The organism is Methanococcoides methylutens (genome assembly GCF_000765475.1).
GTDB lineage: Archaea > Halobacteriota > Methanosarcinia > Methanosarcinales > Methanosarcinaceae > Methanococcoides > Methanococcoides methylutens.
In genome coordinates this window covers 115,161-172,831 of record NZ_JRHO01000010.1, presented here as the reverse complement: position 1 = coordinate 172,831, position 57,671 = coordinate 115,161, and the positions used below count along the sequence as shown (strand labels likewise).

Genomic DNA, 57,671 nt, shown 5'->3' with positions numbered 1-57,671 from the left:
ACCACAGTCCTGTAACTGTCTTTAAATGGAAGAATAAAAAAGGATGGCCAGTAGAACTTGTATCCGGGAACATAGCACTATTTGGTTATGTTGCTGATGATTTCATATCAAAAAAAATAAATTATGCAGACATCATCCACCCTGATGATCTTGAACGCGTAGAAGACATACTTTCAGAGAGTATTACAAAAAGAACCCCACATTTTAGCCAGTATCGGATAATAACAAGATCAGGAGAAATTCGTTGGGTTGAAGAACAGACACTCTTACAAATTGACAAAAATAATAATCTAAATTACATGCAGGGAATTATCGTTGATATAACGGAAAGAAAGAATGCCGAAGACCAGATAATTAATGCAAAAATAGCAGCAGAAGCCTCTAATCAAACAAAGAGCAAGTTCCTTGCAAACATGAGTCACGAACTCAGGACACCACTTAATTCAATAATTGGTTTTTCAGACATACTTCTCGAAAATATTGCAGGTCCAATTAATGAAAAGCAGGAAAAATACATTTATAATGTATTGAATAGTGGAAAGCATCTTCTAAACCTTATTAATGACATACTTGATCTTTCAAAAGTCGAAGCCGGAAAAATGGATATCCATTATGAGGTATTTTATGTGAGAGAGATCGTCACAAATGTTGTAACAATCATAAAACCTCTTGCACAAAAAAAGGCTATCAAGCTTGCGATAAATATTGAAGAGGGCATATCCACCATAAATGCAGACAAAACAAAATTCAAGCAGATCCTCTACAATCTTCTAAGTAATGCGATTAAATTTACAGATGAAAAAGGAGAAGTTCACCTGATAGTAACCTGTGTTGACAATCAACTGAAAATCAGTGTTACTGACACAGGTATTGGAATTGCTCAGGAAAATATTGAAAAGATATTCCAGCCATTCAAGCAGATCGAATCAGATAATTCCAGAAATTACCAGGGAACCGGACTTGGACTTGTTCTTGTCAAAACCTTTGTAGAACTACATGGCGGCAATATAGAGGTAAAAAGCAAAAAAGAAGCTGGAAGTACATTCACCTTCACCATACCAATTGATGAGATGAAAGTTTCAGAAAAAGAACAGAATGAAGAATAAAAGAGGAAACAGAACAGATTCGTTTTCGAACATTTCCAGAGAGGAAGAACAGGTCAATCTTCCACAGGGCAGGCACCCTCACCTCTTCTTAAATACCTGCAGATCTCACAGATCTTTGCAGAGACATTATCCACCTTACCCTCCTGTATCTCAAGAGCAAGACGAGATATCGACTCTTTCACATCTTCATCAAATTCTATACGATAGCCTCGTTTTTTTGTCATGTATTGAGACACGGCAGAAGGAGCCATTCCAAACATCTTTGCAACTTCTTTCTGTGCGATCCCGTTCTTTACAAGTTCCATTGCAAGAGCTGCACGGATAGCCGGGAGGATATCCCATACAACTGCCTGACAGGGAGTTTCCAGATTCATAATATCACTTACGAGATGCTATAGTACATTATATACTATATAGCTATACCATATAGCTTTCATAGCATATGGCTTCGTAACATATATATGTATTCACTATTGTGAAATTCTAGAGGGTGAATAATATAAATAAAAGATGTTTGTAAAGATTGATTAATCTGGAAGTATTTAATTTTATGTAAATACATTATAGGTATAAGAGTTAAATAAAATATGATATTATATATTGTCAATTAATAAATGAAAATTATAGATCATAATATCAATACTTAAAAGAGGGGTCCCATGTTCAGGAAAGCTTTGATCGTACTACTAATGGTGCTTTGTGTATTATCAGTTACAGCGTCTGCGTACACGCTTGATGATATCGAATGGAAATCTACAGAAACAAAAACTCTTCAATGGGGACATAATTTTGAAAATGGGGAAGCAAAAGATGATTCTTATGACACATATGTAATCAAAGCAGAGGACTTCTCAAGTGATGGGTTTGTGTCCTTATCCCTTTCGAAGGATGGACAGATCAAAGATATTGCCTCCCTCGGCTTGGCTGACAGCTGGGAATACAGGGATGAAGAGAATGGACAGGATATAAAACTCTTCATCAAGGAAATAAAGACCAATGTCGATCAATGGACCGGCAACATGGAAGATCCTACTGTGAAAGTTGAAGTATACAGAAGAGGTGTTCCTGACTTCGATATTGATATCAAGACTGAAAAGAACGAATATGACCCTAGATCCCCGAGCAATCCAAAAGAAGTGGTAACTACCATCACTGTAAAAAATAAAGGATATGCAAAAGCAGAAGATGTTGAGGTCATCGTTGATCCTGCAGGAATGGAACTGGCCGATGGAGATCTCAAGACCCACATAACCACATTAGCTAAAGATGAAACATCTGAAATCATAGAGGTCGACTTTGAGGTGCCCCACCTTTGGGAAGAAACCGATCTTGATATTGAAGTGACTGTACGAGCTAAAGACATCAATGGCGACATCCACGAAGACAGTGAGAAAAAGGAAATAACCGTAATGCCAAAGGCTGAACTAATACTTACAAAATCAATTATTGAAGAACTCTATATGGATGAGACAGCATATGTTTCGGTAGCGGTCCGCAATTATGGCATTTACAGCATGAACTCAGTTACAATAAAAGACACTGTACTTTCCAGTATGGAACTTAAAGACAGTGTAACACTTGAAAAGACAGTATCATTCAAGCCCGGAGAAACCATTGAAGTTTTCTCCTATGCACTGAAACCCATTAAACCAGGGAAATACACATCACCTGAAGCAGTTGCAACATATACAGCCTCTAACGGTAAAACCTATACATATGAATCAGAAGATCCAAAGATCGAGATCAATGGACCTTACATCACCCTGTCCCAGAAAATGGATAAAACAAAAGTAGAACCTGGGACCGAGGTTAAAGTTACTGTGACCACTAAGAACGAAGGTAACAGGGATGCAAGCACAAGAGTGTCATCCACTGATTTCCCCGAAGGTTCAACTTTTGTCAGTGGTGATACATCCTTTGATAAAGTACTGGGAAAAGGTGAATCCGGAAGCTATTCATACATTCTGAAGATGAATGATGAAGGAACATTCAAACTTTCACCTGCAACTGCAACTTTTATCGATATGGAAAGCTACAAAGGTGAAAAAATATCTAACATGCCTGAGATAACGGTAGAAATTCCTGAACCTAAAGAGACCTCAACTTCATCAAGTACAAGTAATCCATCAAACGGTGACAGTTCACAACCAGGAACTGAATCAAATGAAGAGGTTGTGGAACCTGGTTTCGAATCGATCTTCGCAATTACTGCACTTGCAGGCGTATATCTGGCAATAAGAAGGAGAAAATAAATAGATCATGCGTATGAGAATTAAAGTCTGCCTGATCGTTTTATTTGCCATAGCCCTATGTGCAAATACAGCCATCGCCTCTTCCGATGAGAATACTAACTGGAACGAGACGGTCAACCATACCCTTTACTGGGGAGATAGTATCGAGGTAGATGGCTTTTTGATCAAGGCAAATGATTTCTCAAAGGCAAGACCTTTCGATATTGAAACCGATTACGTAATGCTTACCATTAACTCCGATGACTCGGAAGAATGGAGTGCACTGCTCTCGGTCAACAACAGCCAGATACCCAACACTAAGATCTTTGGGGAAAGGTTGAACATAACTGCTTTTGAGGTCGTTACGGGAATTGATATTCCAGCTCCCTACACAAAGATAGGAGTTTCCACATTTAATGTTACAGAAAAAGATATCGATAGCTGGATCAACAACACCATCTTTGTCACCAAGACCAGATCTAAAGATACCTACATTGATGAAAGGGTCTTTATTACAATCCAGATCAACAATCTTCGGAATCTGGAATTCCAGAGCGTTCTAATAAACGAAACATTACCTGAAAACATATTAATGGACCCTGATATCAATGTGGATCAAACGGTCAATATAAGTCCATATTCAAAGAACACGATCCAATATTCTGTCAAAGCATTACGTCCCGGGAACTACACCATCCCACCTACTGAGATCGAAATCATAGACAATGGGATAAAGTACTACCAATACACCAACTCAACGGAACTAGTTGTATACGGACCATACATCAATGCTACAAAGACAGCCAAAGTTGATGGAAATAACCCACAACTTTATGATATCACTATAAAAGTGAAGAATGAAGGCAATCGTGCAGCATATGTAGAGATCAATGATGAGATGTTACCAAACTCAGTTGTCATGCAAGGAAAGATCGCAACTGAAATGGTCATCTTCCCCGATAAAATAAAAACCCTGGAATATTCTATAAGGATCGAAGATATTGAAGGAAACCCAATAGTGCCTTCGGCTAAAGTATACTTCTCAGATTCAAAAGGATATTCTGACATTTTCAAAACAAAAAAATTCTACTTACTTGAAGAAGAGGAAGATTTACCAGAACCCATCGAAATCCCAGAAGATGATCAGAATACGGAAGTTTCTGGAACTCCAACTGAAGAAAATGATGGAGAGGACACTGAATACCCTTCATTCGGAAGAATCCGATCTGTAAAGGACATCCTCGATAACACGATGAGAATAATCAATGAAGCGCTTGAACACAAGTGAGAACTCATCTTATATAGAACGAAATCTTTTTAGCCCTCCCAATAGTTTAGGCTACAGGAATGAGACATGAAAAAAGAACAAGGATTTGAAAAAGCTAAATTCGAGATAATACTCTCGGGAAGATCAAATGTTGGAAAATCATCCATCATACGAGAGCTTACGGGTAAAAAAGTGAAAATCGGCAAACGTCCGGGAGTTACATTAAAACCCGCCCATAGCCTGCGTTCTGATCTGTTAATTACGGATCTTCCCGGATTCGGGTTCATGAGCGGTGTGAAAGACCGAAAGCAGGACATCGTGAAGGACCAGATCGTACGTTACATAGAGGATAATGCTGACAGAATAAAGATAGCAGTCCTTGTCACTGACGCAGTTTCATTTATAGATGTGGTCGAACGCTGGGAAAGCCGCAATCAGATACCTATAGACATCGAAATGTTCGATCTATTCAATGAACTTGGATTTGATACCATTGTCGCCATAAACAAGATGGATCGAATAAAGGACGTAGAACAGCAAGAGAGACTTGATGGCATCGTTGAAAAGCTTGGCCTGACTCCTCCTTGGGACCAGTGGAATTACATAATTGCACCAACAAGTGCAAAAAAAGGAGACATCAAAACACTTAAAGGACTAATCAGAAAGCGACTTCACGATATTAAGAGAGATGACCTTTTCAAATATATCTGAGACAACTATAGGTAAATGAAATTTAACCTCATTTGCCTATAATTTAGTTTGCCTACAACTTACGTACTTAATTACTTACTCCGCACCCTTCATTTTTTACCTTACATGGAAAGCAGCACCAATATCAAGTGCTACCTTTTCACATTTTTCAATATCGATGTCATTGAAACCCACAACTGTCATACGAGTTAGAATTCCCGCTGCAATGGCATCTCTTGTGAAATCCAGCATAGCATTATAGGAACCCTCAAAAGCAGGTCTGCACAACTCATTATATTTACTTTCGGATTCTGCATTAAGGCTCACAGACACCTCATCAAGACCTGCTTCTTTCAACTCAGCCACAACATTCCTTTCAGGATAAAGCAACTGGGCATGGCCATTGGTATCAAGCCTTATCTTTACGCCACGTCCCTTGAGCCAGTGAGTGACCTCCAGCAGGACATCAAAACGAAGCGTTGCCTCGCCAAACCCTGTAAATACCACTTCCCGGTATTTACTCAGATCGATCGACCCCAGCTTACCCAGTATATCTTCGACAGAAGGCTCTTTTTTGAGGCGAAGGTCGTAACCGTAAACACCATCAGAGCCATCGCGTATGCAGAAAACACAACTTGCGCTGCACCTATTGGTTATATTAAGATACAGGTTACCATGTGCTTCATAGCAAATAGTACCAACATTAGCGAGAGATCCATCAAATTCGTCTTCTGTCATTTGCACCCTCTTCAATTTTCATCATTATTATTCCAGAGACCTGAATCTATTACAGAGTATCTTTCATGTTGAACATCCGGTGAAAGGAAATACATTCCTGCTTTAGAACCATTATCCAACAATACTTCTTCCCTGAAGAACCATTTGCCTTCAAGATCATCTATGGAATCCAATGTTTCATCATCCACAACAAAAAGCTCGCCACAAATCCTTGATAGGGGATCACCCATCACCACACCGGGAAAATCCTGCATGTCCAACATACGAAATCTCGCTTTTGTACAGACCTCAGATACAAGAACAGAATCTCCAAGTAGATGATGGTTACGATATCCAGTTTTTAAAGTCCCGTAAACAAATAAAAGGCTCATTTTATCCCAAAGTTCATCTTGATGAGGCCTTTCCTGACCGCATCAGGTAACTGACCGCACTGTAATGCCTTCATGTGCTCAGGATCGATCATCTTTATCGCTGCAGACATCATTGAATCGGAGCGCATGAGATTATCCATTAGCTTTCTCACATAGACTGCGGTCTTGATCTCAAGTCCCATCTCTTTTCTCCAGCGCTCATCATAATCTGTCAGCTTGCATTTACCTTCAAGAGAATCAACGGCAGTCTGGCCAGCGATCTTTCCGCCAACCATTGCAGTGGATATACCGCCACCATTGGTAGCGATGATATGGCCGGCAGCATCACCGGCAACAAGTGTATCCTTGGTAGCAGTCACTTTTGGAGCACCACCAACAGGCACAAGCCCGGAAACAACGGAAATTATAGAACCGCCAGTCAGCTTTTTACTGGCAATCGGGTGCTCATACATAAACCTTTCAAGATAATCCCTTGCAGACATACCATTCCTGAAAAGGACTTCCCTTATACCTACACCAATATTAGCAGTATCGCCTCCCTGGGAGATAACCCAGGCATAGCCACCGGGAACATAATCTTTTCCAAAGTACATCTCCACAGCATCCCGGTCAACATCCACACCGCTGATCTCATATTCGAATGCCGTACCTGTACCCATTGGATCAGGATCACGCACAAGTCCCTTTGCTTTTCCAACGATCGAATTAGGACCATCAGCACCAATGAGAACTTTACCGTGGATCGTATGTTCACCGAAAACACCATCAACCTTAACAGTAGTGCCATTTACCTCAAGTACATTGGTACCTGCCATGAGCTGTGCACCGGATTTGCCTGCCACCTTTGCAAGATACTTGTCAAACCTGCGCCTGTCGATAGCATCAGCATCTACTTCAAATTCCTTGGAATTACCATTGGGAGCAATAAAGCGCTGTACACTACTTGAAGCATGTATGCATTCCGAAGGTATTGACTCAAGAGTAAAGGGAAGCTCAGCATTTGGAACAAGCTCCTGCAGAGTTTCAAGACGAGGAAGGAAACCGCCACATTGGAGTGGTATACCAATATCCTTCTTTTTATCGATGAGAAGTACGGATGCGCCTGCCTGTGCTGCATAGGTTGCAGCTGTAGAACCGGCAGGCCCTGCACCGACAATGATCAGGTCATATGATGTTTCAGGCGTCATGGGAATGTGTTCTATAAGAGTGATATATTATAAATCTGTTTCAGCGGTTCATACAACGAAGATATAATAGTGTAAATGTGGAACTAACGAAAAAGCGAGTAAGCAAGTGAGTGGAATGTAAGTGGAAAATCAATGACGGAAATAAGGAAATTTGAAAATTTAGAAGAATCAGAGAAATAAGTAAGAATTTACAAAAAACGGTCGTGTAAAGAATAAATGAATCTATTCTTCACATCAAAAAAGAAGCTGAGAAATTACTCAGCTACTTCACCGAAAGCGAACTTGCGCATTACTTTGGTGACCTTGATGGTCACTTCGTCGCCAACGGAGGTGGCAGGTACAAAGATCACAAAACCGCTTACTCTTGCGATGCCGTCTCCTTCCTTTGCAATATCTTCAATTGTTACGTCGTATGTTTCGCCAGCTTCTACTGGAGCAGTTGATTCCATGTTGTTGAACAAATATTTCACATCCTTTTTGTGATGCTTGAAAGGACTAACTAAGCTGGAAAACATAATGGAAAAGAAGCACATACTTGAGTAAATACCACCTAATACCTTACGTTTGAAGCAAAAAGTTATACTTTAAAGCATTAATCAAATTGAATGGATGGGATATAAGGGTTCTGGTCTAAAAAAGCAATAGGAGACAGTATCTTTAATAACCGCCGCCTACCTGTAAAAGTTCAAAATCCAATTCATCCGGAACATTTGCCTTGAAAACAAAGACATTACACTTAAGGTTCCTCGCCTCTGTAATAGCACGCTTCTGAGTATCCGTGATCTGACCATCAGAAGTAGCGATGCAGAACATCTTCCGATCATTGTTGCTAACAAGGAAATCAAAGTCTTCTGAATAAGCTTTCAGGAAATCCACAAACGTTTTGAGCTCATCCCATTTGCTGCATAAGTGAATATTCTTTGATGCAGAGTTCTCCACATACCAATCCTTGCTCATATAAGGATATGCATTATACTGGTCTTCAAGCTCTTCAAAGCTCTTGTAGATCCGATCCACATCACGCCTGAGACTGATCCATTTCCAGCCCTGGTCTGCAAAGTACCTTGCTGCCAGTATTTCAACAATTGCTTCTTTATCGTTAATTTCCAGTTTCATCATAACACCTAAAGATCAAAGATCATCATCCTGTGAATAGCTCCTTCCAAGACGAAGAGCTATTTCAGCTTTTTCAAGTTCACATCCCAGATAAGATGCATGGTCCACCTTTGATATGAGCTTCATATTCATAATAGTGTCCATTATATCTCTTGCATTTTGTCCCACGATCGTTGCTTTTTCATGTTGTGCGACGATAACGCCACCATCATCATCTGCAGCTATACCAATCCTGAAAGGACCTAACGGGTCAAGTTCCCATCCGGCAAAATTCTGCGCTATTACATATTTTTCCGGAACTTCAACATCCGGACGCCTTCGTTTTTCTTTAAGGCATAGGAGATCGAGACCCAGGTCTTTTGGAGAACTTTCCCTTTCCTTTGCAAGGGCCATCATCTTTGCTGCTGTGTTCAGTTCACTGATAGAACCACGTGTTTTTTCACTGAACTCAGGCGTGAACAAAATGCATGAACCCACATCTGCAGCAATTCCACAAAGGGTTGCATTGACTCCTACAGAATCAGCGTCAATAAGTTCAGTTACATTCCCAACCCCAAAAAATACAGGAACATCAGGATACTCTTCATGGAATCGGGAATACCTTACGATCGATCTTGAGATACCATGCCCTATTGGATCAAGCACAGGATCGGCGATAATATTACTAATTCCTGCTGATCTGGCAGCATCAATGTTTTTTATAAGGCTCTCAAAACCTTCCCCGGCATCTGGAATTATGACTACTGCAACACCTGCAAGAGCAACTTCTTGTGCCACTTCATCAATATTACTGGAATTCAGGCTCAGCACAAGATCAATACCCTCATTCAGTGCAGCCTTGATCAGCTCCGGCTCCAGCGTGTCAATACTTATAGGAACAGTGGACACTTTACGAGCCACATTTACAGCTCTTTTTACATCCTCAGAAGATGCAGTGAGAGATGCACCAAGATCTATGATATCAGCGCCTTTTTTGATGAACGAACTTATCCTTTTTGAAAGTATATCCTCATCAAGACCGGTTGCATCCACAACCTCGGCCATCACTTTCATTCGAGAACCGCCACCAAGCTTCACATTTTCAAGGTTCATAAGTGGTTCAGCTTTTTCCTCTACCTCATCAAGAGTCTCCAGGGCAATATCCCTCCATACATCGGAGAGAAGCTCACATGCAGGAACCTCCAGTGAGAACTCCATCTCGTCGACGAAGCGGAGCACACTACTAAGATCATAAGCATGTTTGGGACCCAGGAATACCTTGCACCCCAATTCTTTTGCAACAAGTGAAAAATCTCCGGTACAAAGACCCGGTATAAAGATCACATCATACTTCTTCTGCTGCTTTTTCAAGGCAGAGAGCAGCCTGTGAGGAGTGAGAAATGCGGCTACTTCAACATCCAGAACAAGAACATCGGCGTTATCAACTACAGAGTAACCTACAGAGTAACGTACAGTTTTCTCTGCGAGCTTACCGGTTGCGACCAGAATATCCATGACCTAAGATTAGCTGCATTGTAAAAAAGAATATCTATTGGAAGAAAAGCAGATCAATAAAAAAGTGGTGGAATAGGACCGGCGATAATTCACACCGACCTATAAAAAATGAATTTACTGGATTATGTCGATGATTGAACCACCATGTGATGCCTGTGCACCTATTGGTTCAACTACGGTACGACGTCCCCGTTCGACCCGAGAAAAAGAGGAGGACCTCGATGTGTTTGTGTTTGTATTAGTATTTGTGTTCTCAACAATACCTGATTGGAACTGAGGACCAAGTACCTGTGCAGACTGCACACCGGTCATGATAGCCATGACACGTACCTTTCCTTCGTAATCGTCCCTGATACGTGCCCCCCAGATGACATTTGCATTTGGTGAAAGCTCATAGGTAAGGGATGCTGCGATCTCTTCTGCTTCCTTCAGGCTAAGATCTGGACCACCTGTGATGTGTACAAGGCTGCCTGTTGCGCCTCTGTAGTCAACATCAAGGAGTGGGTGATTGAGTGCTGTGCGAACAACGTCGTTGCTCTTGTCCTGGTTCTTGCTGTCCCCGACAAGCATGACAGCAACGCCACCGCAGCCCATGATAGCACGGATATCTGCGTAGTCAAGGTTAATGAGAGATGGCTGTGTGATAGTCTCTGTGATTCCTTTTACAGTCTCAGCGATAAGCTGGTCCATAACGGAGAATGCCTGCTCAATAGGCAGGTTTGGAACGTAATCAAGAAGCCTGTTGTTGTCAAGAACGATAACTGTATCAGCTGCCCTGCGGAAGTCCTCAAGACCTTCTTCTGCCTTTACGGTACGTGCACGCTCTACTCTGAACGGACTGGACACCATACCTACTACGATAGCTCCCTGCTCCTTTGCGATCTCTGCAACAACAGGTGCTACACCAGTACCGGTTCCTCCACCCATACCAGCTGTTACGAAAACAAGGTCACTTTCCTTGAAGATCTCTTCAAGAGTACCACGTGCAAGCTCTGCAGCTTTTGCGCCAACTTCAGGATAACCGCCAGCACCAAGACCTCTTGTGAGTGTCTTGCCAACAAGGATCTTCTTGTCAGCACGGATATGATCCAGATGCTGTTTATCGGTGTTAATAGCAATAGTTTCTGCACCTTCAATACCGATGTTGTACAAACGGTTGATGGTGTTGTTTCCAGCACCGCCACAACCAACTATGGTGATCCGGGGCATTCCGAAACCATCGAACTGGTCGTCTGCTGATACTGATTGCCTGTACTCTTTTTCTTTCTCTGTATGTCTTAATGCTTCTTGTACTATAGACTGCACGTTCATCCCCTCTCTTGGATATTGCATTCTGCTGCATTTGCGTGTATTAAGCACGCTGACTGTAGTTAGATCAATGTTATGCCCCTTACAATTACGACAGGAGGCTTATACTCTCTCTTGTCCGCAAGCATCCCTGCGGCCGCTCGTGTTGTAAGCGAACGGTTATATTCCGGCAAAAATGAAGTAGTCTATAGTAATCACTGACCGAGTCACTACTACCGGGAATCCCGATAACATCCTTCACATCACCCTCTCTTGCTGTCAGAACTAAATCTGACATATGAAACAGACCTGAATGACATACACCTGAATGTTTGTCGACCTGTCCCAATATGACTGTCGTCTAAAAATACTATTTATAGATATTGATATATAAGGTTATCGACAATTGTCGCAAAGCACTTGGACATCACTGCAATCGATTTTATATTCGATTTGATATTCAATACGATTTATAATTCTAATATTGTCGAACTTTTGCAAACTTTTATTATTTTTTTGATATTTAAAAGAAAAAACAGGAAAGAACATACCAATTGTAAATATTGTAAAATAATATATCATACTGAACTTTATTATATAACCTGATCAATAATCATTTGTAAAGTTCCAGAAAAGTACTTGCTACCAAAAAGAAATTTTGAATAAATAGGAAAAGCAAGCATGAAAAGCAACCTGGATAAAAGATGATCTCAGATAATAAGGAATGATAATATGGGAAGATATTCAGTCGATGAATTCATTGAAATGACCGGGCAAAAAGACCTGGGAGAAGGTTTGTTCGAGCTTGAAAGGGACAGGATGCTTGAGCTTAACCTCAATGGCCGGGTATGGACAAAACGAGGTTCAATGGTAGCTTATCTTGGTGACGTTAAGTTCACAAGAGAAGGAGTACTCGAACACGGTGTTGGAAAAATGCTTAAAAAGGCAGTCACCGGAGAAGGTGTCAGCCTTACAAAAGCAGAAGGACAGGGGAAAGTTTACCTTGCAGATGAAGGCAAAAAGATCTCCATACTTAAACTTGATAACGACTCTATTTTTGTCAATGGTAATGACCTTCTTGCTTTTGAAGATGGGATAAACTGGGACATCAAGATCATGAAAAAGGTCACCGGAATGCTCGCAGGAGGACTTTTCAACGTCAAACTTGAAGGGACAGGAATGGTAGCGATCACCACACACTACGACCCGCTGACACTTAAAGTAACAAAGAACAGACCGGTCTTTACAGATCCAAATGCAACAGTTGCATGGTCAGGCAACCTGAAACCAGATCTTAAGACCGACATATCCCTCAAGACACTTGTCGGACGTACAAGCGGAGAAAGTGTACAGATGGCGTTCAAAGGGGAAGGATTTGTCGTAATACAACCTTACGAGGAAATTCCATTCCAGGCAGCACCACCTTCTTAAAAATAAAGAGGAAAAAATAAGCGAAGGTGCAGCAATGCACCTTCAACCTTATACTTAATTACCCTTTGGTAATGCACTCATATCGCACATCAGCACGACTTATTTTTGGCACATTGCCCCACATTCCCATATATTCCCCCTGAACTACCAGAGCACCACCTATACCGGGAATTCCTTTTACAACATCGAATGCTTGCTCAACAGCATCCCTGCCAGTATCAGTTGCATTTGAAAGAGCTGTAGCTGCAGAGTCCGCCAGAGAAACATCATCCGAAAATATGACAGCAGCATCTGCCTGTCCAAAACTTATGGATGGACCCACAGTACCAGAAGAGGTGCATATCCCGCGAATTTTCGACGAAGGTTCAATTACAAGTCCAATATCCTTAATTGAGGAAGTTCCTGCATATATGCCAATGATAACCTGCCGGTCATTAACGATAGCAATATCCCCACCATTATCAACGATACCATAAGAGGCACCTGCATCCACCATTGCTTCAACGGCAAGCGCTGATATTGTACCGGCAACGGCGCTCATGGGACCAATGCCCATAGTATTGCCTGCCTTTACAAGTCTCCTGACGACTTCCGGTGCATCCTCACTACATTCATAGGGCTCCAGAGTTATCTTAAAATAATGGTCCCGGAGGATATACCCCTCCAATTCTGCCCTATTCAGAGCGATTGCACGCTTTGCTGCATCAATATGAGACTGATCGTCACCAACGATGGTGACAATGGTCTCCTTGAGCTGAAAATGCTCTTTCATGATCTCGGATCACTGGCCAAGGGCCAGGGCGTTATGCGGACACATTTTAAGGCAGGTACCACACTGGATACATTTATCAGAATCGGCCTTAATGCTCCAGTCATCTGCGAATGAGAATACCTTCACAGGACAGACAGAGATACAGGCACCACATTCCACGCACTCTTCCTCGTCCCGGTGTATCGGAGTATTAAGGACCACGACCTCAGCACCCCTGCTAACAAGGGCATCACGGATCTTCACAAGCTGATCGGAGGGTATCTCAGCCACAACTTCGCCATGGATCGGATCGAAGTGTGCCTGGGATATGTTCAGTAGTGAACCTGTTTCGATAATAGCTTCTGCAAGGATAGGTGTTGTAACGATATCCGCAGCCATATTTATTTTGATCATCATTGTTAGTGCCTCCTTGCAAGCAATTTACTGATATCATCACTTGTGACTATGCCCACAACATGCTTATTAGAATCGATCACCGGAAGTGCAGAAACATTATTGCTATCCAGTTTGAAAGCGGAAATGTCGACAGCTTCATCAGGACATGTTGTGACAACCTTTCGGGTCATTATATCCTTGACAAGATCATGTTCATCCTTTGCCACAGCCTTTGAGATATCCCATGCAGTTACAATTCCCACAAGGTGATTACCACTATCGACCACAGGCAGATGGTTGAATTGTTTTTCCATGATAATCTTAGCAGCATCATGGAAACCTGCATCCTCATGGATAGTTGTAACATCTGAGGACATAATGTCCACCACAAGTAGATCCACATTGCTTTGTTTCATTGCATTGCAGGGTGTGGTCGTAGGAAGACGTTCCACAGGCATGCTAACGAAGAATTCACCGGCCTTGATCCAATCCTTTAATTCATTGGCTATCTGGCGTGATTTCTTGAAACTTGACATTGGAGAGGTAGGAACTTCTTTTCCATTAATGTCTATAGAGCCTGAACGAAGTTCACCATATGTAACGGTCCTGAGTACCGGACGGTCCCTGCTGGGAATTCCATAGTCAAGCAGATTAGTGACAATATCATCATCCGTTATTGCAGTGGCCTTTGCGAGGTCTTCATTGAGGATCGGGATCGGAATGCCCATTCCAACATAAAGTGATGTACCATAGCCTTCGAATGTTGCAGCGCGGATGTATTCAGAACTCATATTCTTAAGGTCACCTTTTAGCATCAGTGTGCCAAAACCTGCTGCAGGGGAGTGCTGCGTACCTTCGCCCACAATATAACCCTGAGTCCCCCCCAGGAAAATACGCGTACCAGTACCAATGGTCTCATAGTTCGGATCATTGTGCATAGGTGAAAGTACTCCTGCACCGGAGTATGTAACATTTCCATGATGGGGTAGCAGTGAACCCATATAAGTGTGCAGAGTATGATTTGTGCTGTTGGTCGCAGCATTGTACTTCTGATAAGAATTACGTGGATTTAGCATGATAGCCTGATTCAGGTCATATATATTGATGGTCGTATCAATAACCTTTCTTGGATAGCAGTCTGTTCCAGGAGAAGTACCGTGCAGGTCAATTGAATTACCACGGATCAGGTCCTCAATTACATGCGCACCGCCATATTCAATGCCCTTTGACTGGGACTGCTGTGTTGCACCGATATAAGCATCCACGGCAGCAACACCGGAATATGCCTCCACGTCATTAAGCCATAGCTTCCCGATCCTGATAGGAGGCTCAGAATGACCAAAGTTCAGCCATACACCAGATGAACACATGGCTCCGAAGGTACCTGTAGTAACAACATCTACCTCTTTAGCAGCACCTTCTGCTCCTAATTCCCCTACAATATCCACCATTTCCTCAGCAGTTACAACGTTAACGCTGCCATCACGTATCCTGCCATTGATCTCATGAATTGATTTTTTGACCATATAGATTACCTCTGCATTATATTGAGTAATAAACAATCGTGCATATATTACTTCCGGTAATTTAAAATTTGGATAAATTGACTTCAAGTTCAAAAAAGAAAATGAAATGAAATGAAATGAAATGAAATGAGAAAGAGAAAGAGAATGGAAATCAAAATAAAAATGGAAATAGAAATCAAAAAAGAAATGTACAACTGGTAAGCCGGAAAGATTAATTAAAAATTAAACTTTAAAAATTAAATTATAATAGTTAAACCCTGAAAATTAAAAGATAAAAGAAAAGTAGGAGATCATTTTGGTAACGTTATATGTACAGTAGTACCAAAACCTTCCAGACTCTTCAACCATATCTTACCATTGTGAACATTGACTATCCTCTTAGATACATGCAAGCCCAAACCTGTGCCACCATAGATCCTGGTAAGAGATCCATCCACCTGATAAAAACTTTCAAAGACCTTATCCACCTTATCCCCGGGAATTCCAATACCATTGTCCTTCACGCGGATATGGATATGATCTGCTTCATCCTGAACTGAAATTATCACTTCCCCCTCAGACATAAACTTGACCGCATTGTCAAGAATATTGTTCAATGCAGTTGTCAGGCGTTCTTCATCACCACAGATGTTTGGAATACTATCAGGAACGTCTTCTTTGAACACAATATTATTTGCACCCACCTGAGCACGTGCAACTTCAATAGAATTGGCGATAAATCTCCTGACTGAAACCGTCGTGAAATTGTATTTGTATTTGCCTTCCTTTTCCATGCTCATGTAAAGCAAGGAATCGATAAGACTTCTGAGTTTCTCAGCATTTCTTACAACAGCGTCGTTAGCTCTTTTCTGTTCGATACTCAGTGGACCGAATTTTCCCTCACCCAGAAGTTCACTGAAACCTTTGATAGATATCATAGGCGTCTTTAGTTCATGGCTGAGGTTTGCAAAGAACTCATTTTTCATTTTGTCAACAGATCTGAGATCCTCATAATCGCCCTGGGTCTTCTCGAACAATTGGGCATTCTCGATAGCAATACCAATGTGTTTTCCTACATGTTCAAGAACTTTTATGTTCTTCTCATTAATTGACTCATTGTCCGATATCTGCAGAAGAACAAAACCAACTACTTTATCCCTTGAATAAAGATAGAATGTAAGGTTGTTCCTTGTTACAAAGCGAGAATCCTTCCGGACAACCTCTTCAGAGATAATAGCATGCTTTGGAAGGTCTCCGACATTCTTGAACATGTCCTCTTCTCTGGAATAGGAAATGTTGGATGCAAGATCATCTTCAGGTCCAATATGTGCCCTGAGATTAGCCTCCCGTTTATCGTGATCGATAATATACACGCCACCTGCATCTATATCCAGAAGATCACCGATCTCCATCAGTATCTCCGAAAGCAGGTCATCGATATCCAATGACTCAGATGCAAGTGTGACTGCAGAATAAAGGACAGAGATATCACGCTCATTGTCCGCGATCTCCATTTCAGCAAGTTTGCGACTTGTTATGTCAAAGATGATACCATAAAAATGACTGATGCTTTGATCAGCATTCCTTTCGATCAAAGTGCCCTCATATACCCACCGGACATCATTGGACTCTGTCAGAAGCCTGTATTCACAGTTGAACTGTTCTTTTCCATTAGAAGCAGCTTCATCGATCAGTTTCTGGACATTGTCCCGATCATCAGGATGTAATATATTATGGTAAAGCAAAGTTCCAGATACAAAGTCTTCCTCCGCATATCCGAACTTTTCAACATTCTCGGTCACAAATTCTACAGGGCGACCTTCCTGTGCAGACCAGAAAAAAATAACAGCAGGACTCCTGTTAATGATAGACTCCAGGCGGACCCTTGCCTCAGCTGAATCTTTTATTTCCTTAAGTGATCGCTTTAATACCGACTCCAGATCGACCTTTCCCCGAATATCCATAGATACATTTTGTTCTTCATTCATACGACCTCATCCCATTGGCCAGATTGTAGACTGTATATAACCAATTGTGACAAACATATATAAGTATGTATATGTTACGATTTGTATAATAACAAATATATACCAGTTTAATTACGATCGTTAGCCGTGTGAATAATTACCATAATAATCATAATTGGAAGTAGCTATAAAGCATATAGTTGAAAAAAAGAGATCAAAAACTAGCCTGTTTTTCCCAAATAAGTCCCCAGAGTCAAAACTGGAAGTCAATTATTGAACAGTACTATTAGGAAGTTATCCCAAAAACTTATTAAAGGCAAAAGAGTATAGCCAGAAGAAATTCTTTAGATCAATCAAACACTTAGATTTAGCTAAAACTTACAAATTTAATCGAGTTGATAATAATGGCAATAGAAAAAGGAGACGTTATTAAACTGTCATACACCGGAAAGTTCAACGGAGACCAGATCTTTGATACAACCAATGAAGATCTTGCAAAAGAGAACGAGATCTACAACCCACGCGGCATGTACGGTGGCGACATAGTAATCGTGGGCGCAGGACACACCATTGCAGGTCTTGACGCTGATCTTGAAGGCAAGGAAGTTGGATACAGCGGAAACGTTATTATCCCACCAGAAGGCGGATTTGGCGACCACGACCCAAAACTTGTTGAGAACATGTCCCTTACAAAGTTCAAAGACCAGAAAGCATACCCTGGCATGAACATCGAGATCGACAACAAGAGAGGTACCGTCACAAAGGTCATCGGACGCAGGGTACGTGTTGACTTCAACCACCCACTTGCAGGCAAGGAAGTTACCTACGAGTACACCATCGATGAGAAGATCGAAGACGTTACTGAGAAGGTAAAAGGCATTCTTGCACTTTACACCGGAGTCCCAGACCTTGAAGTAGAGGTAAATGATAACAAGGCAGCTATTGAGGTACCTGCAATGCTTACATTCAACCAGCGCTGGCTCATGGCAAAGGGAAGAGTTGCAAACGAACTTGTAGAGTACGTAGGCCTTGACAAAGTAAGCTACATTGAATCCTACCCAGTTGAGACCCCAGCACCTGCTGTAGAGGCTGAGGAAGAGATCACAGAAAGTGAAGAGTAAACCTCTTCACATTCTTTTCTGGAAGGCTGATCTAGCCTTTTGGAGCAAAAGTATTATACCTGAAAACACTATTTAGGAACCATTCAATTGCTGAGGTAGCCAAGTGGACTACGGCGCCGGTCTTGAAAACCGGTAGTGCTAACGCGCTGCAGGAGTTCGAATCTCCTCCTCAGCGTCCACATTCTTTTTTTGTTATCATTTTTAGCTCAAATTCAATTGGTTTATTGGATCGAGGTTATACTTTTTGGTCGCTTGAGCCATAATACTACTTCAATTTGAGGAAGAGCATATCAAAAGATCCAATATGGTGTGATCCATTCTCATTCTATTTTCAATTTATTCCCCACATACCCGAGAACTACTTCTTCAACAAAAACTCCAGCAGATCCAACCAACAATAGTGCTGCATACAACGCTACCATATTGTGCAAATGATAATTTTGGAAGAGCATTACTCCAATTCCCCGATCCGTTGCTCCAAAGATCATCTCGCCCATGATCTGAAAAAGCAAACACAATAAATACCCTATTTTGATCGCAAGCATTTTGTGACCACTGCCAGAAATTAATGCAACCAGTAAAAGGGGAACCAAGATCGATTGCAGGACGATCAAACCTTTTGAAAGACCAAACAATACGATAAAAATGGGTGCCTTTATCACGATCGCAGTTCCAATTCCAAAGATCATAAACCAGAATACTGGAGTAATAGCCCACTTTAACTTTTCCGATCTGTATATGAGAGTCCCGAATGACAAACCTACCAGCGAGATCATCAATAGTTCCAAAAAGGAAAAAGCAAGTGTTACCCCAAGGTGATAAATCAAAGATGACGAGATGGCCTGGACAACAGCAGAGAATGGTGGAAACTCATATGTTGCAAGAACCGTTCTTGCCAATATTTCCCAGAATAAAAACAATAGACCAAATGGAATAATGTGGAAGAACAACTGTGAAGATATGCTTTTAAACTTTTTAGATATTATTATAGTTCTCATTCTTACACTTCCTGAAATCACCTATTTTATAGAATGTTGCCTGGCAAGATATTCCTTTAGAAATCCGATTTTTAAAACATATTAGAGAGTTAAAGCCGGGAATATAGCGGAAAACCAGTATAACCACAATATTATAGTTATGATCCCTGCAAGTACTATCTTGACAATATTCCTTGTGAACATGGCAAATATACACCCACAAACAACACCAGGAGATAACAGAAAAAGTGAAGGAACCAACATTCGTGGCAGGTAATGGAACAAACCGGGAATTATATTTGTTTCAATGGAGAGCAAATGATACACCCCAAGCGTTCCGAGAACAACAAAGACACCAATTAGATTTTCATTTATATCTTTACTTTTGATCTGCATATACTACACCAACCTTATCAAGCGATCGTAGCACCATCAAAAACGATGCTTACCCCTTCGGAAGGAATCACAAATTCCAGATGTTCTGAACTTCCTACATTGGTAGAGTATTCAACGCTGCCATTTTGAGTTACGATAAAACCATTATCCAGCGTGAGCCTGTAAGTGTAAATTCCCAATTCAGGAACTGATTTTCTGATCCCTATCCTAGTATCTGCTTCTATCACATACACCTCATCATAAAGCCGCACATCCTGCGGATCAATTATCTCCACTCGCACTTCATGGTCTGCAATATCTTCGTTCTCAATGCTTAGCACTGCATCATCGATCTGTATTTTGGGGACAGCAATCATAAAAGCAAGAAGGATGAGTCCAACGATCGCTATCATAACAATTGCAACAATTACCGGATTTATTCTTTGCATAATTCCACCTAAGCTCCCTGTCACTCAAACAATAAGATGCCTATGAAAGTTCCAATGGCCATGCTGATCGCCATGACAAATGTGTACTTCCACCTTATTTCGTGGAACATGAAATAGTTGACAGGGAGACCAAAAAGGAACATGATAATTCCCATGAACAATGGATATAGATATGAAAAAGTCATTATATCCTCCGGTAAACACTGCTTAAATCAAACCGTCTCCAGAAGCTCATCCAAAGTGAAAGATTCCCCGAAATGGATAGCTTTACCATCATTAGTTAATGTGAATTTACCTTGCGAAACGCCAGTGACCACAAAGTGCTCAGGACCATGATCCATAGTACGAGGCCATGTGTCATTTTTCAGGTAAAGGAATACTTTTTCCCCAGGAGTAAAGGAAGGCTCATCCTCCACATCAATGATGATAATATCTTTTTCACCACCAAGTGTCCTTACTATGACCTCCTTTTCAGCTAATGGGTTTTTGAGGTACTCGTCCACAATTATCACCACATCCGTAGAGATATCATACCACTCCAGTTCATTGATATCATCGGTTGGACTCCCCCCGTCAGCAGTATTCCATTGAGCTGGAAGAATCTCCTTTACCGTACCTATAAGGATCACATCGGACCGAGTGCTCATCTCTTCAGGAGATACGTATTCGAGACAACCACTGACACTAAGCGTGACTTTATCACCGTTAGCACTTGTCTGATCGCTCGTTGGCTCTGTTGCTGACTCATTAACGGATCCGGTGATTTGATAACCCTCTGCGCTAGTGCTGACATTAAGAATATCATCATCTGACACTTCTACTGTTGACACTGTTTCAATGTTTTCAGCATGGACCTCATCAGACCCTTCGACCAGAGGGTCATTTCCAATTTCGTTATCATTCTGTTTTGCAATCTCGAGTCCTGCTGATGCTAAGATCATTACACATGCCAACAGCACTCCAAAAATTATCAGGTATTTCTCCTGAGTTCCTAATTTTGCCATCTTAAAAGTACCCCATATCAACTGTAAAACAATTAAAAAATATTACAGTAAATGATATAAAATTAGTGGTTCACTCAAACTTCATTCATTACCCATAAACTCAGCTGATCAGCCATAAAGCAAAACAACCAGCAAGTTGATCAGAATGTGCTGTGCAGAAAATCTTAAGATGCAAGAAAACAAAAATAAAAGTGTGAGGGGTTATAAATGGAAAACAAGAATATCTTCTGGATCTTTGGGATCCTCCAGAGCATTACTTTGGGAACAACAATCTTCCTGATCTTCAGATCACTGAACACGATCATCGAGGTCGAAGTGATCGGAGCGGATACTCAGATCCTGTTAAGCACTTTATTCCCGTTGTTCTTGCTAATAGTTGAATATACGATCTACTCAAAGGACTAAAAGGAAAAAGTGTAGAGGAGTTTTAGCCAAACCGAGGCCCTCCCACATCAGCATTATTATTGTAGCCCCTGGATTCCCAGTATCCTTCATAAGGTTCATCCGTGACCTCGATGCTGGTTATCCATTTTCCCCATTTGTAACCGTACTTGCCTTCTGCCACAAGCTGGAATGGGAAACCCCTGTCCTCCGGAAGTGTCACATCATTCAGTTTATAGCCAAGTATGATGTTGTTGTCAACAAGATAATCCAGATCATGAGCCGTGGAATAGCCATCTTCGGAATAGAATATCACAGTGGTCGCCCCTTCCTGCACACCTGCTTCATCAAGAAGTGTCTTTACTGGAACACCAGTCCATTTTGCAGTAAAACCCCAGCCTTCGACACAATCAAGGATCACTACTTTCGAAACGTTCGGGTATGAAGTGACCTGACCATAGGTAAGAGATTGAGGAGTGTCTACCATACCATTGATCTTTAGCAGGTATGTATCTTCATTTATCCACTGAGTTCCTTTTATTGCGTTGTTCCTCTGTTCATTAATAGGAGTCAGCTCCACTCCCTGATATTCAAGGGTTTCCACTTCATCCCCATAGATACCATCACTTCCATCGCCTTCAGTATCCGAATCTGAAGAAACACAGCCAGATGAACTTATTATCACAGATACAAGAATTACCAGAATTGCAGTTGATATCCACTTCATATCCTAACCCTCCCTAAAGAGGATTGTTTCTGATTGATAAAATATCTTTTGTGAGATGTATGAAGAAGCTTGAAGAAACTAAATATACCATACGAACAAAATTTACATGGGGAATCAGGGTGACAGAAACAAAAGAAGTGCTTCATCGATACAACCGTTACTCGCATGTGTATGATATCTTTGAGACCATAATGGAAGAGATCGCCTTTAAAAGGTGGAGACCAGAAGTATTTTCAAAGGTTGAAGGAAGGTGCCTTGAGGTCGGGTTTGGAACCGGCAAGAACTTCACTCACTACCCAAAAGACAAAGATGTGCAAATAGTAGCCATCGACCTCTCCCCGGGAATGGCAGCAAAATCAAAAAAGAGAACAACAGGAGTCGATGTGGACATGATATTAATGGATGCACAGCATCTTGCTTTCAAGGACAACGTGTTCGATTCTGTTGTGACGACCTTTGTCCTTTGCTCGATCCCTGACCCAGTAAAAGGTGTAGAAGAATTCGTGAGAGTTTGCAAACCTGATGGAAAGATCATAAACATGGAGCATGTTCGTACCAGGAACCGCCTGATAGCTTTTATGCAGGACCTTATGAACCCGATAACCAACGGCTTTTTCGGCTTTAATGTGAACCGGGACACAAGGACCAATATAGAAAAAGGCGGAGCAACGGTCATAGAGGATAAGCATATGACCATTACAGACATATTCAGGCTTTTCGTCAGCAAACCAAATAAGTAACTAAAAAAGCAATTCATAAGCAATAGATGTAAACAGAACGAAAACGATAGTGTTATAAATGATTAATCGTTATGAATATCTTCGCTCAACTAAAGAACTGAAGAGGTGAAAAGTAAATGGAAGACGATTACGACGAACTTGATGATCTTATAATGCAGAAACCTTCAGAAGGAGAAAGAGTAAAGAAAGAGCACGAAATGCTTGACAAAGCTGCATCCCACCCCATAAGAAGGAAAATGGTCGGTGCCATAGGAGTTTTCGGGAAACCGGAAGAAGAGCTCAAGGCCGAAGTCGGCGTTGACGACAATGCCTTCAAGTATCACATGGATTTCCTGAAAAATGCCAATATCGTTACGATAAAAGAAGACATATACAGGCTTACTGATGCCGGCGTTGACCTGCTGGCAGCAACCGAACACCACAGGGAATCCTGAAAAAGCGGTTGATGAAAGGAGGATGGTGTGGCATCCTTCTTTTTTTGTTAATTATTTTTCTATACCACATGATTGCTAAAGAAGCACTTGGGAGTTGCTGCTAACTATTGTTATCATTTGCTTCAGAAAAAAGAGATTTATTGCTCAGATAAACAGCACTTGTATTTTATAAAAGAGTGAAATAGTTTAAGATTGGGGATTAGGAAAGAGGATTTCCATAGAGTCCAAGTTAGGAAATCTATATATTTACTGCCAGAGATACTTTGCTAGAAATTTATTTTATTTTTATGAGCTGGTGGGATAAATGGAGAAATTATTTGAAACCATATTCAATTCCGTAAACGATGGAATTCTTATCTACGACCTTAAAGGACGTTTTTTGGAAGTAAACCAGATAACTTGTGATGATCTGGGATATCAAAAGGATGAATTGTTGCAAATGACGGGAATGGATATAATACCCCCAGAACTTGGAGAAAAATTCATTGGACAAATGTTTGAAAAAATGAATCAAGGGGGTGGAATTATTGAAACTATGGGACAATGCAAAGACGGTTCATTGATACCAATCGAATTCAGTATTCGCCCAATTGAATACAAAGGAAGTCCTGCTATTCTAGCTGTTGTCAGAAATATAACCGAACGCAAGAAAGCAGAAAAGGATTTGCGAGAAAGTGAATATAAATTTAAAACATTGTTTGAAAATGCCAATGATGCAATTTACTTAACTGGCCTTAATGGTCAATTATTGGAAGTTAATCAGGTGGCTTGCGATCAACTGGGCTACACCCGAAGTGAACTTATTCAGATGAAACCACAGGACATCGATTCTATTGATGATCTAGCAGAGATTGAGGATCGGATCGATCAATTGCTTCAGCATGACAATACAATCTTCGAAACAGTTCACATTCGAAAGGATGGTTCTACTTTTCCGGTTGAGATCAATATTCGACTTATTGATTATATGGAGAAAAAGGCAATTCTTGGCATCTCACGAGACATTAGTAAACACAAGAAAGCAGAAGAAGCAATGCTCAATTCCAAACTTGCTGCGGAAGCTGCTAACCAGGCTAAATCAGAATTTCTCACAAATATGAGCCATGAACTGAGAACCCCCCTCAATTCGATCATCGGATTCTCAGATATACTTTGTAGGGAGAGCTTTGGTTCCTTAAATGAAACTCAGAAACATTACATATATAATGTTAATAAAAGTGGTAAGCATCTTTTGGAACTGATCAATGATATGCTGGACCTATCAAAGATCGAAGCTGGCAAGATGGAGCTATTTCCTGAAGAGTTTGTTGTCCTTGATACCATCAATGGAATAAAAACAACTATGATGCCTCTTGCAAAAAAGAAAGAGATCGATCTTAAGTGCAGCAGCAATATAGAAGATTCCATAATAGTTGCAGATGTATTGAAATTCAAGCAGATCATCTATAACCTCGTGAGTAACGCTATTAAGTTCACAAATAAGGGAGGATCTGTGACGATCGGATTAGACAGATCTGATGAGCAAATCTCTATTTTTGTAGAAGACAACGGATTAGGGATCTCACAAAATGATCAAAAGAAACTTTTCGATCCATTTATCCAGGTGGATTCATCACTCTCAAAGGAATACAGTGGCACAGGCCTTGGCCTCGTTCTTACAAAATATTTTGTAGAGATGCATGGCGGTGATGTTTGGGTAGATAGTGAAGTTGGAAAAGGAAGTACCTTCGGGTTTAGTATACCAACAAATTTAGAAATTAAACCCAGTTGATCAATATTAAATCGAATGCAATTGCTTTACTAAACAGAATTTGCATTTTGTTAGCAATAGTGATCATTGATCGCTCTCTTTTTCTGCCTCGATCTAAAATAACCTGCAATACCAGCTACAAAGTTGTATATGGCTACCATGATCATATCTAAGATGAATCACATGATGTCGTAGAGAACTGGGACTATTATTATCGATTCAATGCTGAAGTCAGAGTTCATACTATGTTCATATAAGCTAGATTAAACCAAGAAAGCAACATCAATTATTTTACTTGAAATTTATTAATCTGCCTTACAGAAGGATCTTAGCCAGTATCGGAGCAAGGAACACCGTCACCAATCCGGCAATCCCGATAGCAAGCCCACTCATGGCACCTTCGGCCTCCCCCATCTCAACGGCCTTGGTCGTACCGAGGGCATGGGAAGAAGTTCCTATGGCAATTCCGATCGCTACCTTGTCTTCTATTCTGAATAACTTGCAGATCATGGGACCCAGCAGAATGCCTGCTATTCCTGTGAAAATAATACCTGCAACAGTTATGGATGGTAAACCTCCAAGCTGGTTCGATATCTCTATCCCAATTGGAGTTGTGACAGATTTAGGAATCATGGAGATGCTTAGTAGATGATCAAGTCCGAACATCTTGCACATGACGATAATGCTCACAATACCTGCTGTCGATCCTATACTGATCCCTGCAAGTATTGGAATAATATTCTCCTTAAAAATACTGATTTTCTTATATAGAGGTACGGCCAGGATGACCGTAGCAGGGCCAAGGAAGAAAGATATGAACTGCCCTCCCCTGTTATAATCATCAAAGGTGATATGGAAGCTTAGTAGAAAGGCCATTATCAACAGCATGCTCATCACAAGTGGGTTTAGCAGAGAGGAACCTGTCTTTTTGTAGAGCAGGCTGCCTGCACAGAATGTAAAGAGGGATATACCGATACCAAAGATCGGAGATCCAACCAGAGAAGAAATTGTTTCACTCAAATGATCGCCTCCTTTTCATTAGTATCTGTACCGTTATGCCGGTCACTACTACAATGATAATGGTCGAGACCACGGATATGAACAAAAGGGCAATCCATTTTCCTTCAAGTATGGAGAAACACGTTATCAACCCCACAGCCGCTGGTATGAAAAAAAATGAAAGATGCTTCAGCAGGAAGTTGCTTACATCTTCTATCATGGATAGCTTAAGGACACCAGATAGTAAAAGGGCCAGTAATACCAGCATTCCCAGCACACTTCCAGGGATAGGAAGATTAAGGATATTATGGATGACATCACCCATAAAGCATATGGAAAGAATTATGGCGAACTGAATGATACGCTTCATTAAGATCACTTTCATTTATTAGGTAAGACGAAGCCTTTGGTATAAGCGGGTGTAAAGTCGGTAGTAGATAATAGTAGTATCGGTCCATGAATTGATTCATGGACCTGATCAAAGAAAATGCTCAGTTACTGCGGGTTTCTGGACTTACCGGAGTTTCGACCAGAGTTCCTATTTGGGTTTTGACCAGACTTTTTCTTTGTCTGATTCCTACCCTGGCCCCTATTGGTATTTTCTGATCGTCCATTTTTACCTTCTGCTTTTTTAGGCTTGCTATCTCCCTTTTTAGCTTTAGCTTTGTCTTCTCCCTTTTTGCCCCTGCCTCTGCCTTTAGTTGCGGTGCTTCCCTTTCGCCCTCTCTGTTGTTTTGGAGCTGGCTTTGCTGCATCACCGGTGGCATTCTTTGCCTTTTCGGAATGATAATTGTGTTCAGCAACCTCGATCTCCATGTTGGTGAGTTTTTCGATATCCCGAAGGAAGTCACGCTCATCCGCTGCACAGAAAGAGTATGCTGTTCCGTCAGCTCCTGCTCTTGCTGTACGTCCTATGCGGTGCACGTAGCTCTCAGGGATATTCGGCAGGTCATAGTTTATTACATGTGATATGTCCTCGATATCGATCCCACGGGCAGCTATGTCTGTTGCAACCAGTACACGCAGTTGTCCGGACTTGAAGCTCTGAAGTGTTTTTGTACGGTGAGTCTGGGACTTGTTGCCGTGAATAGCACCTGCAGGGACATTGTTCTTGTTGAGCATCTCAGTGACCTTGTTAGCACGATGCTTTGTACGTGTGAATATGAGAACACACTCCAGATGCTTGCCTCTTAGTAATTGTAGCAGTAATTCGTTCTTGTCCTCAGAATCCACGAAAAAGATGAACTGATCTATGCGTTCAACAGTTGTTGCCTGAGGGGTGACCTCTACATGTGCAGGATTCGTTAGTAGTTTTCTGGCAAGCGTGGATATCTCCGGGGACATGGTAGCTGAAAAGAAAAGCGACTGACGCTTTTGTGGCAACATTCCAACAACTTTGTATACATCATTGAGAAAGCCCATGTCAAGCATCCGGTCCGCTTCATCAAGTACAAAATATTCCACATTTGCAAGGTTGACATGACCCTGCTGTATCAGGTCCAGGAGTCTGCCAGGAGTTGCCACAAGGGAATCCACACCCTTTGAGAGAGCTCTTACCTGTGGTGTCTGACCAACACCTCCGAATATCACAGTATGTTTGAAGCGGGTAAATTTACCATAAGTGGCAAAGCTATCCCCTATCTGTGCTGCAAGCTCCCTGGTAGGTGCAAGCACAAGCACTCGAGGGAATCTCGGACGTGGTGCCTTGTAGGATGCAGACATATTGTGAAGAATTGGTAATATGAATGCAGCCGTCTTGCCTGTACCTGTCTGAGCAATACCTATCATATCCCTGCCATTCAACAGATGGGGTATGGATAGTTTCTGTATTGGAGTAGGTGTAGTATATCCTTCTTCGGACAATGCCCGCTGAAGCGGGAATATTAAATTTAAATTATCAAATGACACGTTATACCTCGGGTTAAAGTTAAAACTCGTTGGAAATTGATCCGACTCATCTTATCTGATAAGAAAAGATCATGCTGATTTATAGGTAAACCCTCACAGTTAATTGCGCACAGTAAAGGCCTATGAATTTAATGATAATATTATTGAACACTTTTAATAATATCAAACAGGAATCACAAAGCAGATCCTACAGGTCCGATCATTAAAAGTTACCATATGTACACTTATATTTCCCTCATGAGTAAATGATCTATCACTTTTGCTTGTTGATTCTGATAAGTAAATGTTTAACAGGACAAAATGTCCAGATAAAAATAAGAAAAATGTAAGAAAAATAAGAATGGAAGATCAAAAACTTGATCTTCCAAACATGTTTAATTAATTAGAGTAATTAAACGAGTTCGCCGAATGCGAATTTTCTCATTACTTTGGTAACCTTGATTGTTACTTCATCGCCAACTTTTGTGCTTGGGACAAAGATTACAAAGCCGCTTACTCTAGCGATTCCATCGCCTTCTCTTGCGGTATCTTCAATTGTTACGTCGTATGTTTCGCCAGCTTCTACTGGAGCAGTTGATTCCATGTTGTTGAACAAATATTTCACTTCCTTTAAAGTGCTTAAAAAGATAATAAACAGACTCTAGTAAACATACGAAAAAATAGTAAATACAGTTAAGGAAATACCATCTAGACCTATAATTTATTAAATTAGTTTTTGCCTCTAAAAGCACTCTTACCAAGTAATGATGCTATATAAGCCTTTCCGTGTAGTGATTCATATTTCATACAGTTACTAGAAATAATGATATTGACCAAAATTTGAATTTGAATATATTTGAATATATTTGAATATATTTGTATATATTTGAATATATTTGAATATATTTGTATATATTTGAATATATTTGTATAAATTGTATGAATTTGCATTCGTTTGCATAAATTTGGATAAATTAAAAGAGGTTTTATAGGAATTATACTTCATTTGCCTCTTTTTCGTTTACTTGCTCATCGCTAACTAAAACACCATCTTCGAGAGTGATCACCCTATCAACATACTCAATATGCCAGGGCTCATGCGTTACCATTACAATTGTTTGCCCATAATTGTCATTCAAGTCTTTGAACACATCCAGCACTTGTTTTGAATTTCTGGTATCAAGATTTGCACAAGGCTCATCAGCAAACATAATGTCAGGCTTTTTCGCTATGGCTCTTGCGATTGCTACTCTTTGTTTCTCTCCGCCGGATAATTCGTCAGGGATACGATTGTGCTTTCCTTTCAGGCCAACCTTTTCTAATGCTTCAAGGGCAGTATTATAAGATTCCTTTTTTGATTTTCCTTCCATCATGGAAAGCACATAAACGTTTTCTGCAGATGTCATCTCATTGATGAGTGCATAGTCCTGGAATACATAACCGACCTGTGTCAACCTGTAATAGCTTCTTTCGGCTTCAGGCAGGTTGGAAACCTTTAATCCCCGAATAGTATATTCTCCAGCGGTTGCATCATCCAGTAATGCCAGGATCCTCAAGAGAGTCGTCTTTCCACTACCTGATGCACCCATTATCGCTACGAATTCACCTTTCTTTATTTCGAACGAAACACCATTGAGAGCCTTGACAGCAGTCTCCCCTGACCCATAATATCTTTTCAGGTCTTTCACAACTATCATATTATCTTCCCCATATGGCTTTGAGTATGCTCTCTTTTGATACACTCCATGCAGGAAGTGTGCCGGCTATTACTGATAGTGTAAGCATTGTAATTATGCTCTGGATCAACAACATCGGATCTATCACGGGCCTTATTTCCATGGTCTCATAGAATATTACCGGATTTGCCTGGAAGTAAAGCATAAGTGAGAAGTATAAGACCAACCCAGCGAGTATCCCTAAGGAAACATAGAACATACTAAGGAACGCGTAGGATAATACAATTGATCTTGGTGTAATACCTACTGCTTTTAAAATGCCGATCTCTTTTTTCCTGTTAAGTATGTTGATATAGATTATAATAAGTATCAGTGCTGCACCAACGATCAAGCTCACGAACTTGGACATAACATCTATAGCACCCATGCTTTGCATTGCCTGCTTTATGAGAGTCTCTGATTTGTCAGCCCATGTGAAGACCTGCTCGTTCACCCCGGCATCCCTGATCTTATCCTGTACCTGCTCTTCAGTCCCCGGCTCGTCAACCCTTACAACCACACTGGTAGCTTTGCTCCCTTCCAGACCATACACCTCTTCGATCTCTTTGTAGTGAACCAGGGCATTAAGGTCAACAAGTTCAAATGTTCCTTCCATGATGCCTTTGACCTTATAGGTCCTTTTTACGCCATTGCTATATGTTACATCAACAAGCGATCCTGCCCTGGCTTCACCCAGGTCATCATATATTTCTCCAAAAACCGGACTTGTACCTGCGATTGCTGCACCAATGATGATCTCATCCCGGGAAAGATCCCCCAGGAAATCTCCTTCAGTGATAATATACGGATATCGCGAAATTTCATACTCTTCTGTCGGATGCAGTCCTGTTAAAGTAACACCCACGACATTCTGTTTGTGCTCAATAGATGCCCCCACATCCAATCTCTTTGTTGCGGCCCTCACTCCTTCGACAGCCCGGACCTTCTGCAAGACGCTGTCAGCATCGTTGATGTAGGTGTTGTCACCTGATGGTTCAATGACAACATCCCCGTAAGGGTAGTCCTGCATATATGCAGTAAATAGAACCATCATTCCCCCTATCATTGATGGGAGAAACACTAAGTTCATAAAAATTAGCGAGAGAACAAAAACTATGAACATAAGTGTTTTTTTGTTCCCTCTTTTTACAGTGCTTGCTGCAATGAGAGCTCCCACCCTGATATCGTCCATCATATTGGAGACCTCTTATTCTTCATCTTCCCCTTCATCTTCTTTTTTACCAGCAGAATTATTGCTACCTTCCATTAACTGCTTGATAATCTCATCCTTTGACCTTTTTGTCCTGTAATTATAGTAGACCAATCCTCCAATAACTGCCAGGACGAGAAGGACGAGCACAGCTGATCCTACCCCGCTATTGCTTTCCATTACGATGATGCTGACCTTCGTTTCAACCTGTTCTTCACCAAAATCATCGATATAGGTTATGGTAACAGGGATCTCGTATTCCCCTGCCTCATCAGCTATGAAAGTGATCACTGCAGGACCATCCTCATTAGGATCAAGGGTTCCGATAAAGGATTCTTTTAAACCCATGAATGGATGATCGGCATAGACCCTTATCGAATTTATTTTCCTGTCACCGGAATTCTCGATCCTCATAGTCAGCTCGACAGTGTCATCCACATAAGGTATAACAGGATCGACCTTCACAGATGCAAGATTAAGGCTTCCTTTTTTGTCAAGTATGGTTATTGTAATGTCATATTCATCGCTTTGCTTGCCGAAATCATCTTCATATTCTATGATTACAGGGATGTTGAATTCCCCGGCACGGTCTGCCTTGAACTTGAACAATGCAGTTTGACTGCCATTCAGGTCAAGGGTTCCGATCGTAGAGTTCTTGATCCCTTTAAAACCATGATCAACACTAACAGAGACGGATTTTGCAATAGCTTCGCCGAAGTTCTCGATACCCAGTGTCAGATCGACAGTATCTCCTTCATAGATATATTCAGGATTGGTAGTGACTGAAGAGATCCTTGGTTCTGCATCCTCACCTGTCACTCTGACATCAACTTCATAATACTTTGTGGTTTCAAGCTCTTTATTTGCATATGTCAGTTTCATCTTGATAATATGAGGACCTGGGTTTGCATCAGGAGTTGTCCTCATGTGGTATACCAGGTGTCTTTCACTTGTAGGATATGAGAATTCAGCAATTCTGGTGACCAGAGATTCTGTGACTATGATATCAGGAGGGATGCTGATGATTTCAAAAGTAATATCCTCAGGGGCTTTGGAACCACAGCTCTCAAGATCAATAGCAAGGGTGAATTCTTCATCAATGCCTACCGAACTGGGAATTAATTCCTTTATCTCTGCGTTTACGCATATCTCCCCGCCGGTAAATTCAGCTGCAGCCACTCCTGTTAAAACAATGGCAAGAACGAACAGGAATAAACATAAAGGTCTTACTTTCGGATTCATCTTTTATTCACCTCAGCCCTGATACTTTCTGTATATTCGATCAATTTCTTGAAGATCAATTCCAGTGCAACCATCTGCTGGTAATAGTTCTCGATGATGTTGAGCATCTCTTCAGAGTCCTCAGCTTCACTATCCCTGCACCTTTCTATCATTGAAGGGAGGCTCTGGAGCGCAGGAACCACCATGCATTCATTCTTGGAACTAATCGCATTGATGCTCAGTGTCAGCATATCCCGCTGAATCGAGAAGTACAATTTCTTGGAACCGGAAAGCTTTGATTTCTCCACCAATTTTACTCCGGTAAGTAGTTTCATTGCCGCGCTAACCGCTGAAAAACTATACCCGGTAGTTTTAGAAAGGTCATCAAGGGTAAGTGGATCAGGTGCGGAATAAAGTGCTGCAAGTAACTTAGAGGATAGATCATCAAGTCCGTAGGACTTCATGCTCTGGTATACAAGATTCTGAAATTCTTTCTTTGCAGTTTCCATTTCAATACCTTATTTTTGCTATTTCCAGTAATTAATAGATATTGTAAATGTGTAATATATATGTTACGATAGTAAAAGAATAGACATTACATCATAAACTACTTATGCGATCTTGCGATATATAGACATATGGACTGGTATGTAGTCGAAGCTGTGGATAAAGCAGTATCCCGAACAAAGAAATGCCTGTTTGAACCCTTTGATTTCTGGAAATGGATGAAACTTGTGATCATCGTTATGCTTATCGGCGGAAGCGGAGGTGGTGGCGGTAATAGCTACTCATCCAATAATTACAACCTTCAGGATTCAGGTCCGTTCGAAGGATTCGCCGACTCGTTCGGAGGACTGGCCGACCAGATCCCCACCAGTGCCCCGGAACTGGGATTGATAATCGCAATAATACTCCTCATATTTGCCCTGATCCTATTCTTCTCATACGTCTCAAGCGTGATGGAATTCGTATTCGTTGACTCCCTTGTGAGCAACGAAGTAAAATTCTGGGAATACTCCCGCAAGTACCTTAGAAAAGGCCTGGGACTATTCGCATTCAGGCTATTGGTAGGTATTCTTCTGCTTGCCATCATTGTAACCATGGCCCTTCCAATTGTACTGCCATTGATAGCCTCTTCAGGCCAGAACTTAGAAGAGACCATAATGGTTGCCATTATTTCCGCAATCTTCCTGCTGATCGGCATAATTCTGGTGGTAGCAATAATCGGAGGCATCATCAGTTCATTTGTTAATCTCTCTATCCCTGTTGCCATTTACACCGAGACCGGCATCTTCCGCGCATTTGCCAACGTCTTTGGACAGTTCAGGAAAGACTGGAAGCAAATAATCGGTTATTGGTTCGGAAGAATTATTCTCGGAATTGCCGTTGCGATCATAATAGGCATACTCATGCTGATAGTGATGATCGCAGTGGGTCTGTTCCTTCTGCTTGCAGACCTGTTGTTATACTTTATCCTTTCAACAGTCCTGCCCGGATCAGATCTCGCCATATGGATTTTCCTCGTACCGATAATCCTGATCGAACTGGCCTTCCTCATATTTCTGCTGGCATTTATCGCTCTGCCTGGAAGAGTATTCATGAAGTATCACATGATCACATTCCTACAACAGTGGTATCCCGAAGTAGAAGTGCCTGTTTTTGATATGCAACAGATCAATGAGGAAGAAGACATAAGAATAGGAAAAGAGGAAGAGGATACAGCCATAGAAGATCGATCAGAGAATCTATAACAGAAGTTACTGAAATCAATGTTTGAGTATCACAGAAACGGCATATGAGTATATGCCCACATGCCACACAAATAGCTGCGACCTGCAAGGGATGTTCCTGCCATCCCTGCAATTGCATATCAACTCATAAATTCAGAGTAAATTTATCCACCGACCAATTCATTCGATCACTCAATGATCCATTCATTGAAGCCTTCTGTATGCACTTTATCCAAGGAGTCTTCCTGTGAACAATAGAATGTATAGTGAACTGTTTTATCACTATCCAAATAAGAATATATCCTGTAATTCATAAATATAGTAAGCCCACCAATAGTTGCAAAATGGATCGGCTTTACGTTCCCTGAACCCAGAGGATCCTTGAAGTTAACAAATGTTAATTCAATGGTCCTGGAACCTATAACTCTTGGCCTGACAAATGATTTGCCTTCTCCTTCTTCATCATGAAAGATCATAATAACCTTGCATCTGCCCGAACCTCCCATCGTTATCTCGATTGGATTCTTATCAAAAGAAATAACCGTACCTGATGATATTACTCTAACAGGACCTGATTCAATAGCAATGCTCTGCATAATTTACCCTCACCTATGATTTCTTATTAAAAGATCCATCAAACATTGATAGATATTTTCCACCACATATAAATTATAATTTTGCATGATATATTTGTTACGCTTCAAACTATGGAGTTAGTGGAAGATGTTGATTGCAGATTAGATTTGTCAAAACAGTAGGCATTATCAAATACTTTGCAAAAGTGAGATTTCATTTATGGGAGTTACAGAGCACCAAAGGAAAATATGAAGAAGATACATGAAAGGAGGATGTAATAGCATCCTTCTTTTTTTGCTATTATTTATTTGTATTATTTTTTGAGAAAATGTGTTTTGTATCTTTCACAAGATGACCAGTTACATGTATGATGGCACTACGAATGCTGAGTTCTGTAAGTTACCAAAGAAACATTTTGGAGTTGCTGCGAAGTATTATGTTATCGAATTCAGAAGATGAAGATAGAGTTGAATATGTATTGTCCTGATAGGCAGCATTTGTATTTGGTGGAAGCTTGAGGTTCGAATATATTCCTCGCCATATAATCTTATAAGGATATAGATATTCCAAAAAAGAAACATTACGGAGTACACTTCAAAAGCTTTAAATGTAGATTTACTACTTTGGGGCAAAAGAATCAAAAATAGACGGATGATTCTATTGCTATCAATAAAAAACGAAAAGATGCAATGAAGTTAAGATAGTGATGTGAATAAAAACAGTTGAATTGCAGGGATGAATACGATGTTAGATTGGATACGTGAATTATTAGGGATTTCGGATAAGCGTGAAATTGACAAAACCATTGAGGGTCTGTCAAAGCACCTTAAAGCAATTGATGAAAATCCGGAAGCAGCAAAGGAACTTTTTGGTGATTCTGCATTCATTAGATCATACTTAAAAAGCAGTATACAAATATCCCAAACAATCAAAGATATTGAAGACATCGAGGCAAGAAGGAATGAAGGGATACGTTATTGGTGAGATAGCCACCATTTGCATTTTATGAAAACTTAAGTTCAAGGTTACTTTAAAATAAATAGAATAAAACGAATTAGTATATAATTATTCGAATACTCAAATAAATATATATGCACATAAACCTACATGTTCTCAGAAAGGGATGAAATTTATGAGAGAACAGAAGATAGAGATTGTGAACTTTGGAATTGAAAATGACAAATTTGAAGAAGCTGTTGAGGCTTACGAAAAATTCCAAAGTGAAGAAGGTGTTTCCTGTCATGGTGGAAAGTATTCACCCGAAGGAAAACTTTTTGTGGAGCCAGTCACGGAATATATCGAGTATTGCCACATGGGAGGAGAAGCTCCCATACCCTACGATCAAGAGATAACTTTTGGTGTAACATTCTTTATAACCTCATACCATGATAAGATTTTTTTCTTTGATAATTTTGAGGATGCAAAGGCCTTTTGGAATGTCTTGGATGCAGTTGATGGCTATTTACCATCTGCTGTAGTGGGAATGTGAAATATAAATTATCACTTCAATACGATTATAAGGACTTTGTTCTTGCTTTGAAGAGTAGTATGCCCAATGAAGAAGCTGAGAAGTTTCTGAAATAGCATACCAACCTTAGCTTTTTTCATGTAATCCGCCACCATCGAGCATATATTTGTAGAATACATCATCTCCGAAATCATGTATAACGATACTATAAATATCTATCAAAAAATATCAGATACCGATAATCCTGATCGAGCTAGTCTTCCTCCTTTTCCACAAGATGAAGAACAGTATTAGAAGTGCGAAGAATACCATACAAAGATTCATTACCAGCATTACAATTTTAGAACATATTAATAATTCATACATTGAATGAATCAAGACTTTTCCGATTTCCTGGCGTTCATTTTTGTATAGGGATCTTCAGAAAACATCATATCGATTTAAGGGAAGACTGATAAGTTAAAAAAATGAATATGACAGATACTCAAACTATTTTTGACAACGATTTCCTTTTAATATTTAATTATAGGATTTTGAAAAAAATGAAAAAGGATGTAATGAGCATTGCTCATAATGCCCATTTATTCGTATCTGCCATATTTTTCGGCAGCATCCATCATAGCCATCAATTTGATCGGCGATGCACCAACAGGGAATTCACACCCTGGAGCCAGTATAAAGCCTGATGGAGAATCCTTTCCTTCAAGGATATTCTGTCTGCATATTTCCACTAACTCATCATATGATTTGGTAATGAAAAGTGACGGATCCACATTGCCGCAGACAACATCATGGTCACCGAATGCTTCTACCTGACTCTTGACAGGTGTCTCCGGACCAAAAAGCCATACATATTTTCCAGACCATCCCAACTCATCCCTCATTTTTACATAGTAAGGGATATTACCATTCTGGTTTGCACACGGATGCATAAGTACAGAATGTACTCCCAGATCTTTCATATGACCATGAATTCTCTTCATGTGAGGATATGCGAATTCCCCAAACATATCCGGCGATATCATAGTATTGGATTCAGATGGCCCTCCATCGAAAGGAAGCAGGTTTTCTGCACCATATTTGTCTGCAAAATAATCTATAACATTGATGAACATATCCGCTACCTTACCAAGTAATACGTGTACAGCTTTGGGTTCCATCATGATCCAGGTCAAAAACTCAGATGTATCCGCAACAACTGACGCAGTTGTAAATACACTGCCTACCTGTATAGAGACGGGCATACCAAGCTCAGAACATCTGGAAGCTAGTTTATCCGCCTCTTTGTATGCACCTGGTAGTTCACCCTTGAAGTCAGGTACACTTAAATTTTCAATATCATCAACATTCTTCACAGGGTGTTCTATGACATAGGGAGCACCCTGTCCTTTGCCATAAGGAAAACCTATTTTCCCCCCAAATTCCCAGGCACCGCAAGAAGCATATCCATACATCGGTGTCTCTTCATAACCATGCAGCCGCATTGAAGCTAACTGGGCTTCAAAACACTTGTTTCCATCTGCATACCAATCACCAAGAGATACACCAGTTATCTTTGAAGAATATCCCAAAGCAAAAGGAACCACAGGTACACGATCCGGTTTTTGTCCGGACATAACCGCCATCATCCGTTCAGGTGATGTCATCCTCTGTGCCATTATATATTGCCCCCCTTATAGACTACTGTTTTGGCTTTAGCTTTTGGAAGATTTACAATAATTTGTTATCTAAATTCTAAAAACTAATATCCCCCAAAATATCACCTATAAGAACTCTGTTTAACTTCCTAATAAATCAGAGTGTTAGAAAAATATACAAATCTTCGATTAGTACAGAAAAATGACCAATAATAATTAAAAAATCTCAGCTCCAGAGCTTCCATAATTTCATAAATAAGGTACTTTAGAAGACCTTAGCAAAAACAAAGATTTACTTACATTAGTGTCAAGAGCATGTATCAACGACTATAGCTTCACTTATATTCTGCATAATTTTACTCAGCAGTAAACATAAAAATAAAAACCACTATCCATTAACTTCCCAGATACCGATAAATTCATATTCTAACCAACCCAATCATTGACACCAAACCGTGTAGAGTGATTAATATGATAAGTGTCAACGAAAAGGGATTAGCAATTATTGATGAGATGTTAGACTGGGAAGAAGAGATCAAGGTCGAGTCAAAGGAACTTGAGAACGGCGCTACCATTATTGACTGTGGTGTCAATGTTGAGGGTGGCTATGATGCAGGTATGTACCTCTCACGCCTCTGCCTTGCAGACCTTGCAGAGATCTCATACACAAAGGTCGATCTGGACGGTCTTCCAGTACCAGCTATTCAGGTTGCTACAGACCACCCTACCATCGCATGTATGGCATCCCAGTACGCAGGCTGGAGAATTGCAGTCGGTGACTACTTCGGCATGGGCTCCGGTCCTGCAAGAGGCCTTGGCCTTAAGCCAAAAGAGCTCTACGAAGAGATCGGCTACAAGGACGATGCAGATGCAGCAGTCCTCGTAATGGAATCCGACAAGCTCCCAACCGAAGAGATCGTTGAGTACATCGCAAAACACTGCAGTGTTGACCCACAGAATGTTTACATCGCAGTTGCACCAACCTCATCAATCGCAGGATCAGTACAGATCTCCGCAAGGGTTGTTGAGACAGGTATCCACAAACTTGAGTCCATCGGCTTTGACATCAACACCATCAAGAGCGGTTTCGGTGTCGCACCTATCGCACCTATCGTCGGAGATGACACAAAGTGCATGGGTTCAACCAATGACTGTATCATCTACTGTGGTGAGACCTACTACACCGTTGACTTCGGAGACGCAGAGAAGCTCGAGGACTTCGTGAAGAAGGCACCATCCAACACCTCCAGGGACTTCGGTAAGCCATTCTACACAACCTTCAAGGAAGCAGGTTTCGACTTCTTCAAGGTCGATGCTGGTATGTTCGCTCCTGCAAAGATCACAATCAACGATGTTGCAACCAAGAAGTCATTCACAAGCGGACGCACAAACCCCGGCATTCTGCTCGAATCCTTCGGTATCAAGAACGTATAAATCTAATTAACTTGAACATACAGCCGATCCGGCTGTATTACCTCTTTTTTTAACGGAGCAATCATGGAAGTAATTAATAATGCCAGTGGAATTGGCGGTCTGCTTACATCCTTCAGAGGTATTGTAAAAGATTCAAAGAAGATCATGTTCATCGGAACAGCCGGATTTTGTACCCCTTTTGCAGAACTGATGGCATACGTCCTGCGGGATACGCCTATCGAGGTCGGATTCATCCCGGACATCAGACATCACGAAGCAAAGGCAATCGTATCCACACCAAGCGGCATGCAGATCGGCGATGAGATCGACCATCACGCAGACACCGTCGTCCTTCTGGGCGGACTGGCAATGCCAAAGATGAAGATCGACGTAGATGACATGAGAGATACGCTTGAAAGTGTCCTTGAGAATGCTGAGGATACAACAATTATAGGAGTATGCTTCCAGTCAATGTTCGAGACCCAGTGCTGGATCGGACCAATAGACTTTGACTATGTCATTGATTCCGATATATCCATAAGTACAATCAAGGTGTGAACTAAGGACACACCTTATACTTTTTTTCACATTTCTTTTCTTTGCCCTTACAATTCTTTATTCTCGATTCCCCACCATCGGTTGGAACGGTATTAATAATAGCTGTGCTATCACTTAATGAAAGCGTCCACTACAACATGCCAGACGCCAGGAGAATACTTCTTGATACGGTGACATCCGCGTATCTCGACATCCCTGCCAAGAGCAGAAGCAGCATCTTTAATCCTCTGAATTGGACGCTCAAATATAAGGACCTCTGGAGTGGTTTCATGATAATGGAGCATACCACCTTCCTTTCGGATTGCTCCTATGCCCTTGTCCAGATAGTGATGAGTGATCCCCACATAACCCATGATCACCCTGTCAGCAACTCCCTGTGGTGTGACCTCACCACAATCACCATTAATTGCATGAACGATCCCTTCAAGGTGGTTAAGCCGTATATTCTCAAGCAGGTAATTGTAGGATACCGGATTCAGCTCTATGGAATAGACCTTTTTGGGCTTACCATGGACTGCAAGAGGGATCGAGAAGTAACCGATACCCGCAAACATGTCCACTACTACCTCATCTTTTCCGAGCTTGCTCATGCGCTTTCTTTCAGCAAGATTGCCTTTTGAGTACATGATCTTCGTAGCATCCAGCTTGAAAGAACATCCATGCTCCTTCTGGATGGTCTCTGTACCTTCTCCGATGATGATCTCACGCTCAGGTTCCCTGAAAGTGCCTTTGATACCAAAGTCCTGCAATACGCACATGCACCTTGGATTGATCTCAAGGAGCTTACTTGCGATGTCCTTCCTGTAGCTTTGCAACTCCTCAGGAATGCTCACGATCACAATATCACCGAGTACCTGCCACCCTGATGGAATACGTTCGATCAGTTCTTCAGGGACTGTTCCACTTAGATGCTCTTTTAAGGACATAGTAGAACGGTAGAAATCTGGCTCATCCTGCTCAACAATATCAAATCCACTAATATTTGATCCATTAATACATGATCCATCAACATCAGATAGGTCCATACCAGAAATTACCGGGATCTCAGCAAATTTGCCATCCGGATGTTCAACTATCCTTATCTTTCTATCTCTATCCAAAACACCTATGGAAATAAGTTCATTCTTTACTTTTTCCACATCCCTGACACGAACTATTACTGCTTTCATAGACCTGCCTGAATCTATCGTAGGAGGAAAATAAACTAACGGTCAGACAGGTGGATATGTGTGCCTGGAACAGGCAGAATATGGAGAGAAACAGAGGTTCATTCGGATACTACCGAACTTTTATATATCCATTGAGCAATTACTAAATATGAAAGGCGAAGGTCACACTGCACTATTTTCAAACAGGGATGGCATTATTGCCATTGAGGGTCCGGTAAAGCTCCAGATAATGGAGCTGTTGAAAGATAGTTCAAGATCGTTCGATGAGATCGTTAAGTATACAGGAAAAGCAAAATCCACGATCTCCGTGCACCTGAGTGACCTTAAGCAAAATAACCTTCTTGAAGAAAGGATCGATCCAAAGGACAAACGCAAGAAGACCTATGTGATGTGTTCCCAGTATGCAGCATGTTCACAAAAACCAATCGTGGAACACTACCATGCGGCACTGAAAAAATTTACTACCACTTTTGATAGTGAAAGAGAACTTTTAACATCTATTCTTCATGCAGTTCAAAGCGGCTTTGAGGCCCAGGGCATTAACCACAGGCCAATAATGGAAACCATCGGACAGGATGTCGGCATACGGGTCGCTGAAAATTTTACATGCACACATCTTGAGGGGCTTTTTGAAGAAGTCGCAGATTATTGGGAGACACACAAGCTTGGATACCTTTCTGTCCCATCCTATGACCCCCTTGCAATACAGATCGATGATTGCTTTGTGTGCAAAGGCGCACCTGACATCGGACAAAAACTCTGCTCTTTTAGTGAAGGACTTCTCCAGGGAATAATATACCAGAAACTTAACATGCAGTGTAATCTTGTGGAGATAGAATGTCATGGCAATGGCGATGACCACTGCCTTTTCGTAATGCAATAAACTCAACGAGTACCTCTTACTACACCAATCTCTGCATTTAAAAGAGGACCTATTTCAGCCACAATTCCCGGACCATCGGTTTTCTCACGGCAGACAACTATACTTTCCAGCAGACCGATCCTTTCGATGCCATAGATATCCCTACCATGACCCTTCTTCTTGATGGCACTTTTTAGTTCAGATCGTGTCACAGAATTCACGATCAACCTGTCTGTTGCAGCTTTTTTCCAACCCCAGAAAAGATCGAGCTGGTCTTTAGTAAAACGACCTGTGATAATACCATCCTGCCCTTCGATCCTGACAGAAACAGGAAGATGCGGGATCAAGCCAAAGCGGGATGCGATCTGTGAAACTGTACCCACACCAAGAGCTTTTAGAGCCTCCGGCAGAAGCTTTACAGTAGTACCGATATCAACAGTTATTCCATCATCATCAATTGAAGAAATAGAGCCTTTGTAGGCAACAGTATTTTCCACTTTGACAACAGGAGTTCCGTATTTATCGATCAGGAAATTGGCCGCAAATACTTCATCCTCACCTGAAACATTTGCCTGAAGCCAGCCTTCTGAATTTACGGAAACTTCGACAGTGGCATCAATATCCTTAAGCTCGTTTTCCAGCATGAACGCCGCGGAGCTTAATGCACGTTCTAAATTAGCGTATATTTTGATAGTTAAGATTGCTGTTTCCATGGCTACTCATTGAACAGCAAGCATTTAACCGTTTTTGTTCAGAAGGGATAGGAATACTTCCCTTGTAGCATCAAAAGCACTGATAACCTCGTCATTAACGGGTGTTTCAGAAGAATCGATCACATCACTTATCATCGCCAGTTCACGGCTAAATGGCCCAAGTTTTCTTTTAGAAGTCTCGACATCAGCATCAGAATCCACAAGTTCCTTGTAAATGTTCTCAACCTTGATACGCAATTTTTTGATCCGATCCAGGATCTCAGCAGAAGTAGGATCAAGCTCAGCTTCACTAACTTCATGCCTGCCCTCAAGATCATATTCATCCGGAAGCTCTCCACCCAGAGAAACAACAAGTTCCTTGAGGAGAGAAACAACATTGTGACCTTTTTCGGTCAACTCAACATACTTGATGCGCCCTTCAACAGAAAATACTACAAGACCATCCTCTTCCATTCTTGACAGTATCTTTGTTGTGTGTGCGAATGTGGAATTGATCTCTTTTGTAATAACAGAGGCATATGTTCTTCCATAGAACCAAATAGCCAATAAAGCAAGTGTTGGCTTCTCCTGCAAGAACAGATATTCCGGATTTTCCTTTGCCAATCTAATCTCCTCTGAATATATATAAATAATTCAATATTTCTCGAATTAAACAATCATTATCTAATTTGATATATATTACTTTCTATAGTACATCGATCGTATATGAGAATATATGATAGTGTAATCCTATTGGATTACATTGATCTAAGGACCTCATTTATGCTATCAAGCTCTGCATCGGTCTTAAAAGAGGTGCCACTAAAATGTGTTCTTGAAACACTCGCGCCAGTTGACCTGAGCGCTTCAATGAAGCCTTCCATCGCAGGTGCCGAAATACCGATCCTTTTGCATATCAGATGCTGATCATAGAAGAAAGGCATGTTAAATTCATCCCTACAGGCAATAATGATCTTCTTTGCCTGCTCTTTCTTACCAAGATCCAGAGATTCCATCTCTGCCAGAACCTCATCACAGAACTCCTTTTCATGCAGTTGTCCCAACCACAGAGGACCCGCGATCTGCATTTTGTTTTCACATGAAGGACATGTATCATCGATAGCAACAGCCAGACCATGGAAAAATCTCCTTTGACCGCATTTCTCACAATGGATCAGGAATCCAAGTTCCCTGAGGGACCTATCGGCCTGTTTAGCACCTTTTTTAACCTGAAGATAGGCACGAACATAGTGTCTTGTAGCATGTGAAAGCAGTGGAGTCATGCCTTTGTCATGCTTTGCAAGCTCCCTTGCAACTTTACCAAGAAGGATACGCACGCCCATCTCGCTATGGAACTCATTGTTCAAAGGCACAGCAGTATATTTTCGCATCCCCGAATTAAAATGTGCACCGCAAAGTGGAGCAGTATCAGTTGCAGTGACCTCAAGAAGGTGAACAACTGACCTTGTCGCAGCATCCAGATAAGGTGCAGGACTTCCAAAAGGATCAAGGTCCACAATATTAAAACGCCTCTCATGCATCAGAACGTTTGCGTTCTTGCATGTGGCTTCCGCGGTTTCCGATAGACCGGTCAATTCAATATTCTCAAGAATAAGTTCAAAAGCCTCATCGCTCCAATCATTCAATGTTGTTGAAACGCCAACCTCGTTGGCGATCCTAAGTCCCCGGATACCTGATGCGGACATTGTATCAACATACCGTATATCCGAGATATCGATCTCCTTCTGGGATGACAGTCTCCTTGCATATGCTAAAGTAGCTGCGACGGAGATATCGCGGTTCAGTTCCATATGAGGATTGTAGAATACCGGTGCTTCTGATGGCGGGAATGGAACGCCTTCAGGAGGTACCGGTACAAGGACCGTAGTATTACCTTCGGTTACCTTTGTGCTCTTCATCTGCATATTTCACGATGTACAGTCCGCCATCATTTAACAATAACGGTATGGTTCATAGCGTTCCATGGAGGAACTGTAAAATCATAGGTTCCTGACTCTGTAAAGGTGTAGTTGAATTGCATTCCGGGAGCAATCCTCTGCTCTTCCCAGAGGCCATCTTCACTAATAATTGGGAATATTAGCTTCCTTTCCTTCATCTCGTTTCTCCAGAGAACAGTATCGCCCCTGTTGACCTCAAGATTATTTGGAATGGCAGTATACCGGTCCAACCTTCCAAGCCTTATTATGTAAGTCTGAGGCTCTATGATATCTCCGTTCTCATCAACAGGAACATCACCATCCTCTGAGATGTTCTCATCAACAGGAACATCTACAGGAGTTTCATTATCGACAGGAACTTCATCCCCATTGTCCCCGATACATCCTACCATCAAAAAAGAGGATAGCACCAATATCAATATAAGCATTTTACTTTTCATGTGAATTCACAATGATATTTGGTGTTCAATATATTATAAACGTTGCCTGTAAACCATAACAGATACCTATTTAAGTTACGATTCTAATTTGAAATACCATTTATTTGCGTTGATCTGCGCAAAAGAGGTGAATACATTGACAGAAAAAAACAGCGTCGGAGAGAAGATACGCCAGTTCCGTGAGAATCATGAGATGACCGTGGAAGAGCTGGCCAAAGAAAGTCAGAGCAGTGTGGAACTTATAAAGAAGCTTGAAGCAGGTGAGTTGATTCCATCATTGACGCCTCTTTTGAAGATCGCACGTGCACTGGGAGTACGCCTGGGCACATTCCTTGATGATATGCCACAGACAGGTCCTGTCGTAGTAAGAAATGGAGCTTCATCTAACGTAGTTCGCTTTTCCGGAAAATCCAAAAGATCAGAAGAAAGCGCACTGGATTTCCATTCCCTTGCGGCAGACAAGCAGGACAGGAACATGGAGCCATTCATCATTGATGTCCACCCCTTCAAAACCGCAGAGGAGCACGAACTGTCATCCCATGAGGGAGAGGAGTTCATCTACGTACTCAGCGGAAGCATCGAAGTGACATATGGAAAGGAAAACTACGAACTGTCCGCAGGTGACAGCATCTATTATGACTCCGTTGTGCCACATGACCTACATGCAACAGAAAGTGAAGCAAGGATACTGGCAGTAGTTTACACACCAATCTAAGGGATGAAAAATGTTCGTTACAACTGTGACACCGCGATTTGGCGATATCGATGGCCTTGGCCACGTAAATAACACCGTACTTCCGGAATGGTTCGAACTGGCAAGAAATCCCTTATTCAGGATGTTCAGCCCAAACCTTGACCTGAACCATGAAAAGTGGAACCTTATTATGGCAAGGATAGACTTTGACTTCCTTGGAGAGATGTTCTTTGACGGAGATGTTGAAATAAGGACATATGTCCAGAGAATAGGCAACAGTTCTTTCACATTGCTACATGAGGCCTGGCAGAAAGGAGAGCTAAAGACCAGGGGAACTGCCGTTATAGTACATTATGATTTCATCAACAAAAAGTCAGTTCCTTTACCAGACGACATCAGAGGATCATTAAGTGAACACCTCGTCGCAGATTGAGAAGAACAAATAACAGAACATAGAGGATCTGATATTATGCTATTTACTGAATCTACTATTGGTGAGTTCTTTGAGGAAAAGGTTAGAAAGGACCCGGACAGAGACTTTATTGTCTATCCTGACCGAAACCTCCGGTTTTCATACCAGGAATTCAACGAAAGGGTCGATGACCTTGCAAAAGGACTCTTGTCCATAGGGATCACAAAAGGTGACCATGTCGGCATATGGGCACGTAATGTGCCTGACTGGCTTACATTCATGTTTGCAACCGCAAAGATAGGAGCCGTACTTGTAACAGTTAATACGGCATACAAAAGCCATGAACTTGCCTATGTAATGAAGCATTCTGACATGAAGGCACTTGCAATTGTTGACCATTTCAGGGACGTTGATTACGTTGAGACCGTCTACGAACTGGTGCCTGAACTGAAGACCTGCAAGAGAGGAAACCTCAAGAGTGAGGAATACCCAAAACTTGAAAGTGTCATTTTCATAGGACAGGAAAAACACAGGGGTATGTACAACACCGCTGAAATGCTGCTTCTTGGAAAACACACCGACAGCGACGAACTGGATCGCATCAAAACTACCCTTGATTGTGAAGATGTCATCAACATGCAGTACACTTCAGGAACCACCGGTTTCCCCAAGGGTGTCATGCTCACACACAAAAATATCCTTAACAACGGATACTACATCGGTGAAAGGCAGAAGTTCACACAAGAGGACAGGCTTTGCCTCCCGGTACCACTTTTCCACTGTTTCGGTATCGTTCTCGGCGTTCTCGCAACCCTCACACATGGCGGAACTCTTGTAATGATAGAACTGTTCGATCCGCTTCTTGTACTGGCTGCGATACAAAAAGAGAAATGTACTGCACTCTACGGCGTCCCGACAATGTTCATCGCAGAGTTCTCACACCCAATGTTCGACATGTTCGACATGTCCTCCCTGAGGACTGGTATTATGGCAGGTTCCCCATGTCCGATCGAGGCCATGAAGAAGGTCATCGATGACATGAACTGTAAGGACATTACCATCGCTTACGGCCTGACAGAAGCATCACCTGTGTTCACCCAGACAAGTACCGATGATGCTATTGACCGTCGTGTGAGTACAGTAGGTACTTCAATGGAATACATTGAAGTCAAGATAGTGGACCCTGAGACCGGAGAGATCGTCAAGCCTAACGAACAGGGCGAGATATGCTGCCGCGGCTACAATGTTATGAAAGGCTACTATAAGATGCCTGAAATGACCGAAAAAGCCATTGATAAAGACGGCTGGCTGCACAGCGGTGACCTGGCAACAGTAGACGAGGACGGCTACTACCGCATTACTGGAAGAATAAAGGACATGATCATACGCGGTGGAGAGAATATCTACCCAAGGGAGATCGAAGAATTCCTCTATACAATTGATGGTATTAAGGATGCACAGGTAGTCGGTATCCCTGATGAAAAATACGGAGAGATAGTAGGTGCATTCGTGATCCTTAACGATGATTCAAATCTTACCCCCGAGGATATACGGGATCACAGCCTGACAAAGATCGCACGCTACAAGGTTCCAAAACATATCTTCATAGTTGAGGAGTATCCACTAACAGCCAGCGGTAAAGTTCAGAAGTTCAAGCTGCGGGACATGGCAGTGGAACTACTGGAAAACAAGGATAAGTAAGCGCAGACATCTATTAAAGGGTCTTCAAATGACCCTTTAGCATTCTTTTTAACAGTTTTGTTCCAACCATTATATTTTAAAATCTCTTATTCAATCGCAATATTACAACGATTTACTAGCATCCATCGCAATTCCGTACCTTCATTCATATAAAGAGATATCGTACTTCAATTTAGTGATGTTAGAGGCACATGTGGCCCCATGTTTAATGAAATCCTCTATATTGCTTTTAAGTGCTGAAGGATGAGATACTCCGGCAAGACCCTGTAAAAAAGTGCCCCCACAAAGAAATACGAACGTGGGCGTCCCTTCTACCCCATATCTTTCCGCAGTCCAGGGACTCTGTTCTGCATCAACCCTGACAAATTTGCAGGATTTACTGAACTCACTGGCATATTCCTGGAAATAAGGTTCTATTGCCTTGCAGTGTGGACATGTAGTAAGATAGAACATTACAACTACTGGCAATGGTTCTTTTTCAACTATTTGTTCCCAATTATTATCAGTTGCTTCTGCGATAAGTTCATCTTGCATATTATCCCCAAATAATTAATGGCAGTGATGAAATAAATAATTCATGTACAAAAAAAGAAATTATACAATAATTTGATCTGAAATGTACTGTATAAACATCAAACATCCATTACAAGGCGGAATCCTACATTGTTTAAACTAATATCAGCCTCGATAGATGTACGACTGGCAGAACGACAGGTACTTGGATCTGCATTCACACTGCCACTTCTCAGGGTTCGGATATCAGAAATACCCTCATCCCAGGCAGTTCCAACCTTCGGAGCACCTTCATAGCCAGAATGCCATTCATCCTGAACAAATTCATAGACATTGCCATGCATATCATAAAGGCCCCAGCTATTGGGATTCAGATGCCCTACTGAATAAATATCTTCTCCATACCATGCATACTTATGCAAATCAGCTTCATCGTCCCCAAAGTAATATTTGGTGTTTGTGCCTGCCCTGCAGGCATATTCCCACTCTGCTTCGGATGGAAGACGATATTTATCCGTGCCTTCCAGTGAATTCAGTTTTTTTACAAATTCCTGTGCATCATCCCACGAAATTCCTTCAACAGGCCGATTATTTCCTACAACATAAGAAGGATTATTGCCCATAACCATAGCCCATTGCTTTTGGGTAACTTCGTATTTGCCAAGATAGTAATCATTTCCGATCATTACTTCATGGACAGGCCCCTCCCTATAGTAGTACCTGCCTTCTTCATCATCAGGAGAACCCATCATGAACTCACCATCATGAATCAGTACAAACTTCATACCAATGGAATTGATATAGTTCTCAGGAATTTCCTGCGAACTCATGACTTCTTCATCTTTGAAAATATCATCATTACTATTTTCAGATGCAATAACAATTGAATTCTTGCCTAAGGCTTCCAGATATTGAGAGGGAACTGCTTCCGAATCATCAATAAGAGGAATGACAATGAAACTAACAACAAGCCAGGTTGCTATTATGATAGATAACCATTTAACCAGAGTAACTTTCATCGATTTATGAGGGTTCACAACATCCTTATGCTTTCTCTTTGTATTTTCCTGTTCCTTCCGTAACCGACCATCGGAAAGCCGCTTTTTTGATGGTCCCCCCTGCACTTTATGGAATTGGGAGTCTGAAAACGGACTCTTTGCGGAATTAACATGAATTTTGCTCAATTTATCGAATTCAGGCTCTTTTTTTGAAGTTTTAGCCTGCTCTTTATGAGAATTTCCTTCTTCAAGCTGCTTTCTTTCTGTACCATCGCACTCTTTCAGCACTTCATCTTCAAGGCTCGGTATTCCTGCCCCATCCAACTCATTCAGCAATTCATCTTCAAGACTCGGTATTTCTGCTCCATCCAACTCATTCAGCAATTCATCTTCAAGACTCGGTATTTCTGCCCCATCCAACTCATTCAGCAATTCGTCTTCAAGACCCGGTATTTCTGCTCCATCCAACTCATTCAGCAATTCATCTTCAAGACTTGGTATTTCTGTCCCATCCAACTCTTTCAGCAATTCATCTTCAAGAACCGGTATTTCTGCCCCATCCAACTCATTCAGCAATTCATCTTCAAGACTCGGTACTTCTGCTCCATCTAACTCATTCAGCAATTCATCTTCAAGACCCGGTATTTCTGCCCCATCCAACTCATTCAGCAATTCATCTTCAAGACCCGGTATCTCTGACCCATCCAACTCATTCAGCAATTCATCCCCTGCATTTTGTTTTCTCTTTTTCTCTTCATTTTCCCTCCACATCCTTGTTGCTTCATGCAGTTTGATTTCAAAATCTGTAGCTTTCAATCCCAGAGGTAACATAGAATGCAATTCAGTGTTATTAAAAGGGGAAAGCGAAGAAGTAGATTGAGAACTCGTATCAGGTTTTATGATCTGTTTGCTGATTCCATCCAGAGGAATATTTAGATCAGCATCTAAGGGGGATGTAAATGCAACCCAGCCAGCCCCCAGATGAACTTTATTTGCATTTGCAATATCAATTTTATTAAAGCGTGTAGCCTTCTTGCCACCAATACTTGATACTGGAAGCTCACCACCGTAATTTCCATCCAAATAAACGTACTTAACTCCCTGATGGCATCTCTTTTCTTCTGCTTTTTTGCATACAAAAGGGGGAACATCCATTCCAAGTTCGTTCTTCATGATATTATTCCTTTAATACCATTCATCCCATACGTAGCCACCACAATTTACCCTCCTGATTGTAGCTTCACTAATTGATCTACCATTAGATTATTTAATACTCAATAATATAATAAAAGATTCATAGTATTCATATATGTAACTAACTTCTTCAGATTCAACAACTCTTCCACAGTTCCAACTAGTATAAGTACAAGAAGTCTTCTATCAGGTTATTCCTTCAAATATACCTGAAAGAGAACTAAAAGAATGCATACTAAAGATGTAATGCTAGGTAACGAATCCATCGGCAACCTCATAGTCAAACTATCTGCACCCGCCATAGTAGGATTGCTTGTACAGGCGTTATACAACCTTGTAGACACGATCTTTGTCGGAAGGGGATTGGGAGAGCAAAGCATGCTGGCCATCGCCGGCATATCCGTGGCTTTCCCTGTACAGATCCTCATGATGGCGATCGCTCTGGGAGTTGGGATCGGAGGTTCGTCCATAGTCTCAAGGGCACTTGGCAAAAAAGACATAATAAAAGCTGAAAGAACCGTTGCTAATATGGTAACACTGGTAGTAACAGTCAGTGTAGCTTTTACGATTCTTGGCCTGATCTTTCTGGACCCCATGCTAAAGATCTTTGGTGCTTCTGATATCGTACTTCCTTTTGCCAGCGAGTACACGAAGTATATTGTCATTGGAACGACGTTCTTCACATTCTCTGCAGCCATGAGCAATGCTATCCGTGCAGAAGGAAATACAAAGTTTGCAATGGCTATAATGCTGGTTTCCAGCATTACGAACATCATTCTGGACCCCCTGTTCATCTTCGAGTTCGGAATGGGAGTAAAGGGAGCAGCGATTGCCACTGTGATCTCACAAGTTGTCGGCTGTGTCATGGTCGTCTATTATTATGCAAGCAGCATGAGCAGGGTGGACCTGATCGTATCCTACATGAGACCGGAGACCGGAATAATGTCTGAGACAATTTCCATCGGAATGTCAGAATTCGTGTTCAACGTGGTGGAAAGTGCACTCTTCCTTCTTTTCAACCAGAGTTTGCTGATATATGGAGAGGATGTAGCGATCGCAGTCTTTGGTATCGTCATCAAGGTATTCATGCTGACACTAATGCCAATCATCGGAATAAAACAGGGAATACAGCCGATCGTAGGATATAACTATGGAGCTAACGAGTTTGCAAGGGTAAAAAAGACGATCAGCCTATCAAATTATATCGTTACAGCAATGTGTATAGTAAGCACCGTAATAGTTTTCCTGATACCTGAGCAGATCATGCGTGTTTTCAGCAATGACCCGCAGCTCATCGACATGGGCATCACTGCCCTGAAGATCTCTTTCCTAATGATGCCGTTTATCGGCTACCAGGTGGTTACCACTGCACTCTTGCAATCACTGGGAAAATCAAAGGAATCGCTTATTGTGACACTCTCCAGGCAGATCATATTCCTTCCACCACTGGTGATCATATTGCCATGGTTCTTCGGCCTCAATGGGATATGGATCTCATTCCCGATCTCGGATTTCCTTGCCTGTGTGGTCGCAGTACTCATCACAAAGAAAGAGATCGCTATGATGAAGCATTAAATTCCGGAAAAGATATAAGTAAAAATAATCGATCAGATTAAAAAAAGTAAAATGGAAATAGCAGAGATATTTCCATTATTCAACAATGATCAGACATTTTTGATTGTTCAACTTTTTAATTATTACATACCCTGCTTCTTATTCCTGTAATAGAAATAGATCACAATTGAAGATAAAGCTATCAGGATCACTGCGATAGAAAGTGGACTTCTCAGCCAGCCCATCTTTACCTGGGACTCGACCATGGTCTTACCTTCGAGGGCACTTTCGTGATCAGGATCAACAACCAGTGCCTTATCGAATGATTCCAGTGCCTCTTCATGCTCACCAAGCTCATGCAAGGTATAACCCTGACCGATAAGTGCAAGGGAATGTTCGGGCTCGAGCTCAAGTGCTGATTCAAAGGCAGCTAATGCTTCTTCATATCTGCCAAGATCATAAAGTACACGACCCAGGTTATAAAGAACATCCACATCCCCTGCAAAGATCTCAACTGACCTTTCATAGGAACTCAGTGCCTCTTCAGGGTAACCGAGTTCGGAGTAAGAATCCCCCCTGCCGGCCCATGCTTTTGCATAGTTTGGGTCTGACCCTATTGCTTCATCGAATAGTTCGATAGCCTGTTCATATTCACCAAGAGCAAAGAGTGAGAAACCTTTTCCACTTAACGCATTCACATACCCTGGCTCAATAGATATTGCCCCATCAAAAGCATCTATTGATTCTTCATATTTTCCCATCTCATAAAGACAATAGCCTTTCCCGGACCAAGCAGAAACATATCCAGCATCTGCTGAGATCACATGGTCATAAGCATTAATAGATTCTTCATAAAGTCCAAGACCATAGAGAGCATCGCCCTTACCTACCCATGCAACCAGATAATCCTCATTCAGCTCAATTGCCGATTCAAAGTTATCGAGAGCTTCCGAATACCTGTTCATTTCAAGAAGTGAATAGCCCTTGCCTGAATATGAATACACGAAACCCGGATCAATTGATAAGGACATGTCGTATGCTTCAAGGGAGTCTCCATACTGGCCAAACTCGTAAAGGATCCTACCCTTTCTATACCAGATCTGGGCATCGTCATCACCCATAACCGTTGCTTCATCATAAATAGACCATGCTTCATCATACCTTCCAAGTCTTATGAGAGAATCTGCCTTACCTGCATATGCATCCATAGAACCCGGATTGTACAGGAGTGCTTTGTCATAAGCTGCGATTGCTTCCTCATAGTTTCCGAGAGAATAGTATGCATCCCCTTTACCTAACCATGCAGCCGGATGTGTCTGGTGCAAACTGATAGCATAGTCGAATGCGTCCAATGCACCTTCATAATCTCCTTCTTCAAGCATATCATTCCCGCTTGCCACCCATTCAGTTACAGGAGAAGCACTTACAGGAATCGTTGATAATGTAAATAAAAGTAAAATTAACACTGGCAAAAGCAGCGTTCTTCTTTTGGCACATTTTTTCTTTATGACCAATTCTAAATGTTCTAACACCAAACCACCTTTTTAGATTATAAAATATATAAAGTAAACAATATGTAAGAATCAAATCATAAGTTATATGTTTTTTCAGTGAAAAAAGAAAAAAAATAAGGGGTGAATATTTGCAGAACAGAAATTGTTCACACGATCAGTCCAGCCTTTCCCCACATTCTTCACAGAACTTTGCATTATCCTTTACTTCTTTTCCACAATTTGGACACTTTCTGACCTCTGCCTCCGAACCGATAGTAGAACGCTGGATGAGGCTGTCAGTGATATTTGTAGTTCTTATGTTGTATTGCATGGACCCCTCATCAACGAAAAGTTTGATGTCAGTCCTCTTTTCGATCTCTTCCAACATCTTATGATAGAAACCGGTAAGTGCATCTTCTTTTTCAGCCCAGGCCCTCAGTATAAGACGTGATCTGCGCTTGCCCACAACTTCAACGTAGGAAGCATATTTCAGACCGCTGACACCTTCAGCATAGAACCTTGCAACACCCGTAAAAAGACTTGGTGTTGACGTTATCTCCGGCTCGATCATGTACATGTTCATGTCTTTGAGCACCCTTGTAGAAATATCGAACAGGTTCTCTGCGGGGATCTCAAGATCTTTGGAATCCTCTTCTGCCGAGATCAGGGTAGTAACCACCGACCTCCAGGAAGGTTCATCGATCTTGCTTACATGAAGCACCGGACACACTACGCTTACCATCTTGCCTTCAAGATCAACATGGCTACGCTTCTTTGTGTTATAATCGTAGTAATCAATGCCTGCGGAGATCTTACAATCACCACATTCACCAGTAGGACGGACCTCAAATGTAACTGTCTTACCTTCACCGAGTTCAAGCATAGAGATAGTTTTCTCAGCCTCTTTTAGCAGGAAAACATCAGGTACGAAAAGATTAACTCTGATATCACCTATCGGCTCAGAAGTATGGTTCTCGACCTTTACTTTATACTGAAGAACAGCACCACGGTAATAGAACGCAGATTTTACCACAATAGAACTACTTTCCTTCAAAGGCAAAGATGGTGCTTTTCCGACACTTGCTCCCATTGGCATGGATGAAGCTTTTTTGGTTTCAATAACTTCCCCCGGAACAGGCTCAGGCTTACTGGCGATCTTCGTGTAACGATCTTTCTTTTCGGATGGAGTAACTCTAGAACCACCGGTTCCGGATATTTTGGACTTCTTGTTCCGCCTTCGTGCCTTAATGATGCCTCTTAAAAATAGCACCACAAAGATGAAGGCCAGAATAAGAAAAAGGACGCCGGCCCCATTAGCACCATTGCTACTATCATCGTAATCGTCATACAATGTGGGATCTATTCTATCAGTATCAGTAGATGAAGACCTGCTAAAGTCAGAGACAGAATAGTACTGGACCTCACCTGATGAGACATAGAAACTGCCTTCCATACCCTCATATCCTGAAGATTCCAGTGTTACTGCATGATAACCAGGTTCCAGATAATTTAACTGTATCAAGGTATATCCATCACTTGTAACCTGATAATAACCATCGAGATATACATCATATCCCGACGGGATGGAATAGAGCACTATGGCACCCTGAGGGAAGTCCTTATAGAATATATAAAGACCGTCAATATCCATATAGTCAACATATGAATCCGAATATATGTCCAATACCTCAAATTCTAGGGAAATAAGACCGTCGTCGTAATAGAAATAGTCCCCCTCATAGTAGATGGCATTCTGGACCTCATAGCCATTCCATGTCACAGACATCTGCGCATAGTTGTTGTATGGATCAATATCGATTATGTTGAGAACATACCCTTCCTCCAACCAGAAGGAATCACCCTCTGAGAATACAACACCATAGTCCAGAGTTGACGAAGCACTGCCAACAGCGGATAATGACAGGACTAAAAAGGATAATAATATCAGTATTTTCACGTGTTTTTCTATCAAGATCGGACACCTGTGGAAACTAGTATATTATGTTAAGTTTGATTGCTATTAGTTCTTTCCAGAGCAAAGCTAGAAAGATAATTCATATCCTTTTAATGGCATATTTTTTAAAAGGTCGATCTTTGCCCCTTACATTGAGTTTAATCAAGCTTTGTACCGCATTGACCACAGAAATGTGCTTCTGCAGGGACTGTACTGCCACAACCAGGGCATTTTTTAACACCCGGTGCCCTGCGGGTCTGTGCTGCACCCATAATTTCAGCATCCAGTTCCTTTCTGCGATATGAATCCTCACGTTCGCGGTCTTCAACATCCATCATGAACCGGACCTTGTCCTCTTTTGCAATGCTCTCAGCCTCTTTCATTTTGGCAAGGGCCTCTAGCTGTTCAGGAGACATGTTCTGGAACTCCCTGCCCTGTGCAATGACGGTAGCAACATCTGAACCACCCTTTTCCATGACATTGCCCATGTATTCCATGTCCCGGGCATGTTTGCGGTCGTTCATGTCCTCATCAAGTTCCAAATCAACCCTTCGGGCTCCGGTCTTTGCTTCCCTCCATGAAGAAAAGGTTTCGATCGCCTGTTTAGCTTCAGCAGCATCGGCCTGATTCTCGATCTGCGAGATCCTGGACCTGTGAAGAGTATCTTTCTCTTCCTCTGTCCTGTAATGAGCTGCACTCACTGTTTCTTCCGCAAAGCCAGCTCTTGTTGAAGCAACATTTATCCGGCTGTCACGGTCCAGATCGCCTTCCCTTTCAAGGGTAGACATTTCCTTGAGCTCCTCTTTAACCTGAAATCCACTGCGTTCCTTTCTCACAACACCATAGTTGCCAAAGTCCCACTCACAAGTGTATTTTACAAGCTCGATACCCCATAGCAAAAGAGTATCCTTAAGCTGCATTTCAAGCTCATTTTCCATCCTCAGCTGAAGATCACGATTACCATAAAGAGATTCAATGTCCTCACCATGCACTTCCGGTTCAAGGACACGGGTTATCGTTTCACTCTCAAGGCGATCGTAGATATCGAATATTGAGAGATTCCTTTCCCCGTTCTTCTCCGCAACCGTATAGGAAAATATCATGCTGAAGAACTTTTTTGGATCATTAATCGTAAATCTCAGTATGCCCCCACATCCAACTTCCTGATCATCACGGGTCCACAGGCCGGGAACTTCCCACCTCAGCTCCTTAAAAGAGGTATCGATCAGAGCAATATCCACATCTTTGCGTAAGTTCCCTGGTTTTAGCAGGCCACCAACTCTCATTTTCCCACTGTCGATGATGTCTTCAACTACACCATTCTTAATCATAACAGCTTTCTCATTAGGTGAGAGCGTAATTGACTTGCTGAAGAAACCTTTTACATTCTTCTTAGGGATAACACGTGCAATATCATCAAGATCCTTCTTCCATTTGAACACCATAGTTCCAATACCTCCATCATCCGGCAATATGCTATAGATTAACATTGAACAAATATTATATATAATGTTTTCTATTGTATACATGGGCATACACCAGAGCTGATTTTTTATTGAGCAATAAGAGACATATCAATAAAAACAGGTCAACTGCACAAAATAATATATATATAACATCAATAAAATAGAATGAGAGGAAATAAAATGGGTCGCTCGTATCCAGTCAGTGCAAGAGTCTCAGAAGACAGCAAACAATACCTACAACATCTTGTTGAAGAAGGAGTTGCCATCAACACTTCTGAAGCATTGAAAATATGTATAAGGTATGCCAAACAAAAGAAAATGGAGGAGGAAATATAATGGGATTCACCAATCCATTCAAGAAAGTATCACCTGAAGAACTGAAAACAAAGTTATCAATGTCTGAACAGAGACTAACAGCACGAGAAAAAGAACTTGGCAAAAAGAGAGAAGCAGCTCGTGCAAAGGCCAAAGAAGCTCTTTCGGAAGGTAACGACAGAGAGTTTAGGGTAGCCTCCCGCAGATATTCGATGGTCGATGGACAGGTGAATACCATCGGCAGCATGGTAGAGATGGCACAGTCCATGACCGACGTTATCGAAATGCAGACCGGACTAAAAGAAGTAGTTGAAATAGGAGATAACCTCGGAAAATGGCAAAAAGAA

The 57,671-nt window shown here is 41.4% G+C and carries 60 protein-coding genes and 1 tRNA gene (2 of these 61 cut by a window edge); 23 read left to right on the top strand and 38 right to left on the bottom strand.

What is annotated here, in order from left to right:
- Positions 1-1,106, top strand: partial view of a sensor histidine kinase gene (locus LI82_RS05885; protein ID WP_048194091.1) — the final stretch only. 1,189 nt of this gene lie to the left of the window's left edge; only the last 1,106 of its 2,295 coding nucleotides appear in the window; its start codon lies beyond the left edge, outside the window; it ends in the stop codon at positions 1,104-1,106.
- Positions 1,107-1,159: 53 nt separating this feature from the next.
- On the opposite strand, the gene LI82_RS05880 is transcribed toward LI82_RS05885, so the two are convergent.
- Positions 1,160-1,480 (bottom strand): transcriptional regulator, encoded by a 321-nt coding sequence (locus LI82_RS05880; protein WP_081955749.1) that lies wholly within the window; start codon positions 1,478-1,480, stop codon positions 1,160-1,162.
- A gap of 285 nt (positions 1,481-1,765) precedes the next feature.
- Between LI82_RS05880 and LI82_RS05875 the strand changes: the two genes are divergently transcribed.
- The 3 genes from LI82_RS05875 (at position 1,766) to engB (ending at position 5,315) form a co-directional block, all read left to right on the top strand.
- A complete protein-coding gene (locus LI82_RS05875; protein ID WP_048194089.1) occupies positions 1,766-3,358 on the top strand; it encodes a BatD family protein in 1,593 nt (530 codons plus the stop codon).
- Between the two features lie 13 nt (positions 3,359-3,371).
- A complete protein-coding gene (locus LI82_RS05870) occupies positions 3,372-4,625 on the top strand; it encodes a hypothetical protein (RefSeq protein ID WP_048194087.1) in 1,254 nt (417 codons plus the stop codon).
- Positions 4,626-4,691: 66 nt separating this feature from the next.
- On the top strand, positions 4,692-5,315 hold the full coding sequence (gene engB / locus LI82_RS05865; protein WP_048194085.1) for a GTP-binding protein EngB: 624 nt from the start codon (positions 4,692-4,694) through the stop codon (positions 5,313-5,315).
- Positions 5,316-5,411: 96 nt separating this feature from the next.
- Here the strand turns inward: engB and LI82_RS05860 are convergent, their stop codons facing one another.
- The 7 genes from LI82_RS05860 to ftsZ form a co-directional block, all read right to left on the bottom strand.
- The gene (locus LI82_RS05860; RefSeq protein WP_048194083.1) at positions 5,412-6,032 is read right to left on the bottom strand and encodes a TatD family nuclease-associated radical SAM protein; all 621 of its coding nucleotides are present in this window, start codon (positions 6,030-6,032) and stop codon (positions 5,412-5,414) included.
- A gap of 11 nt (positions 6,033-6,043) precedes the next feature.
- Entirely contained in the window at positions 6,044-6,403 is a 360-nt protein-coding gene (locus tag LI82_RS05855; RefSeq protein ID WP_052402759.1) for a gamma-glutamylcyclotransferase family protein, read from the bottom strand.
- A complete protein-coding gene (locus LI82_RS05850) occupies positions 6,400-7,590 on the bottom strand; it encodes a geranylgeranyl reductase family protein (RefSeq protein WP_048194082.1) in 1,191 nt (396 codons plus the stop codon). The genes LI82_RS05855 and LI82_RS05850 overlap by 4 nt, the downstream gene beginning before the upstream one ends.
- A 254-nt stretch (positions 7,591-7,844) precedes the next feature.
- A complete protein-coding gene (locus LI82_RS05845) occupies positions 7,845-8,039 on the bottom strand; it encodes a TRAM domain-containing protein (protein ID WP_048194224.1) in 195 nt (64 codons plus the stop codon).
- Positions 8,040-8,247: 208 nt separating this feature from the next.
- Complete coding sequence (locus LI82_RS05840) at positions 8,248-8,706, bottom strand: hypothetical protein (protein ID WP_048194080.1); 459 nt, start codon at positions 8,704-8,706, stop codon at positions 8,248-8,250.
- Positions 8,707-8,721: 15 nt separating this feature from the next.
- Positions 8,722-10,200 (bottom strand): dihydropteroate synthase-like protein, encoded by a 1,479-nt coding sequence (locus LI82_RS05835; RefSeq protein ID WP_048194078.1) that lies wholly within the window; start codon positions 10,198-10,200, stop codon positions 8,722-8,724.
- 114 nt (positions 10,201-10,314) lie between these two features.
- On the bottom strand, positions 10,315-11,505 hold the full coding sequence (gene ftsZ / locus LI82_RS05830) for a cell division protein FtsZ (protein WP_048194077.1): 1,191 nt from the start codon (positions 11,503-11,505) through the stop codon (positions 10,315-10,317).
- Positions 11,506-12,219: 714 nt separating this feature from the next.
- Here ftsZ and LI82_RS05825 point away from each other — a divergent pair.
- The gene (locus LI82_RS05825) at positions 12,220-12,918 is read left to right on the top strand and encodes an AIM24 family protein (RefSeq protein WP_048194074.1); all 699 of its coding nucleotides are present in this window, start codon (positions 12,220-12,222) and stop codon (positions 12,916-12,918) included.
- Positions 12,919-12,976: 58 nt separating this feature from the next.
- Here LI82_RS05825 and LI82_RS05820 read toward each other — a convergent pair whose 3' ends face one another.
- The 4 genes from LI82_RS05820 to LI82_RS05805 form a co-directional block, all read right to left on the bottom strand.
- Positions 12,977-13,690: a UPF0280 family protein gene (locus LI82_RS05820; RefSeq protein ID WP_048194072.1), complete on the bottom strand. Its 714-nt coding sequence runs from the start codon at positions 13,688-13,690 to the stop codon at positions 12,977-12,979.
- Positions 13,691-13,699: 9 nt separating this feature from the next.
- Entirely contained in the window at positions 13,700-14,086 is a 387-nt protein-coding gene (locus LI82_RS05815) for a 4Fe-4S binding protein (RefSeq protein WP_048194070.1), read from the bottom strand.
- Positions 14,087-14,088: 2 nt separating this feature from the next.
- Complete coding sequence (locus LI82_RS05810) at positions 14,089-15,591, bottom strand: homocysteine biosynthesis protein (protein ID WP_048194068.1); 1,503 nt, start codon at positions 15,589-15,591, stop codon at positions 14,089-14,091.
- A gap of 290 nt (positions 15,592-15,881) precedes the next feature.
- Positions 15,882-17,558, bottom strand: a complete 1,677-nt coding sequence (locus tag LI82_RS05805) for a sensor histidine kinase (RefSeq protein ID WP_048194067.1) — start codon at positions 17,556-17,558, stop codon at positions 15,882-15,884.
- A 383-nt stretch (positions 17,559-17,941) separates the two neighbouring features.
- Between LI82_RS05805 and LI82_RS05800 the strand changes: the two genes are divergently transcribed.
- Together LI82_RS05800 and LI82_RS05795 are read left to right on the top strand one after the other, a co-directional pair.
- The gene (locus LI82_RS05800; protein ID WP_048194066.1) at positions 17,942-18,658 is read left to right on the top strand and encodes a peptidylprolyl isomerase; all 717 of its coding nucleotides are present in this window, start codon (positions 17,942-17,944) and stop codon (positions 18,656-18,658) included.
- An 89-nt stretch (positions 18,659-18,747) separates the two neighbouring features.
- Positions 18,748-18,833 (top strand) — tRNA-Ser (locus tag LI82_RS05795).
- Positions 18,834-18,978: 145 nt separating this feature from the next.
- Here the strand turns inward: LI82_RS05795 and LI82_RS05790 are convergent.
- The 5 genes from LI82_RS05790 to LI82_RS13365 all read right to left on the bottom strand — a co-directional run bounded on the left by LI82_RS05790 (position 18,979) and on the right by LI82_RS13365 (position 21,463).
- Positions 18,979-19,656: a hypothetical protein gene (locus tag LI82_RS05790; protein ID WP_048194065.1), complete on the bottom strand. Its 678-nt coding sequence runs from the start codon at positions 19,654-19,656 to the stop codon at positions 18,979-18,981.
- Positions 19,657-19,737: 81 nt separating this feature from the next.
- Complete coding sequence (locus LI82_RS05785) at positions 19,738-20,031, bottom strand: hypothetical protein (RefSeq protein ID WP_048194064.1); 294 nt, start codon at positions 20,029-20,031, stop codon at positions 19,738-19,740.
- A 17-nt stretch (positions 20,032-20,048) separates the two neighbouring features.
- On the bottom strand, positions 20,049-20,459 hold the full coding sequence (locus LI82_RS05780; protein ID WP_048194062.1) for a hypothetical protein: 411 nt from the start codon (positions 20,457-20,459) through the stop codon (positions 20,049-20,051).
- 20 nt (positions 20,460-20,479) lie between these two features.
- Positions 20,480-20,644: a hypothetical protein gene (locus tag LI82_RS13080; protein WP_160174953.1), complete on the bottom strand. Its 165-nt coding sequence runs from the start codon at positions 20,642-20,644 to the stop codon at positions 20,480-20,482.
- Positions 20,645-20,671: 27 nt separating this feature from the next.
- Positions 20,672-21,463 (bottom strand): hypothetical protein, encoded by a 792-nt coding sequence (locus LI82_RS13365; protein WP_236622675.1) that lies wholly within the window; start codon positions 21,461-21,463, stop codon positions 20,672-20,674.
- A 207-nt stretch (positions 21,464-21,670) separates the two neighbouring features.
- On the opposite strand from LI82_RS13365, the gene LI82_RS05770 reads away from it, so the two are divergent.
- Positions 21,671-21,868: a hypothetical protein gene (locus LI82_RS05770; protein WP_048194060.1), complete on the top strand. Its 198-nt coding sequence runs from the start codon at positions 21,671-21,673 to the stop codon at positions 21,866-21,868.
- A gap of 22 nt (positions 21,869-21,890) precedes the next feature.
- Here the strand turns inward: LI82_RS05770 and LI82_RS05765 are convergent, their stop codons facing one another.
- On the bottom strand, positions 21,891-22,571 hold the full coding sequence (locus LI82_RS05765) for a molybdopterin-dependent oxidoreductase (protein WP_048194058.1): 681 nt from the start codon (positions 22,569-22,571) through the stop codon (positions 21,891-21,893).
- Between the two features lie 119 nt (positions 22,572-22,690).
- On the opposite strand from LI82_RS05765, the gene LI82_RS05760 reads away from it, so the two are divergent.
- The 3 genes from LI82_RS05760 to LI82_RS12430 all read left to right on the top strand — a co-directional run bounded on the left by LI82_RS05760 (position 22,691) and on the right by LI82_RS12430 (position 25,516).
- Complete coding sequence (locus LI82_RS05760) at positions 22,691-23,311, top strand: class I SAM-dependent methyltransferase (RefSeq protein WP_048194220.1); 621 nt, start codon at positions 22,691-22,693, stop codon at positions 23,309-23,311.
- A 116-nt stretch (positions 23,312-23,427) separates the two neighbouring features.
- Positions 23,428-23,745, top strand: coding sequence for a helix-turn-helix domain-containing protein (locus LI82_RS05755; RefSeq protein ID WP_048194056.1), 318 nt, complete (start codon positions 23,428-23,430; stop codon positions 23,743-23,745).
- Between the two features lie 304 nt (positions 23,746-24,049).
- Complete coding sequence (locus tag LI82_RS12430) at positions 24,050-25,516, top strand: PAS domain S-box protein (RefSeq protein WP_052402758.1); 1,467 nt, start codon at positions 24,050-24,052, stop codon at positions 25,514-25,516.
- A gap of 294 nt (positions 25,517-25,810) precedes the next feature.
- Here LI82_RS12430 and LI82_RS05745 read toward each other — a convergent pair whose 3' ends face one another.
- From LI82_RS05745 to LI82_RS05710, 8 genes are all read right to left on the bottom strand, one after another.
- Positions 25,811-26,515, bottom strand: coding sequence for an LrgB family protein (locus LI82_RS05745; protein ID WP_201770301.1), 705 nt, complete (start codon positions 26,513-26,515; stop codon positions 25,811-25,813).
- Positions 26,508-26,864: a CidA/LrgA family protein gene (locus tag LI82_RS05740; protein WP_048194054.1), complete on the bottom strand. Its 357-nt coding sequence runs from the start codon at positions 26,862-26,864 to the stop codon at positions 26,508-26,510. The genes LI82_RS05745 and LI82_RS05740 overlap by 8 nt, the downstream gene beginning before the upstream one ends.
- Before the next feature lie 125 nt (positions 26,865-26,989).
- A complete protein-coding gene (locus LI82_RS05735) occupies positions 26,990-28,402 on the bottom strand; it encodes a DEAD/DEAH box helicase (protein WP_048194052.1) in 1,413 nt (470 codons plus the stop codon).
- A gap of 391 nt (positions 28,403-28,793) precedes the next feature.
- Positions 28,794-28,985 (bottom strand): TRAM domain-containing protein, encoded by a 192-nt coding sequence (locus LI82_RS05730; protein ID WP_048194214.1) that lies wholly within the window; start codon positions 28,983-28,985, stop codon positions 28,794-28,796.
- A 391-nt stretch (positions 28,986-29,376) separates the two neighbouring features.
- Positions 29,377-30,078: an ABC transporter ATP-binding protein gene (locus tag LI82_RS05725; protein ID WP_048194050.1), complete on the bottom strand. Its 702-nt coding sequence runs from the start codon at positions 30,076-30,078 to the stop codon at positions 29,377-29,379.
- A 1-nt stretch (position 30,079) separates the two neighbouring features.
- Positions 30,080-31,291 (bottom strand): ABC transporter permease, encoded by a 1,212-nt coding sequence (locus LI82_RS05720; RefSeq protein WP_048194048.1) that lies wholly within the window; start codon positions 31,289-31,291, stop codon positions 30,080-30,082.
- Between the two features lie 12 nt (positions 31,292-31,303).
- On the bottom strand, positions 31,304-32,548 hold the full coding sequence (locus LI82_RS05715; RefSeq protein WP_048194047.1) for a COG1361 S-layer family protein: 1,245 nt from the start codon (positions 32,546-32,548) through the stop codon (positions 31,304-31,306).
- Positions 32,545-33,036, bottom strand: coding sequence for a GbsR/MarR family transcriptional regulator (locus LI82_RS05710; protein ID WP_048194045.1), 492 nt, complete (start codon positions 33,034-33,036; stop codon positions 32,545-32,547). The genes LI82_RS05715 and LI82_RS05710 overlap by 4 nt, the downstream gene beginning before the upstream one ends.
- A gap of 129 nt (positions 33,037-33,165) precedes the next feature.
- Between LI82_RS05710 and LI82_RS05705 the strand changes: the two genes are divergently transcribed.
- The gene (locus LI82_RS05705; RefSeq protein ID WP_052402757.1) at positions 33,166-34,278 is read left to right on the top strand and encodes a DUF7544 domain-containing protein; all 1,113 of its coding nucleotides are present in this window, start codon (positions 33,166-33,168) and stop codon (positions 34,276-34,278) included.
- 167 nt (positions 34,279-34,445) lie between these two features.
- Here LI82_RS05705 and LI82_RS05700 read toward each other — a convergent pair whose 3' ends face one another.
- On the bottom strand, positions 34,446-34,853 hold the full coding sequence (locus tag LI82_RS05700; RefSeq protein WP_048194043.1) for a DUF6864 domain-containing function: 408 nt from the start codon (positions 34,851-34,853) through the stop codon (positions 34,446-34,448).
- Positions 34,854-35,577: 724 nt separating this feature from the next.
- Between LI82_RS05700 and LI82_RS05695 the strand changes: the two genes are divergently transcribed.
- On the top strand, positions 35,578-35,817 hold the full coding sequence (locus LI82_RS05695) for a hypothetical protein (protein WP_048194041.1): 240 nt from the start codon (positions 35,578-35,580) through the stop codon (positions 35,815-35,817).
- Positions 35,818-35,965: 148 nt separating this feature from the next.
- On the top strand, positions 35,966-36,322 hold the full coding sequence (locus tag LI82_RS05690; protein WP_048194039.1) for a hypothetical protein: 357 nt from the start codon (positions 35,966-35,968) through the stop codon (positions 36,320-36,322).
- 560 nt (positions 36,323-36,882) lie between these two features.
- Here LI82_RS05690 and LI82_RS05685 read toward each other — a convergent pair.
- Complete coding sequence (locus LI82_RS05685; protein WP_048194037.1) at positions 36,883-37,959, bottom strand: uroporphyrinogen decarboxylase family protein; 1,077 nt, start codon at positions 37,957-37,959, stop codon at positions 36,883-36,885.
- 450 nt (positions 37,960-38,409) lie between these two features.
- Here LI82_RS05685 and mch point away from each other — a divergent pair, with 450 nt between their 5' ends.
- Positions 38,410-39,372, top strand: coding sequence for a methenyltetrahydromethanopterin cyclohydrolase (mch, locus tag LI82_RS05680; RefSeq protein WP_048194034.1), 963 nt, complete (start codon positions 38,410-38,412; stop codon positions 39,370-39,372).
- A 63-nt stretch (positions 39,373-39,435) separates the two neighbouring features.
- Positions 39,436-39,909 (top strand): DUF2124 domain-containing protein, encoded by a 474-nt coding sequence (locus LI82_RS05675; RefSeq protein WP_048194032.1) that lies wholly within the window; start codon positions 39,436-39,438, stop codon positions 39,907-39,909.
- Positions 39,910-40,019: 110 nt separating this feature from the next.
- Here LI82_RS05675 and LI82_RS05670 read toward each other — a convergent pair whose 3' ends face one another.
- Positions 40,020-41,078 (bottom strand): class I SAM-dependent methyltransferase, encoded by a 1,059-nt coding sequence (locus tag LI82_RS05670; RefSeq protein ID WP_048194029.1) that lies wholly within the window; start codon positions 41,076-41,078, stop codon positions 40,020-40,022.
- A gap of 148 nt (positions 41,079-41,226) precedes the next feature.
- Here LI82_RS05670 and LI82_RS05665 point away from each other — a divergent pair, with 148 nt between their 5' ends.
- Complete coding sequence (locus LI82_RS05665) at positions 41,227-41,961, top strand: V4R domain-containing protein (protein WP_048194211.1); 735 nt, start codon at positions 41,227-41,229, stop codon at positions 41,959-41,961.
- A 2-nt stretch (positions 41,962-41,963) separates the two neighbouring features.
- Here the strand turns inward: LI82_RS05665 and LI82_RS05660 are convergent, their stop codons facing one another.
- The 4 genes from LI82_RS05660 to LI82_RS05645 all read right to left on the bottom strand — a co-directional run bounded on the left by LI82_RS05660 (position 41,964) and on the right by LI82_RS05645 (position 44,982).
- Positions 41,964-42,653 carry a DUF2110 family protein gene (locus LI82_RS05660; protein ID WP_052402755.1) on the bottom strand — a complete coding sequence of 230 codons (690 nt, stop codon included), beginning with the start codon at positions 42,651-42,653 and terminating at the stop codon, positions 41,964-41,966.
- A gap of 24 nt (positions 42,654-42,677) precedes the next feature.
- Positions 42,678-43,256: a helix-turn-helix domain-containing protein gene (locus LI82_RS05655; RefSeq protein ID WP_048194027.1), complete on the bottom strand. Its 579-nt coding sequence runs from the start codon at positions 43,254-43,256 to the stop codon at positions 42,678-42,680.
- A gap of 134 nt (positions 43,257-43,390) precedes the next feature.
- Positions 43,391-44,551, bottom strand: a complete 1,161-nt coding sequence (locus LI82_RS05650) for a tRNA (guanine(10)-N(2))-dimethyltransferase (RefSeq protein WP_048194207.1) — start codon at positions 44,549-44,551, stop codon at positions 43,391-43,393.
- 29 nt (positions 44,552-44,580) lie between these two features.
- A complete protein-coding gene (locus tag LI82_RS05645; protein ID WP_052402754.1) occupies positions 44,581-44,982 on the bottom strand; it encodes a cupredoxin domain-containing protein in 402 nt (133 codons plus the stop codon).
- A gap of 184 nt (positions 44,983-45,166) precedes the next feature.
- On the opposite strand from LI82_RS05645, the gene LI82_RS05640 reads away from it, so the two are divergent.
- From LI82_RS05640 to LI82_RS05630, 3 genes are read left to right on the top strand one after another with little or no spacing between them, the layout of a single operon-like run.
- The gene (locus LI82_RS05640; RefSeq protein WP_048194025.1) at positions 45,167-45,745 is read left to right on the top strand and encodes a helix-turn-helix domain-containing protein; all 579 of its coding nucleotides are present in this window, start codon (positions 45,167-45,169) and stop codon (positions 45,743-45,745) included.
- 10 nt (positions 45,746-45,755) lie between these two features.
- Positions 45,756-46,157: an acyl-CoA thioesterase gene (locus LI82_RS05635; RefSeq protein WP_048194023.1), complete on the top strand. Its 402-nt coding sequence runs from the start codon at positions 45,756-45,758 to the stop codon at positions 46,155-46,157.
- 36 nt (positions 46,158-46,193) lie between these two features.
- Positions 46,194-47,837: an AMP-binding protein gene (locus LI82_RS05630; RefSeq protein WP_048194021.1), complete on the top strand. Its 1,644-nt coding sequence runs from the start codon at positions 46,194-46,196 to the stop codon at positions 47,835-47,837.
- A 141-nt stretch (positions 47,838-47,978) separates the two neighbouring features.
- Here LI82_RS05630 and LI82_RS05625 read toward each other — a convergent pair whose 3' ends face one another.
- Both LI82_RS05625 and LI82_RS13360 read right to left on the bottom strand, forming a co-directional pair.
- Positions 47,979-48,371, bottom strand: coding sequence for a thioredoxin family protein (locus tag LI82_RS05625; protein ID WP_048194020.1), 393 nt, complete (start codon positions 48,369-48,371; stop codon positions 47,979-47,981).
- A gap of 98 nt (positions 48,372-48,469) precedes the next feature.
- Entirely contained in the window at positions 48,470-50,521 is a 2,052-nt protein-coding gene (locus tag LI82_RS13360; RefSeq protein WP_052402753.1) for a formylglycine-generating enzyme family protein, read from the bottom strand.
- Between the two features lie 249 nt (positions 50,522-50,770).
- Between LI82_RS13360 and LI82_RS05615 the strand changes: the two genes are divergently transcribed.
- Positions 50,771-52,117 (top strand): MATE family efflux transporter, encoded by a 1,347-nt coding sequence (locus tag LI82_RS05615; RefSeq protein ID WP_048194018.1) that lies wholly within the window; start codon positions 50,771-50,773, stop codon positions 52,115-52,117.
- Between the two features lie 122 nt (positions 52,118-52,239).
- On the opposite strand, the gene LI82_RS05610 is transcribed toward LI82_RS05615, so the two are convergent.
- The 3 genes from LI82_RS05610 to LI82_RS05600 all read right to left on the bottom strand — a co-directional run bounded on the left by LI82_RS05610 (position 52,240) and on the right by LI82_RS05600 (position 57,033).
- Positions 52,240-53,628 (bottom strand): tetratricopeptide repeat protein, encoded by a 1,389-nt coding sequence (locus LI82_RS05610; RefSeq protein WP_135607242.1) that lies wholly within the window; start codon positions 53,626-53,628, stop codon positions 52,240-52,242.
- A gap of 136 nt (positions 53,629-53,764) precedes the next feature.
- Positions 53,765-55,561 (bottom strand): zinc-ribbon domain-containing protein, encoded by a 1,797-nt coding sequence (locus tag LI82_RS05605; protein WP_048194014.1) that lies wholly within the window; start codon positions 55,559-55,561, stop codon positions 53,765-53,767.
- A 140-nt stretch (positions 55,562-55,701) separates the two neighbouring features.
- The gene (locus LI82_RS05600; protein ID WP_160174952.1) at positions 55,702-57,033 is read right to left on the bottom strand and encodes an SPFH domain-containing protein; all 1,332 of its coding nucleotides are present in this window, start codon (positions 57,031-57,033) and stop codon (positions 55,702-55,704) included.
- Between the two features lie 141 nt (positions 57,034-57,174).
- Between LI82_RS05600 and LI82_RS13075 the strand changes: the two genes are divergently transcribed.
- Entirely contained in the window at positions 57,175-57,345 is a 171-nt protein-coding gene (locus tag LI82_RS13075) for a hypothetical protein (RefSeq protein WP_160174951.1), read from the top strand.
- A protein-coding gene (locus tag LI82_RS05595; protein WP_048194011.1) for a hypothetical protein crosses the window boundary here: on the top strand, positions 57,345-57,671 show its 5' portion. Its footprint extends 243 nt past the window's final position; the window shows 327 of its 570 coding nt (coding positions 1-327); it begins with the start codon at positions 57,345-57,347; its stop codon lies off the right edge, out of view. The genes LI82_RS13075 and LI82_RS05595 overlap by 1 nt, the downstream gene beginning before the upstream one ends.

Excerpts from the sequence above, each read along its gene's own strand:
- LI82_RS05755 (WP_048194056.1), top strand. The coding sequence starts at position 23,428 with ATGGAAGACGATTACGACGAACTTGATGATCTTATAATGCAGAAACCT.
- LI82_RS05780 (WP_048194062.1), bottom strand. The coding sequence starts at position 20,459 with ATGCAAAGAATAAATCCGGTAATTGTTGCAATTGTTATGATAGCGATC.
- LI82_RS05810 (WP_048194068.1), bottom strand. The coding sequence starts at position 15,591 with ATGGTCAAAAAATCAATTCATGAGATCAATGGCAGGATACGTGATGGC.
- LI82_RS05675 (WP_048194032.1), top strand. The coding sequence starts at position 39,436 with ATGGAAGTAATTAATAATGCCAGTGGAATTGGCGGTCTGCTTACATCC.
- mch (WP_048194034.1), top strand. The coding sequence starts at position 38,410 with ATGATAAGTGTCAACGAAAAGGGATTAGCAATTATTGATGAGATGTTA.
- engB (WP_048194085.1), top strand. The coding sequence starts at position 4,692 with ATGAAAAAAGAACAAGGATTTGAAAAAGCTAAATTCGAGATAATACTC.
- LI82_RS05630 (WP_048194021.1), top strand. The coding sequence starts at position 46,194 with ATGCTATTTACTGAATCTACTATTGGTGAGTTCTTTGAGGAAAAGGTT.
- LI82_RS05835 (WP_048194078.1), bottom strand. The coding sequence starts at position 10,200 with ATGGATATTCTGGTCGCAACCGGTAAGCTCGCAGAGAAAACTGTACGT.
- LI82_RS05615 (WP_048194018.1), top strand. The coding sequence starts at position 50,771 with ATGCATACTAAAGATGTAATGCTAGGTAACGAATCCATCGGCAACCTC.
- LI82_RS05855 (WP_052402759.1), bottom strand. The coding sequence starts at position 6,403 with ATGAGCCTTTTATTTGTTTACGGGACTTTAAAAACTGGATATCGTAAC.
- LI82_RS05715 (WP_048194047.1), bottom strand. The coding sequence starts at position 32,548 with ATGAATCCGAAAGTAAGACCTTTATGTTTATTCCTGTTCGTTCTTGCC.
- LI82_RS05625 (WP_048194020.1), bottom strand. The coding sequence starts at position 48,371 with ATGCAAGATGAACTTATCGCAGAAGCAACTGATAATAATTGGGAACAA.
- LI82_RS05805 (WP_048194067.1), bottom strand. The coding sequence starts at position 17,558 with ATGAATGAAGAACAAAATGTATCTATGGATATTCGGGGAAAGGTCGAT.
- LI82_RS05840 (WP_048194080.1), bottom strand. The coding sequence starts at position 8,706 with ATGAAACTGGAAATTAACGATAAAGAAGCAATTGTTGAAATACTGGCA.
- LI82_RS05690 (WP_048194039.1), top strand. The coding sequence starts at position 35,966 with ATGAGAGAACAGAAGATAGAGATTGTGAACTTTGGAATTGAAAATGAC.
- LI82_RS05820 (WP_048194072.1), bottom strand. The coding sequence starts at position 13,690 with ATGAAAGAGCATTTTCAGCTCAAGGAGACCATTGTCACCATCGTTGGT.
- LI82_RS05670 (WP_048194029.1), bottom strand. The coding sequence starts at position 41,078 with ATGAAAGCAGTAATAGTTCGTGTCAGGGATGTGGAAAAAGTAAAGAAT.
- LI82_RS05710 (WP_048194045.1), bottom strand. The coding sequence starts at position 33,036 with ATGGAAACTGCAAAGAAAGAATTTCAGAATCTTGTATACCAGAGCATG.
- LI82_RS05600 (WP_160174952.1), bottom strand. The coding sequence starts at position 57,033 with ATGTTAATCTATAGCATATTGCCGGATGATGGAGGTATTGGAACTATG.
- LI82_RS05645 (WP_052402754.1), bottom strand. The coding sequence starts at position 44,982 with ATGGTAGGATGTATCGGGGACAATGGGGATGAAGTTCCTGTCGATAAT.
- LI82_RS05705 (WP_052402757.1), top strand. The coding sequence starts at position 33,166 with ATGGACTGGTATGTAGTCGAAGCTGTGGATAAAGCAGTATCCCGAACA.
- LI82_RS05875 (WP_048194089.1), top strand. The coding sequence starts at position 1,766 with ATGTTCAGGAAAGCTTTGATCGTACTACTAATGGTGCTTTGTGTATTA.
- LI82_RS05700 (WP_048194043.1), bottom strand. The coding sequence starts at position 34,853 with ATGCAGAGCATTGCTATTGAATCAGGTCCTGTTAGAGTAATATCATCA.
- LI82_RS13080 (WP_160174953.1), bottom strand. The coding sequence starts at position 20,644 with ATGACTTTTTCATATCTATATCCATTGTTCATGGGAATTATCATGTTC.
- LI82_RS05850 (WP_048194082.1), bottom strand. The coding sequence starts at position 7,590 with ATGACGCCTGAAACATCATATGACCTGATCATTGTCGGTGCAGGGCCT.
- LI82_RS05800 (WP_048194066.1), top strand. The coding sequence starts at position 17,942 with ATGGCAATAGAAAAAGGAGACGTTATTAAACTGTCATACACCGGAAAG.
- LI82_RS05860 (WP_048194083.1), bottom strand. The coding sequence starts at position 6,032 with ATGACAGAAGACGAATTTGATGGATCTCTCGCTAATGTTGGTACTATT.
- LI82_RS05635 (WP_048194023.1), top strand. The coding sequence starts at position 45,756 with ATGTTCGTTACAACTGTGACACCGCGATTTGGCGATATCGATGGCCTT.
- LI82_RS05825 (WP_048194074.1), top strand. The coding sequence starts at position 12,220 with ATGGGAAGATATTCAGTCGATGAATTCATTGAAATGACCGGGCAAAAA.
- LI82_RS05695 (WP_048194041.1), top strand. The coding sequence starts at position 35,578 with ATGTTAGATTGGATACGTGAATTATTAGGGATTTCGGATAAGCGTGAA.
- LI82_RS05765 (WP_048194058.1), bottom strand. The coding sequence starts at position 22,571 with ATGAAGTGGATATCAACTGCAATTCTGGTAATTCTTGTATCTGTGATA.
- LI82_RS05870 (WP_048194087.1), top strand. The coding sequence starts at position 3,372 with ATGAGAATTAAAGTCTGCCTGATCGTTTTATTTGCCATAGCCCTATGT.
- LI82_RS12430 (WP_052402758.1), top strand. The coding sequence starts at position 24,050 with ATGGAGAAATTATTTGAAACCATATTCAATTCCGTAAACGATGGAATT.
- LI82_RS13365 (WP_236622675.1), bottom strand. The coding sequence starts at position 21,463 with ATGGCAAAATTAGGAACTCAGGAGAAATACCTGATAATTTTTGGAGTG.
- LI82_RS05790 (WP_048194065.1), bottom strand. The coding sequence starts at position 19,656 with ATGAGAACTATAATAATATCTAAAAAGTTTAAAAGCATATCTTCACAG.
- LI82_RS05880 (WP_081955749.1), bottom strand. The coding sequence starts at position 1,480 with ATGAATCTGGAAACTCCCTGTCAGGCAGTTGTATGGGATATCCTCCCG.
- LI82_RS05685 (WP_048194037.1), bottom strand. The coding sequence starts at position 37,959 with ATGGCACAGAGGATGACATCACCTGAACGGATGATGGCGGTTATGTCC.
- LI82_RS13360 (WP_052402753.1), bottom strand. The coding sequence starts at position 50,521 with ATGAAGAACGAACTTGGAATGGATGTTCCCCCTTTTGTATGCAAAAAA.
- LI82_RS05730 (WP_048194214.1), bottom strand. The coding sequence starts at position 28,985 with ATGGAATCAACTGCTCCAGTAGAAGCTGGCGAAACATACGACGTAACA.
- LI82_RS05785 (WP_048194064.1), bottom strand. The coding sequence starts at position 20,031 with ATGCAGATCAAAAGTAAAGATATAAATGAAAATCTAATTGGTGTCTTT.
- LI82_RS13075 (WP_160174951.1), top strand. The coding sequence starts at position 57,175 with ATGAGAGGAAATAAAATGGGTCGCTCGTATCCAGTCAGTGCAAGAGTC.
- LI82_RS05660 (WP_052402755.1), bottom strand. The coding sequence starts at position 42,653 with ATGGAAACAGCAATCTTAACTATCAAAATATACGCTAATTTAGAACGT.
- LI82_RS05665 (WP_048194211.1), top strand. The coding sequence starts at position 41,227 with ATGAAAGGCGAAGGTCACACTGCACTATTTTCAAACAGGGATGGCATT.
- LI82_RS05845 (WP_048194224.1), bottom strand. The coding sequence starts at position 8,039 with ATGGAATCAACTGCTCCAGTAGAAGCTGGCGAAACATACGACGTAACA.
- LI82_RS05725 (WP_048194050.1), bottom strand. The coding sequence starts at position 30,078 with ATGATAGTTGTGAAAGACCTGAAAAGATATTATGGGTCAGGGGAGACT.
- LI82_RS05650 (WP_048194207.1), bottom strand. The coding sequence starts at position 44,551 with ATGAAGAGCACAAAGGTAACCGAAGGTAATACTACGGTCCTTGTACCG.
- LI82_RS05740 (WP_048194054.1), bottom strand. The coding sequence starts at position 26,864 with ATGAAGCGTATCATTCAGTTCGCCATAATTCTTTCCATATGCTTTATG.
- LI82_RS05770 (WP_048194060.1), top strand. The coding sequence starts at position 21,671 with ATGGAAAACAAGAATATCTTCTGGATCTTTGGGATCCTCCAGAGCATT.
- LI82_RS05815 (WP_048194070.1), bottom strand. The coding sequence starts at position 14,086 with ATGATGATCAAAATAAATATGGCTGCGGATATCGTTACAACACCTATC.
- LI82_RS05720 (WP_048194048.1), bottom strand. The coding sequence starts at position 31,291 with ATGATGGACGATATCAGGGTGGGAGCTCTCATTGCAGCAAGCACTGTA.